54 protein-coding genes and 4 pseudogenes (1 of these 58 running past the window's edge) are annotated in these 54,641 nt (G+C 57.5%); 34 read left to right on the top strand and 24 right to left on the bottom strand.

The window, feature by feature from the left end; translation table 11 throughout:
• Positions 1-530, bottom strand: partial view of a hypothetical protein gene (locus tag ACNFCJ_RS09155; protein ID WP_416770918.1) — the 5' portion only. It extends 526 nt beyond the left edge of the window; 530 of the gene's 1,056 nt are visible here — the first part of the coding sequence; its start codon is at positions 528-530; its stop codon lies off the left edge, out of view.
• Between the two features lie 453 nt (positions 531-983).
• Here ACNFCJ_RS09155 and ACNFCJ_RS09150 point away from each other — a divergent pair, with 453 nt between their 5' ends.
• Together ACNFCJ_RS09150 and ACNFCJ_RS09145 are read left to right on the top strand one after the other, a co-directional pair.
• Positions 984-2,582 (top strand): argininosuccinate lyase, encoded by a 1,599-nt coding sequence (locus ACNFCJ_RS09150; protein ID WP_416770916.1) that lies wholly within the window; start codon positions 984-986, stop codon positions 2,580-2,582.
• Between the two features lie 57 nt (positions 2,583-2,639).
• Positions 2,640-3,227 (top strand): hypothetical protein, encoded by a 588-nt coding sequence (locus ACNFCJ_RS09145; protein WP_416770914.1) that lies wholly within the window; start codon positions 2,640-2,642, stop codon positions 3,225-3,227.
• A gap of 2 nt (positions 3,228-3,229) precedes the next feature.
• Here ACNFCJ_RS09145 and ACNFCJ_RS09140 read toward each other — a convergent pair whose 3' ends face one another.
• Entirely contained in the window at positions 3,230-4,441 is a 1,212-nt protein-coding gene (locus ACNFCJ_RS09140; protein WP_416770912.1) for a cation:dicarboxylate symporter family transporter, read from the bottom strand.
• A gap of 123 nt (positions 4,442-4,564) precedes the next feature.
• Here ACNFCJ_RS09140 and ACNFCJ_RS09135 point away from each other — a divergent pair, with 123 nt between their 5' ends.
• A complete protein-coding gene (locus ACNFCJ_RS09135; RefSeq protein WP_416770910.1) occupies positions 4,565-5,482 on the top strand; it encodes a LysR family transcriptional regulator in 918 nt (305 codons plus the stop codon).
• 177 nt (positions 5,483-5,659) lie between these two features.
• Here ACNFCJ_RS09135 and ACNFCJ_RS09130 read toward each other — a convergent pair whose 3' ends face one another.
• From ACNFCJ_RS09130 to ACNFCJ_RS09120, 3 genes and pseudogenes are all read right to left on the bottom strand, one after another.
• Positions 5,660-6,262, bottom strand: a complete 603-nt coding sequence (locus ACNFCJ_RS09130; protein ID WP_416770909.1) for a nucleotidyltransferase family protein — start codon at positions 6,260-6,262, stop codon at positions 5,660-5,662.
• 2 nt (positions 6,263-6,264) lie between these two features.
• Complete coding sequence (locus ACNFCJ_RS09125; RefSeq protein ID WP_416770907.1) at positions 6,265-8,463, bottom strand: OsmC domain/YcaO domain-containing protein; 2,199 nt, start codon at positions 8,461-8,463, stop codon at positions 6,265-6,267.
• Positions 8,464-8,634: 171 nt separating this feature from the next.
• Positions 8,635-8,787 (bottom strand): annotated as a pseudogene (locus ACNFCJ_RS09120) (LysR substrate-binding domain-containing protein); the annotation flags it as partial.
• Positions 8,788-8,975: 188 nt separating this feature from the next.
• Between ACNFCJ_RS09120 and ACNFCJ_RS09115 the strand changes: the two are divergent.
• Together ACNFCJ_RS09115 and ACNFCJ_RS09110 are read left to right on the top strand one after the other, a co-directional pair.
• Positions 8,976-9,353, top strand: a pseudogene (locus ACNFCJ_RS09115) (hypothetical protein); the annotation flags it as partial.
• Positions 9,353-10,345 carry a tyrosine-type recombinase/integrase gene (locus ACNFCJ_RS09110; RefSeq protein WP_416770905.1) on the top strand — a complete coding sequence of 331 codons (993 nt, stop codon included), beginning with the start codon at positions 9,353-9,355 and terminating at the stop codon, positions 10,343-10,345. The pseudogene ACNFCJ_RS09115 and the gene ACNFCJ_RS09110, both read left to right, overlap by 1 nt.
• A 7-nt stretch (positions 10,346-10,352) precedes the next feature.
• On the opposite strand, the gene ACNFCJ_RS09105 is transcribed toward ACNFCJ_RS09110, so the two are convergent.
• Positions 10,353-10,580 (bottom strand): hypothetical protein, encoded by a 228-nt coding sequence (locus ACNFCJ_RS09105; protein ID WP_416770904.1) that lies wholly within the window; start codon positions 10,578-10,580, stop codon positions 10,353-10,355.
• Between the two features lie 401 nt (positions 10,581-10,981).
• Entirely contained in the window at positions 10,982-11,947 is a 966-nt protein-coding gene (locus ACNFCJ_RS09100) for a hypothetical protein (protein ID WP_416770903.1), read from the bottom strand.
• Positions 11,948-12,419: 472 nt separating this feature from the next.
• Between ACNFCJ_RS09100 and ACNFCJ_RS09095 the strand changes: the two genes are divergently transcribed.
• Entirely contained in the window at positions 12,420-12,608 is a 189-nt protein-coding gene (locus tag ACNFCJ_RS09095; protein WP_003241473.1) for a helix-turn-helix transcriptional regulator, read from the top strand.
• A 360-nt stretch (positions 12,609-12,968) separates the two neighbouring features.
• Positions 12,969-13,913 carry a YagK/YfjJ domain-containing protein gene (locus ACNFCJ_RS09090; RefSeq protein WP_416770902.1) on the top strand — a complete coding sequence of 315 codons (945 nt, stop codon included), beginning with the start codon at positions 12,969-12,971 and terminating at the stop codon, positions 13,911-13,913.
• 165 nt (positions 13,914-14,078) lie between these two features.
• Here ACNFCJ_RS09090 and ACNFCJ_RS09085 read toward each other — a convergent pair whose 3' ends face one another.
• The gene (locus ACNFCJ_RS09085) at positions 14,079-14,486 is read right to left on the bottom strand and encodes a MerR family transcriptional regulator (RefSeq protein ID WP_074941506.1); all 408 of its coding nucleotides are present in this window, start codon (positions 14,484-14,486) and stop codon (positions 14,079-14,081) included.
• 68 nt (positions 14,487-14,554) lie between these two features.
• Between ACNFCJ_RS09085 and ACNFCJ_RS09080 the strand changes: the two genes are divergently transcribed.
• Genes ACNFCJ_RS09080 through ACNFCJ_RS09060 form a run of 5 tightly spaced genes read left to right on the top strand, consistent with a single transcriptional unit; the run spans position 14,555 to position 17,405 of the window.
• Complete coding sequence (locus ACNFCJ_RS09080) at positions 14,555-15,361, top strand: cation transporter (RefSeq protein WP_074941505.1); 807 nt, start codon at positions 14,555-14,557, stop codon at positions 15,359-15,361.
• A gap of 27 nt (positions 15,362-15,388) precedes the next feature.
• Positions 15,389-15,820, top strand: coding sequence for a copper chaperone PCu(A)C (locus tag ACNFCJ_RS09075; RefSeq protein WP_074941504.1), 432 nt, complete (start codon positions 15,389-15,391; stop codon positions 15,818-15,820).
• 10 nt (positions 15,821-15,830) lie between these two features.
• A complete protein-coding gene (locus ACNFCJ_RS09070; RefSeq protein ID WP_074941503.1) occupies positions 15,831-16,265 on the top strand; it encodes a disulfide bond formation protein B in 435 nt (144 codons plus the stop codon).
• Positions 16,262-16,936, top strand: coding sequence for a DsbA family protein (locus tag ACNFCJ_RS09065; protein WP_074941502.1), 675 nt, complete (start codon positions 16,262-16,264; stop codon positions 16,934-16,936). The genes ACNFCJ_RS09070 and ACNFCJ_RS09065 overlap by 4 nt, the downstream gene beginning before the upstream one ends.
• 4 nt (positions 16,937-16,940) lie before the next feature.
• Positions 16,941-17,405 carry a methyltransferase family protein gene (locus tag ACNFCJ_RS09060; protein ID WP_074941501.1) on the top strand — a complete coding sequence of 155 codons (465 nt, stop codon included), beginning with the start codon at positions 16,941-16,943 and terminating at the stop codon, positions 17,403-17,405.
• A gap of 280 nt (positions 17,406-17,685) precedes the next feature.
• On the opposite strand, the gene ACNFCJ_RS09055 is transcribed toward ACNFCJ_RS09060, so the two are convergent.
• Positions 17,686-18,015: a DUF2790 domain-containing protein gene (locus ACNFCJ_RS09055; RefSeq protein WP_074941500.1), complete on the bottom strand. Its 330-nt coding sequence runs from the start codon at positions 18,013-18,015 to the stop codon at positions 17,686-17,688.
• Between the two features lie 124 nt (positions 18,016-18,139).
• On the bottom strand, positions 18,140-19,381 hold the full coding sequence (locus ACNFCJ_RS09050) for an OprO/OprP family phosphate-selective porin (protein WP_371916944.1): 1,242 nt from the start codon (positions 19,379-19,381) through the stop codon (positions 18,140-18,142).
• A 502-nt stretch (positions 19,382-19,883) separates the two neighbouring features.
• Here ACNFCJ_RS09050 and ACNFCJ_RS09045 point away from each other — a divergent pair.
• Both ACNFCJ_RS09045 and ACNFCJ_RS09040 read left to right on the top strand, forming a co-directional pair.
• Positions 19,884-20,789: a LysR family transcriptional regulator gene (locus ACNFCJ_RS09045; RefSeq protein WP_244154451.1), complete on the top strand. Its 906-nt coding sequence runs from the start codon at positions 19,884-19,886 to the stop codon at positions 20,787-20,789.
• 73 nt (positions 20,790-20,862) lie between these two features.
• Positions 20,863-22,191 carry an OprD family porin gene (locus tag ACNFCJ_RS09040; RefSeq protein WP_074941497.1) on the top strand — a complete coding sequence of 443 codons (1,329 nt, stop codon included), beginning with the start codon at positions 20,863-20,865 and terminating at the stop codon, positions 22,189-22,191.
• 48 nt (positions 22,192-22,239) lie between these two features.
• On the opposite strand, the gene cadR is transcribed toward ACNFCJ_RS09040, so the two are convergent.
• The gene (cadR, locus tag ACNFCJ_RS09035; RefSeq protein ID WP_074941496.1) at positions 22,240-22,680 is read right to left on the bottom strand and encodes a Cd(II)/Pb(II)-responsive transcriptional regulator; all 441 of its coding nucleotides are present in this window, start codon (positions 22,678-22,680) and stop codon (positions 22,240-22,242) included.
• A 240-nt stretch (positions 22,681-22,920) separates the two neighbouring features.
• On the opposite strand from cadR, the gene ACNFCJ_RS09030 reads away from it, so the two are divergent.
• Together ACNFCJ_RS09030 and ACNFCJ_RS09025 are read left to right on the top strand one after the other, a co-directional pair.
• Positions 22,921-24,261 (top strand): OprD family porin, encoded by a 1,341-nt coding sequence (locus ACNFCJ_RS09030; protein ID WP_074941495.1) that lies wholly within the window; start codon positions 22,921-22,923, stop codon positions 24,259-24,261.
• A 141-nt stretch (positions 24,262-24,402) separates the two neighbouring features.
• Positions 24,403-24,594: a hypothetical protein gene (locus ACNFCJ_RS09025; RefSeq protein ID WP_021488260.1), complete on the top strand. Its 192-nt coding sequence runs from the start codon at positions 24,403-24,405 to the stop codon at positions 24,592-24,594.
• Positions 24,595-25,372: 778 nt separating this feature from the next.
• Here the strand turns inward: ACNFCJ_RS09025 and ACNFCJ_RS09020 are convergent.
• Together ACNFCJ_RS09020 and ACNFCJ_RS09015 are read right to left on the bottom strand one after the other, a co-directional pair.
• Positions 25,373-26,806 (bottom strand): heavy metal sensor histidine kinase, encoded by a 1,434-nt coding sequence (locus tag ACNFCJ_RS09020; protein WP_074941493.1) that lies wholly within the window; start codon positions 26,804-26,806, stop codon positions 25,373-25,375.
• The gene (locus ACNFCJ_RS09015) at positions 26,803-27,477 is read right to left on the bottom strand and encodes a heavy metal response regulator transcription factor (protein WP_003464910.1); all 675 of its coding nucleotides are present in this window, start codon (positions 27,475-27,477) and stop codon (positions 26,803-26,805) included. Before ACNFCJ_RS09015 ends, ACNFCJ_RS09020 begins: the two co-directional genes overlap by 4 nt.
• Positions 27,478-27,874: 397 nt before the next feature.
• On the opposite strand from ACNFCJ_RS09015, the gene ACNFCJ_RS09010 reads away from it, so the two are divergent.
• Genes ACNFCJ_RS09010 through ACNFCJ_RS09000 form a run of 3 tightly spaced genes read left to right on the top strand, consistent with a single transcriptional unit; the run spans position 27,875 to position 33,617 of the window.
• On the top strand, positions 27,875-29,125 hold the full coding sequence (locus tag ACNFCJ_RS09010) for a TolC family protein (protein ID WP_074941492.1): 1,251 nt from the start codon (positions 27,875-27,877) through the stop codon (positions 29,123-29,125).
• A gap of 57 nt (positions 29,126-29,182) precedes the next feature.
• Entirely contained in the window at positions 29,183-30,448 is a 1,266-nt protein-coding gene (locus ACNFCJ_RS09005; RefSeq protein WP_074941491.1) for an efflux RND transporter periplasmic adaptor subunit, read from the top strand.
• A gap of 22 nt (positions 30,449-30,470) precedes the next feature.
• Positions 30,471-33,617 (top strand): CusA/CzcA family heavy metal efflux RND transporter, encoded by a 3,147-nt coding sequence (locus ACNFCJ_RS09000; RefSeq protein ID WP_074941490.1) that lies wholly within the window; start codon positions 30,471-30,473, stop codon positions 33,615-33,617.
• 217 nt (positions 33,618-33,834) lie between these two features.
• On the opposite strand, the gene ACNFCJ_RS08995 is transcribed toward ACNFCJ_RS09000, so the two are convergent.
• Both ACNFCJ_RS08995 and ACNFCJ_RS08990 read right to left on the bottom strand, forming a co-directional pair.
• On the bottom strand, positions 33,835-34,464 hold the full coding sequence (locus tag ACNFCJ_RS08995; RefSeq protein WP_074941489.1) for a hypothetical protein: 630 nt from the start codon (positions 34,462-34,464) through the stop codon (positions 33,835-33,837).
• A gap of 94 nt (positions 34,465-34,558) precedes the next feature.
• The gene (locus ACNFCJ_RS08990; RefSeq protein ID WP_074941488.1) at positions 34,559-34,903 is read right to left on the bottom strand and encodes a hypothetical protein; all 345 of its coding nucleotides are present in this window, start codon (positions 34,901-34,903) and stop codon (positions 34,559-34,561) included.
• Positions 34,904-34,983: 80 nt separating this feature from the next.
• Here ACNFCJ_RS08990 and ACNFCJ_RS08985 point away from each other — a divergent pair, with 80 nt between their 5' ends.
• Positions 34,984-35,229, top strand: coding sequence for a helix-turn-helix domain-containing protein (locus ACNFCJ_RS08985; RefSeq protein ID WP_074941487.1), 246 nt, complete (start codon positions 34,984-34,986; stop codon positions 35,227-35,229).
• 20 nt (positions 35,230-35,249) lie between these two features.
• Here the strand turns inward: ACNFCJ_RS08985 and ACNFCJ_RS08980 are convergent, their stop codons facing one another.
• From ACNFCJ_RS08980 to ACNFCJ_RS08965, 4 genes are all read right to left on the bottom strand, one after another.
• A complete protein-coding gene (locus ACNFCJ_RS08980) occupies positions 35,250-36,146 on the bottom strand; it encodes a hypothetical protein (RefSeq protein ID WP_074941486.1) in 897 nt (298 codons plus the stop codon).
• A gap of 89 nt (positions 36,147-36,235) precedes the next feature.
• Positions 36,236-37,240 carry a YqaJ viral recombinase family protein gene (locus tag ACNFCJ_RS08975; RefSeq protein ID WP_273256784.1) on the bottom strand — a complete coding sequence of 335 codons (1,005 nt, stop codon included), beginning with the start codon at positions 37,238-37,240 and terminating at the stop codon, positions 36,236-36,238.
• 86 nt (positions 37,241-37,326) lie between these two features.
• Entirely contained in the window at positions 37,327-38,295 is a 969-nt protein-coding gene (locus tag ACNFCJ_RS08970) for a DUF932 domain-containing protein (RefSeq protein WP_416770897.1), read from the bottom strand.
• Positions 38,296-38,387: 92 nt separating this feature from the next.
• Entirely contained in the window at positions 38,388-38,714 is a 327-nt protein-coding gene (locus ACNFCJ_RS08965; protein ID WP_416770896.1) for a hypothetical protein, read from the bottom strand.
• 167 nt (positions 38,715-38,881) lie between these two features.
• Here ACNFCJ_RS08965 and ACNFCJ_RS08960 point away from each other — a divergent pair, with 167 nt between their 5' ends.
• The 3 genes from ACNFCJ_RS08960 to ACNFCJ_RS08950 all read left to right on the top strand — a co-directional run bounded on the left by ACNFCJ_RS08960 (position 38,882) and on the right by ACNFCJ_RS08950 (position 43,209).
• The gene (locus ACNFCJ_RS08960; RefSeq protein ID WP_021488266.1) at positions 38,882-39,031 is read left to right on the top strand and encodes a hypothetical protein; all 150 of its coding nucleotides are present in this window, start codon (positions 38,882-38,884) and stop codon (positions 39,029-39,031) included.
• Between the two features lie 234 nt (positions 39,032-39,265).
• Entirely contained in the window at positions 39,266-40,051 is a 786-nt protein-coding gene (locus ACNFCJ_RS08955; protein ID WP_416770894.1) for a hypothetical protein, read from the top strand.
• Positions 40,048-43,209, top strand: a complete 3,162-nt coding sequence (locus ACNFCJ_RS08950) for a DEAD/DEAH box helicase (protein WP_416770892.1) — start codon at positions 40,048-40,050, stop codon at positions 43,207-43,209. The genes ACNFCJ_RS08955 and ACNFCJ_RS08950 overlap by 4 nt, the downstream gene beginning before the upstream one ends.
• A 57-nt stretch (positions 43,210-43,266) precedes the next feature.
• Here the strand turns inward: ACNFCJ_RS08950 and ACNFCJ_RS08945 are convergent, their stop codons facing one another.
• The 3 genes from ACNFCJ_RS08945 to ACNFCJ_RS08935 form a co-directional block, all read right to left on the bottom strand.
• Complete coding sequence (locus ACNFCJ_RS08945; RefSeq protein WP_416770891.1) at positions 43,267-44,526, bottom strand: integrase domain-containing protein; 1,260 nt, start codon at positions 44,524-44,526, stop codon at positions 43,267-43,269.
• A 430-nt stretch (positions 44,527-44,956) separates the two neighbouring features.
• A complete protein-coding gene (locus ACNFCJ_RS08940) occupies positions 44,957-45,460 on the bottom strand; it encodes a type II toxin-antitoxin system YhaV family toxin (protein WP_088177213.1) in 504 nt (167 codons plus the stop codon).
• Positions 45,457-45,783: a type II toxin-antitoxin system PrlF family antitoxin gene (locus tag ACNFCJ_RS08935; protein ID WP_088177212.1), complete on the bottom strand. Its 327-nt coding sequence runs from the start codon at positions 45,781-45,783 to the stop codon at positions 45,457-45,459. The genes ACNFCJ_RS08940 and ACNFCJ_RS08935 overlap by 4 nt, the downstream gene beginning before the upstream one ends.
• Before the next feature lie 255 nt (positions 45,784-46,038).
• Between ACNFCJ_RS08935 and ACNFCJ_RS08930 the strand changes: the two genes are divergently transcribed.
• On the top strand, positions 46,039-47,364 hold the full coding sequence (locus tag ACNFCJ_RS08930) for a type II toxin-antitoxin system HipA family toxin (protein WP_088177214.1): 1,326 nt from the start codon (positions 46,039-46,041) through the stop codon (positions 47,362-47,364).
• Positions 47,365-47,631, top strand: coding sequence for a helix-turn-helix domain-containing protein (locus tag ACNFCJ_RS08925; RefSeq protein ID WP_088177211.1), 267 nt, complete (start codon positions 47,365-47,367; stop codon positions 47,629-47,631).
• A gap of 47 nt (positions 47,632-47,678) precedes the next feature.
• Here ACNFCJ_RS08925 and ACNFCJ_RS08920 read toward each other — a convergent pair whose 3' ends face one another.
• Together ACNFCJ_RS08920 and ACNFCJ_RS08915 are read right to left on the bottom strand one after the other, a co-directional pair.
• On the bottom strand, positions 47,679-47,882 hold the full coding sequence (locus ACNFCJ_RS08920) for a hypothetical protein (protein WP_088177210.1): 204 nt from the start codon (positions 47,880-47,882) through the stop codon (positions 47,679-47,681).
• 85 nt (positions 47,883-47,967) lie between these two features.
• The gene (locus ACNFCJ_RS08915; protein WP_143492042.1) at positions 47,968-48,099 is read right to left on the bottom strand and encodes a DUF4113 domain-containing protein; all 132 of its coding nucleotides are present in this window, start codon (positions 48,097-48,099) and stop codon (positions 47,968-47,970) included.
• A gap of 588 nt (positions 48,100-48,687) precedes the next feature.
• Here ACNFCJ_RS08915 and ACNFCJ_RS08910 point away from each other — a divergent pair.
• The 9 genes and pseudogenes from ACNFCJ_RS08910 to ACNFCJ_RS08870 all read left to right on the top strand — a co-directional run bounded on the left by ACNFCJ_RS08910 (position 48,688) and on the right by ACNFCJ_RS08870 (position 54,504).
• Entirely contained in the window at positions 48,688-49,092 is a 405-nt protein-coding gene (locus tag ACNFCJ_RS08910; protein ID WP_143503048.1) for a DUF6957 family protein, read from the top strand.
• Positions 49,093-49,104: 12 nt separating this feature from the next.
• Entirely contained in the window at positions 49,105-49,398 is a 294-nt protein-coding gene (locus tag ACNFCJ_RS08905) for a hypothetical protein (protein WP_143503046.1), read from the top strand.
• A gap of 447 nt (positions 49,399-49,845) precedes the next feature.
• Complete coding sequence (locus ACNFCJ_RS08900; RefSeq protein WP_416770887.1) at positions 49,846-50,136, top strand: hypothetical protein; 291 nt, start codon at positions 49,846-49,848, stop codon at positions 50,134-50,136.
• On the top strand, positions 50,133-51,389 hold the full coding sequence (locus ACNFCJ_RS08895) for a hypothetical protein (RefSeq protein ID WP_213911776.1): 1,257 nt from the start codon (positions 50,133-50,135) through the stop codon (positions 51,387-51,389). Before ACNFCJ_RS08900 ends, ACNFCJ_RS08895 begins: the two co-directional genes overlap by 4 nt.
• 1 nt (position 51,390) lies before the next feature.
• Entirely contained in the window at positions 51,391-51,894 is a 504-nt protein-coding gene (locus tag ACNFCJ_RS08890; protein WP_143503040.1) for a hypothetical protein, read from the top strand.
• 232 nt (positions 51,895-52,126) lie between these two features.
• Positions 52,127-52,324, top strand: a pseudogene (locus ACNFCJ_RS08885) (type II toxin-antitoxin system RelE/ParE family toxin); the annotation flags it as partial.
• A gap of 147 nt (positions 52,325-52,471) precedes the next feature.
• Positions 52,472-53,515 carry an IS110 family transposase gene (locus ACNFCJ_RS08880; protein WP_416771052.1) on the top strand — a complete coding sequence of 348 codons (1,044 nt, stop codon included), beginning with the start codon at positions 52,472-52,474 and terminating at the stop codon, positions 53,513-53,515.
• A gap of 511 nt (positions 53,516-54,026) precedes the next feature.
• Positions 54,027-54,188 (top strand): annotated as a pseudogene (locus ACNFCJ_RS08875) (type II toxin-antitoxin system RelE/ParE family toxin); the annotation flags it as partial.
• Positions 54,181-54,504: an XRE family transcriptional regulator gene (locus ACNFCJ_RS08870; protein ID WP_213911777.1), complete on the top strand. Its 324-nt coding sequence runs from the start codon at positions 54,181-54,183 to the stop codon at positions 54,502-54,504. The pseudogene ACNFCJ_RS08875 and the gene ACNFCJ_RS08870, both read left to right, overlap by 8 nt.
• Positions 54,505-54,641 lie beyond the last annotated feature (137 nt).

The following is a 54,641-nucleotide window of genomic DNA, read 5'->3' as shown; positions in this document are numbered from 1 at the left end:
GCGGAGTGACCGATCAACACGACTTCCTTCATTGCCGGGAAACGCTGGCGGTCGGCCAGGTACAGCAGCAGATCATCCAACACGGCGAAGGCGTCGATACCGCGGCGACCTTTGCTCGATGCGGTGCCGTGCATCCATTTGTCACGTGCCCACAGCGGCATGTCATTACCGGCGCGGCTGTCCTCGGCGGTAAGGAAATTCAATGACAGCAGCAGGGTGTCGTTGGCGTCGAATCCGGCTTTCTTCAGCAGGCTCTGACCGTATTGGTAGTAGTCGTCGGCGTTACGACGTACACCGTGGATCACCACCACGGCACGTGAGGCCGGGCTGGCACCATTCAGATTTGCATTGGCGAAGGCGAGGAAGTTGTAGGGCTCGCTCTGGCCCAGGCGCAGTAATTGCTGGTTGGCGCTGGCGAGGCCGCAGTACAAGGCGCTGGTCAGTAGAGCGATAGCCAGGACGGCCTGTCTGCGGAGGTTCGGGCCTCGCTTGAGCAGAGAACCCAGGGACCAGAGAACGTCGTACGGCATATTCCACCTCGGCAGAGAGCGCGGCACACCTGCACAAGGCATTGGCATGTCGCTAAGTCGTACCCGCTGGTTGGCAGCGCAGGTCGACCTGAGTGATTGGAGTTATGGCGACGATGCTAACAGCGGTTTTTGGCTAGATAAAATATCTTGAAAATAGACAGTTGATACTTTTTAGATATTAGCCTATGAGTGGCTCTGAACTCGTTGGGGTGGCACAGGCAGGGTGTGCCATATGCACCAATCGTTGTGACAATCTCGGTTCTTGCGGTTATCCCGGTGCGCGCGGCGTACCCTACGGGCAGCGGCGCTTGATGAGATCTTTTTGGTACTTTTAAGGTATTGATTGGATACTTTTAATATATTTTATATCTTTCATGTATGCCGCTAGCATCGGTGGGCTGCTGCTTTTTAAGGCAGCCGAGCCCTCACTGATACCGAGCGGAACTGAAAGCCATGAGAACAAGAAAGACTCTGCTTCACCTTGCTGTCGTCTATGCGCTGTTTGCTTCATCCAGCGCCCTAGCGGCCAACACTGCCGAACTGCCTTGCCGCACCACTGCCGAATGCGCTGAGCAGGCGCGCAAGATCGGCGCGACGGTGGACAAATCGGCGCTCAAGGGCGGCGCCTACGAAAGCCAGTTCTCCTGGTTGAACCGCATCAACAAGGCGTCGATCGTCATGTTGACCGAGGAGCGCATCGTTTCCGCTCCTCAGGGACGACGCATCGCCGGTGGCGTGCAGCATGTGATCGATCAGGCTGCTCAGCCCGACGGCAAGAGTCCCAGTGACGTGCTGCAGGTCGAGCAGATCATGATCGACAAGGTCGGTCCTGAAGCCTCGCTGATTCACTCCGGGCGCAGCCGCCAGGACATGTACGCCACCTATCGCCTGGCCGTGCTGCGTGCCCAGGTGCTGGATTACAGCGATGCGCTCAATTCGTCGCGCGCCCGTCTGTTGAAGATCGCCGGCGACAACATCGATACCCTGATCCCGGCCTACACCAATGGTGTGCAGGCCATGCCGATCAGCTACGCGCACTACCTGCTGGCATTCGAAGCGGCTTTCGAGCGCGATGCGCAGCGCATTCATGAACTCTATGCACGCCTGAACCTGAGCCCGATGGGCACCGCGGTGCTGGCCAACTCCGGCTGGCCGCTGAACCGCGAACGTCTGGCCACGCTGCTGGGCTTCGACGGCGTGCGCGAGAACTCGCTGGATTCCAGCCAGGTATCGACCTTCGACATCCCGCTGGAAGCGGCAGGCATCGCTTCGTCTTCGGCGATTCGCGTTGGTGCGTTGATCGGCGATATCCATACCCAGTACCACCAGACCCGCCCCTGGCTGCTGCTCGAGGAAGGCTCGACCTACACCAGCAGCGCCATGCCGCAGAAGCGCAATCCCGGCCTGCTGATGCGCACCCGTGAGTCGGCCTCCGATGTGGTTGGTCTGGCGGGTGCTACCACTATTCGCGCGCACAACGTCACCACCGGCATGACCGACTACAAGGCTGCGTTCGAGGACTTGGGCCTGTTCAAATCGGCCACCGATATGTTCGAGCGCCTGGACATGGTGCTTGACGCGCTGGTGATCAATCCCGAGCGCGCCATGGAAGAGCTCGACGCCGACTGGACGACCTCGATGGAACTGGCCGATACGCTCGAACGCGAGCACAAGGTGCCGTTTCGCATCGGCCACAGCTTCGCTTCGCTGATCGTTGGTCAGGCGCGTGATCAAGGCTTGTTGCCGAAGGAGTTCCCTTACGCCGACGCGCAGAAGCTCTATACCAAGGCTGCGCAGAAGTACAGCTGGAAGGATCAGCGCCTGCCGCTGAGCGATAGTGCCTTCCGCGCCACCCTGTCGCCGCGCACCATGGTCGAGACGCGCAAGGGCACTGGCGGCCCGCAACCTGCCGAGGTCAAGCGCATGCTGGCCGAGGCCGGCAAGCGTTTGCAGGCGGACAAAAGCTGGATGGGCGAGCGTCGACAGCAACTGATCAAGGCGGACGAGGTGCTGGACAAGGCCTTCGCCAAGCTCTTGCCCGCCTCGCGCTGACCTCGGGTGGCGAGGCCTTGCGGGCTTCGCTGCTCATTTTCTTCAGGAGCGTGAAAGATGGACCGCGCGCGCCGCTACGCCTTACTGCTCTGCTCGGTCGTCATGGCCTGCATGGCATTCGGTGATGCGGTGGCGCGTCGTTCCGACTCCAGCGTTCCGGTTGAAGCAGGGGCGCAGCTCGTGCGGCTCGACGCTGCTGCTGACAGCTTCGCCCTTGTATTGGTGGCCAACGCCGATCTGTACAACCTGCCGAGAGGTATTCGACGCGTAGTCGTGCTTGTCGAGGGCGACTCGAACTCCAGCGAGTCGCAACTGGATGGGCAAGGCGATACGTTGATCCTCGTGCCGCAGTTCAGCGTCGCCGATGGCCGCAAGCGACCTGTGGATCTGCCCGTATGGCACAGCGAGCAGGCCTGGGTTGAGGGTGAGGTGTCGAGTGAAGGGCATGTCGGGCTATCGGCATTCACGGTACTCGATGCATTGGTGAGTTACCTGGGGCGCAGCAGCCATTTTCCGCAATTGCAGGAGGTGGTTTTCGTCGGTCGTGGCACGACGGCCGACCTGGTTGCGCAGCATCGCTTGCGCCCACAGGTAGCCACTTCTTTTCACGTTCGGCACGTGAGTACGCGACTGACTCGGTACTGATCTCAGCCCAGCATCTCCCGCAATTTCTGTTTGTCCACCTTGCCATCCCAATGGGCGATGACCACGCAGGCTACGCAGTTGCCCAGTACGTTGGTCACCGACCGACATTTCATCAGACGCTCTACGCCGATCAGGATGCCGATGCTCTCCAGCGGCAGGATATTCAGCACGCTGAGCGTCGCGGTGAGCGTGACGAAGGCCGAACCGGCGACGCTGGTCGAGCCCAGTGAGGTCAACAGGCAGACCAGCAGGATGGTGCCCAGTTGCAGGACGTCCAGTTCGACGTGAGCCAGTTGTGCGAGAAACACGACGGCCACCGCCAGGTAGAGGTTCGAGCCGTTGAGATTGAAGCTGTAGCCGGCGGTGAGCGTCAGGCGTACGGTCTGGCTGTCGCAACCGGCTGCCTCCAGTTTATCGATCAGACGCGGCAGGGCAGCGACCGAAGAGCCTGTCGCGGCCACCAATAGCAGCTCTTCCTTGACGTAACCGATCAGCCGCCACAATCGACAACCCGCCAGGCGCAGGGCGATGGCCGGTACCAGCAGCAGGTAAACCAGGCAGGCCACATAGGCCGCTACCACGAACTTGGCCAGCGGCAGCGCCGCTTCCAGCCCGTACTTGCCGATGATGAAGGCGATGGCGCCGAACGCCGCCAGTGGAGCGAAGCTGACGATCACTTGCATGGCGCGAAATACCAGCTTCACCGCCTTATCGAGCCGCTGCGTCAGGCGTTGCCCCGGTGCGCCACTGCGACCGAGCAGCAGGCCGCAGATCACGGCAACCAGCAGCACCTTGAGGATGAAACTCTGTTCGAGCGAATCGAGCAGCAGGCCCGGAAGTTGAGAGAAGAATGGGCCACTTGTAGTTTCAATCGTTGCCCAGTCGCTACCCATGTGATGCAGGCCGCCGCCTGGGTGCAAGAGCAGGGCGACGAGCAAGCCGGTCAGCAGTGACAGCAGTGACATCAGCTGCCAGTAACCGACTGCCTTGAGACCCAGGCGCGCAGTGGCGCGGTAGTCGCTGAGGGCGGCGACGCTGGAGCAAACCAGGACGAACATCACTACCGGCGCGCACAGACCAATTGCGGAGATGAACAGGTCGCTGAGCGGCTTCATCTCTACCGCCAGATCAGGCCACCAGACACCCAGAAGGGCGCCGAGAACCAGTGCCAACAGAAGCAGGGCAATGCCTGTTCGAGAATGCCTAAAGATCATTGGAGCCTGTTTTATTCTTGTTCGTCGTCGTGGCGTCGAGGCCGCGCGTGAGTGTTCATCCTACCCCATCGGCACGTGGATTCGGTATCGTGTGCCGGCCTGATCAACCTTCTAAGGGCCTGCATGGAACTTCGTCATCTGCGCTACTTCGTCATGGTTGCCGAAGAAAAGCATTTCACCCGCGCTGCGGCCCGCCTGAACATGCAGCAGCCGCCGTTGAGCCAGCAGATCCGGGCGCTGGAGCAGGAGCTTGGTTTCGACCTGTTCATCCGCCATGCCAAGGGCGTCGACCTCACCGTCGGTGGCGAGGTGTTCCTGCGCGAGGCGCGCGATATTCTCCAGCGGGTATCGCAGGGCGCATTGAAGGCTGCGCGCACGGCCAAAGGCATCGAGGGGCGCCTGAGCGTCGGTTTCACCAGTTCGGCGGCCTCGCATCCGCTGATTCCACGGATCATCCGGCGCTATCGGGATCTGTATCCGGGTGTCGATATCGGCCTCAACGAGGGTAATGCCCAGGAGCTGACTGACGATGTCAGCGGCGGCGATGTGGATGTCGGCATCCTGCGGGCGCCAGTCAACAACCCTCAGGGCGTCGCCTATCACCGTCTGCTCAACGAAGAGCTGGTGCTCACCTTGCCGGTCGGGCATCGGCTGCTGGCGGGCAAGGGCGCGGTTTCGCTGAAGGATCTGGCTGGCGAACCGTTGATTCTGGTGCGCCGCCCCGGTGCACCGGGGATGTACGCCAATTTCCTGCAAGCCTGTCGCAACGCTGGGTTCGAGCCGCATGTGGCCTTCGAGGTGGAGCGCATGCTGACCAACGTCAGCCTGGTGGCTGCTGGTGCCGGGGTTTCGGTGGTGCCGGCATCGATGCGTGGCTTCCACGAGCACAGCGTGGCTTATCGCTCGATTCGTGATGCCAAGCCGCGCCTGGTCGCGCCGATCACCTTGGTCTGCCGCGAGTTGCACCAGTCACCGCAGGTGGCCAACTTCATCGCCCTGGCCCGCGAGTTGGGCAGCGAGTACCGCAAGGAGCCGCACTAAGAACCTGTTCACGATCTCGCGAGCTAGAGCTAGGCAAGGCGAAGTCAGGCGAAAAAGCGCAGTTTACGAGTTGTAAATGAGCATTTTGACGGGGGCGCCCAGCTCGGGCTGGCGTTCCAGGCTGGTTTCAACGCAGCATGGCTGACGCGCAGCAGATCGTGAGCAGGTTCTGAGGGCTCAGCGTGTGCTAAGGCATTGCCAGTCCTCCTGAGTATCGACGTCCTGCAGCACACCAGGGTCGTCCAGTTCGACGATATGCACGACTTCGGCGTTCTGCTGCAGCACCGGCTTGGCGCCAGCATCGCCGCTCAGCGTCGCGAGTTGTGGCCAGAAATCGCGGCCGAACAGCACCGGATGGCCGCGTTTGCCCTGATAGCTGGGCAGTACGATGTTGTTCGCGCTGGAGTGGGCGATCAGGGTTTCCAGGCTGTCCCGATGTATCGACGGCATATCGGCGAGAAAGATCGCCACGGCATCAGCGTTGGATTCGGCCAGTAGACGCTCGGCACCTGCCGCTAGGCTGTGGCCCATGCCCTCGGCTGTTAGCGGATGCTGGACGAGCTTGATGCTGACGGGTAATCCCAGCTCCGCGATAGACTCATCCGGGCGCAACACCAGCCAGATTTCTTCGAGCATCGAGCAGGGCAGTGCCAAGCTGGCGTTGAGCAACGAGCGGCCGTCGCCAAGTAGCAGGCGGCGCTTGTCGGTGCCGAAGCGGCGGCTGTAGCCGGCCGCCAGCATCAGCGCGGCGACCTTCTGGACTGGGCGCTCGCTGGCCATGTTCAGCCGGCCAACCCCGCCGCCCTGGCGCGCGCGGCGTGCAGCTTTTTGTAGCTGTCGATCAGGCGCAGGTGCTTGTCCAGGCCTTCGAGTTTCATGCTGGTCGGCGTCAGGCCATGGAAGCGCACGCTGCCGTCCACCGAGCCGATCACCGCGTCCATGCGCTCGCTGCCGAACATGCGCCGCAGGTTGTGCTCGTAGTTGGCCAGCTCCAGCTCGTCGTCCAGCTGGATCTCCAGCACGGCGTTGACCGCCTGGTAGAACAGGCCGCGCTCGACGGTGTTGTCGTTGTACTGCAGGAAGGCCTCGACCAGTTCCTTGGCGTCGTCGTATTTCTTCAGCGCCAGGTTGATCAGCAGCTTCAGCTCGAGAATGGTCAACTGGCCCCACACCGTGTTGTCGTCGAACTCGACACCGATCAGCGTGGTGATGTCGGTGTAGTCGTCGACCCCGGCGTTGTTGAGGTTGCGCAGCAGCGACTTGAGTTCGCGGTCGCTGAGGCTGTGCAGGTTGAGGATGTCCTTGCGAAACAGCAGCGCCTTGTTGGTGTTGTCCCAGATCAGATCCTCGACCGGGTAGATCTCCGAGTAGCCCGGCACCAGGATGCGGCAGGCGTTGGCGCCGAGGTCGTCGTAGGTGGCGACGTAGACCTCCTTGCCCATGTCCTCGAGGATGCCGAACAGGGTCGCGGCTTCTTGCTCATTCGAGTCGCTGCCTTTGCCGGAGAAGTCCCACTCGACGAACTCGAAGTCCGGCGTGGCGCCGAAGAAGCGCCACGATACCACGCCGCTGGAGTCGATGAAGTGCTCGACGAAGTTGTTCGGCTCGGTCAGCGCCAGGCTGTCGAAGGTCGGCTGCGGCAGGTCGTTGAGGCCTTCGAAGCTGCGGCCCTGCAGCAGTTCGGTGAGGCTGCGCTCCAGCGCCACTTCCAGGCTCGGGTGCGCGCCGAAGGAGGCGAACACGCCACCGGTGCGCGGGTTCATCAGGGTCACGCACATCACCGGAAATTCACCGCCGAGCGAGGCATCCTTCACCAGCACCGGGAAGCCTTGTTCTTCCAGGCCTTTAATACCGGCGACGATGCCCGGGTACTTGGCCAGAACGTCCTGGGGAACGTCCGGTAGGCACAGCTCGCCTTCGAGGATTTCGCGTTTCACCGCCCGCTCGAAGATCTCCGACAGGCACTGCACCTTGGCCTCGGCCAGGGTGTTGCCGGCGCTCATGCCGTTGGACAGGTACAGGTTTTCGATCAGGTTGGACGGGAAATACACCGTCTCGCCATCGCTTTTACGCACGAACGGCAGCGAGCAGATGCCGCGCAGGGTGTTGCCCGAGTTGGTGTCGTACAGGTGCGAGCCACGCAGTTCGCCGTCCGGGTTGTAGATGGCCAGGCAATGCTCGTCGAGAATCTCTTCTGGCAGCGCGTCCTTCGGGCCCGGCTTGAACCAGCGCTCGTTCGGGTAATGGACGAACTCGGCATTGGCGATGTCCTCGCCCCAGAACTGGTCGTTGTAGAAGAAGTTGCAGTTCAGCCGCTCGATGAACTCGCCCAGGGCCGAGGCCAGGGCGCTCTCCTTGGTCGCCCCTTTGCCGTTGGTGAAGCACAGGTTCGACTGCGCGTCGCGGATATGCAGCGACCAGACGTTGGGCACGATGTTGCGCCAGGAGGCGATCTCGATCTTCATCCCGAGATCCGCGAGGATGCCCGACATGTTGGCGATGGTCTGCTCCAGCGGCAGATCCTTGCCCGGAATGTAGGTGGTGGTGTCACTCATCGGCATCAGCAGCGCTTGGGCATCGGCGTCGAGGTTTTCCACTTCCTCGATGATGAACTCGGGGCCCTGCTGCACCACCTTCTTCACGGTGCAGCGGTCGATGGAACGCAGGATGCCCTGACGGTCCTTCTCGGAGATATCGGCGGGCAGCTCGACCTGAATCTTGAAGATCTGCGCGTAGCGGTTCTCCGGGTCGACGATGTTGTTCTGGGACAGGCGAATGTTCTCGGTGGGGATGTCCCGCGTCTGGCAGTACAGCTTGACGAAGTACGCCGCGCACAGCGCCGAGGAGGCCAGGAAATAGTCGAACGGCCCCGGCGCCGAGCCATCGCCCTTGTAGCGAATCGGCTGATCGGCGATCACCGTGAAGTCATCGAACTTGGCTTCGAGGCGGAGGTTGTCGAGAAAGTTGACCTTGATTTCCATGGAGCGGCACCGGCAAGCGAAACAAAATGGCCGCCATTATCCGGGTTTTCGGCGGCCTGTCTTGCTCGCTGGTTGCCGATGAAAGCTCGTCGGACCAGCGGCCTCCATGGCGCAGGCCCGAACAGCTGCTCAGCTTTCGGCTTCGGCGGGGTTAGTGGTGCCGATGGAGGTTTAGCTCGGCCATTGCCGCAGCAGGGTTTCGACGAACTGTTCGGCTGCCGGTGACAGTGAAGAACCACGGCGGCGCACCAGACCCAGAGTACGGCTGATTACCGGATCGACCAGCGGCCGGCTGACCAGAATCGGATGAGCCTCGGCCGGCATGATGGAGCCGGTATTTCTTGGGGGGCATGTGTCGGTATGTGTGGGTCTCTGTGTGTAAGCCGACACAGATTTAATACCCCTGACAGACCGCTGTGGCGCGTTTTCAAACCGGAAAAGCGACGGAAAACGTTTTGTCGGTTGTTGAGGTAGAGGCGACAGCCGCGGATGGGCTCCGCGGGCAGGGAGGCTGTCACTATGGCCTGAGCCAGTTCAAGCTGATCGCCCGACCAGGATACTTCGAGCCGATCTGGACGCTGATCCGCGACGATGTGCGCGTCGATCTGCCTGTTGATTCCCTGCTCGATGAAACCGAGTACAAGCGCTATCACAAGACGGCGCGTGGCTTCTCCGGCAAGAACGTGGAACTGTTCCTGGGAAACTTCGTAAGCCTGCTGGCACGGGAGCGAGTGGGCGCTAGAAGGGCATTTCATCGGCTCAAGGATTGGGAGTGCTGGCCGGTGATCCGCGACCACTATGCCGCCAAAGGCATGGATGAGGACGCACTCTACAAACACATCAAAGGCATCCTGGAAGAACGCTACGTCCGGTGGGGGCGTGCCGTCTGATGGCTATCGATCAGCTACCGGATGGCCGCTGGAAAGTCGACGTGGAGCCCATCAAGGGCAAGCGCTTCCGCAAGACGTTCAAGACCAAGGGCGAAGCCCAGCGCTTCGAAGCATCCTGCAGGGCCAAGGTTGTCGAGAACCCGGATTGGTCGCCCAGGCCAAAAGACCGTCGCACGCTCGCCGAGCTGGTTGGCTTCTGGTTCGATCTTCACGGGCATTCCCTGCGCGATGGTGAGCGCCGCCGTAGCAAGCTCGATGCTCTGGCCAAGCGCCTGCGCAATCCCCAGGGCGCCAAGCTCGACCCGCAAACCTACGCCCAGGATCGCCGGATCAGGCTAGGGGAGGGCGCCTCGCCCAAGACGCTGAACAACGAGCTGGGCTACCTGCGTGCCGTCTACAACGAGCTACGTGGTTTGGGTGTGATCGACTACACCAACCCGCTCGCGTTGGTGAAGCCGCTCAAGGTGCAGGAACGGGAGTTGTCCTGGCTGACCACTGACCAGATAGCCGAGCTACTGGAAGAGATCCGGCGCGGCTGCGATAACCCGCACGTCGAGATAATCGCGCTGATCTGCTTGGCCACCGGTGCTCGATGGTCAGAGGCTGAGAAGCTGAAACCGACCGGCCTGCGTAATGGCGTGATTACCTTCAGCGGAACCAAGAACGGCAAGGTTCGTTCGGTGCCGATCACTGCAGAGCTGGAAGCCAAGATCGTCAGGCACTGGAAGCAACACGGCCAGCCAAACTCCGCTATCACCTCGTTCCGCCGCGCCCTGGCCAGGACGACCATCCGCCTACCGAAAGGCCAGGCCGCTCACTCCCTGCGCCACACCTTCGCCAGCCACTTCATCCAGAACGGCGGGAACATCCTCACCCTGCAGAAAATCCTGGGTCACTCCAGCCTGGCCATGACCATGCGCTATGCGCACCTGGCGCCGGATCATCTGCAGGATGCGATACGCTTTGGCCCGCTATGCAACGTAAGCTCTTAGTGGCTTCTCATCGCCACTTGTTCTCGTAAGCCCCGTTTGCATACCTTTTGATGTAGCTGTTGAGCCCGTTTCCTAATCGGGCCAGGCGCTGCATCTCCGCAACGCTAGCTGCTCCGGCACTCCGTGTCGTGTAGAGGTATTTCATGCCGGTGCTGAACTGAACGGTGATCGAGTCTTGTCCGATTTCAAACGCGACAACTCCTGAATCACCATCTAGGTCTTTGTAAATTTCCATTCGCGCATCCTTTCATAGGTCGTGATCTGATGTTGCTATGCCAGCATAGCCTGCATCCGTGATCGTGCTCCTAGTCAAAAGGTCGCATGGATATTCCTGTTCGACAGGTTTTCGACACCCCAAAGAAAAACCCCTGACTTTTTCTAGGAAAATCAGGGGTTTATTTGGTGGGCCGGGGTAATCTGAAATGATTCTCTATCCTTTTGATTTTAAAGAAAAAATCTCGGTTAAAATTGTTCATGGAATACATTTTGGAATACCAAGCTTAGCCCTTTGGGTTCCAGCAGCAGGCACTGAGGTCTTTGGTCGGGATGACAGTGCTTGCCCTCGAGACAAAAGTCCCGCATCGGGTCATTCGACGCGGGGCTTCATTTGAGGTTAAGGGCTCAGTACTCCGAAGGTTACTCTTTCCCGAACTCTTTCTCGTGGGCTTCAGAGATCAACCTATCCAGCGCTATGCACTCCGGTACTGCCCAGTGCTCTGCCAGCTTTTTAAGCCGCGGGTGATTCTCGAGCAAAATGTCGAGGTTCTTAGCCTTCCTGCCCTTGTTGGCAGTTTTCAGCTTGGACTCTTTCCCCTTTAGGCTCTTGATGAAGTCTCGTTTCGAGACGCCTTCCTCAGCGAGTTGGTCAAAGATCTCCAGAAAATCTTGATGCTTGCTGGGAGCACGCACAACGTTAAAGCGGTCTGGGTATTTTTCACAAAGAGCAGCCCATGCCAGCTCCCGGCGCTCTTTGCCGTGCACCTTATCATCAAGCCACTTAAGGTGGTGATCCGTTTTAAGGTTCTGGTCCCACTGTGTTTTGAGCTCCTCCAAGTGCGCAATCTTTGCACTGAGATCAGCGTCCATAAAGTCGAATATCGCTTGGGTGAGTTGCGGTCCAGAAATATTAGGGAGTCGCTTTATCTGGTAGCGATCAAAAGGCGTGATCTTGTTCTTAATCCACCTGGACGTGCGCGGTCCAATGGCCCAGGTCAATTTTTCTGGCTGAACTGCTCGGCGGTTGAACTCACGCAATATTTCTTCTGCAAGGGCACTCGCGATTGTATGGCTGGTGAGAACATCCAGCATGAAGCTCTCGATGTCGTCGAGAGTGCTTTCTTTTGTTCCGAAATTAAATTCTTCAAATTTTGCGTCTTCTTTAAATTTCAAGAAGAGCCAGGCGAAGTTGAAAAGGCGCATGTTGCTAGTGCGAGCCTTAAACAAATCTTCAAGATAGTTATCTTGGCGGTTGGCGGCGGCCTCGTATTCTTCGTTATCGAAGACTATTCCTTTTCCCGCCTGTTCCAGAGATTCCTCCTTAGTACTGGAAAGAATAGCTGTAAGCTTTTTTACTGCTTTATGTACTGAGTCGTCACGGCTCATAGGGTGATCCTCGTTAGCTTCTACGTTAAACCTAGGGCGATCCTAGGTAGCTTCTAGGGGGTAGCCAGAAAAGCTTTTCAGCCTGAGACCCACGCGAAAACGCAGGAAAAAGGCCTAACGCAGCAGTCGATCAGGCTGTTAGAGGCTCATGCAGTGGCTGCGGAGCTCAAGCGCTATCGATTTGCACATGCCTTCCCTTCGGCAAAGAGGGAAAGGCATGGAATGCCTGAGGTACGGGGATGGTGGTCTTGTTTTCTGCGAAAACTGCACCAGCGCTACGAAGCGTAGTTGCTGGTGTGACGTTCCAGGCCCAACTCTGAGTGGCGGGTGCCGCACGCTGAGACTCAGATGTGCGGCGCGACAGAATATAAGCCAGCCGGCGACGGCTGTCTAGCTAGGTGCTCTGGGGGCGGGCGCCGGTATTTTTTTACAACGCTTGGTAATCCTCTGAACGTAATACAGGAGCTCGTTCATGAGGATCATCCGTCTTAAAGAAGTCACCCACCTAACCGGCCTTGCTAGGTCGACCGTCTATAAATATCTCGCAGAAGGGAAGTTCCCAAAATCTGTTTCGCTAGGCCATAGGTCAATCGGATTTCTCGAGAGCGAAATTCAAGAATGGATTATGGCCCGTATCAAAGAGCGAGATATGGCGGGCTAGTACTTCAAAGGTATGGCATACAGGCTGCGACCTATAAATGGTCGCAGCCTGTATGCCGGTGAAGAAGGTTGCCTCAGGTAACTCCCCTGACTTTGGTTTTGAGAAATCCCTTGGTTTTCGGGGAGGTTTTTATTTTGGGTTCCCTGCCGGTCGGTGCGTTGCTGAGCTGTTGTATGCTTGTTCTAATTATATATCAATCAACTAGAGCCTAATACACCATGGCAGGTAATCGTCGTAACTAACTACTGCAGCACTGAGAGAAGCTGTTGCTGATCACACAGCAACAGCCCAGAAAGCGTTAAACGGTAAAAAAAGACAGACATGGCACCTGTTATGTAAACACAACAAAGGTGCCAAGCCATGAACCATCCACACGCATCGAAAACCCTCTCGCAATCCGATATCGCACTCCAGGTTGAAGATCTGGTTGAAGCTTTGGAACACAGCGATGGGCCCGTGCAGTCGCTTACTGCGAATGGCACGGTCAAACGTACCAAGCTCACTCGTTACTTCGAGAACATCGGTCAGATGCTTGAGTTGGTCAGTCATAGCGATGATTACCACTACGGACCGTACCTGCGACTGTTTCAACGAGCGTGTTACGACGTCGGCGTGGAACACAGTCTGTTGGCAGGGATCATTTCCTTCGATGAAGCAACGTCACAGTACCGTGACTACAGCGATACGCTAAACCGCCTGGCTGAGCGTATCCGTCTACTGACTCGTGAGCGTATCTACCGTCGTCGTAGGGATGACGCAAGGTATCAGGAACGCCAGCAGTCGCGCGAAGTAGCTGAATACGTTGACCAGGTACTGGATCGCTATGCCACGACCCTGGTGATCAGGGTCAACCTGTACTACCGCTCCGCTGCTAAGGCGAGGCTGAGGGTGGAGCATGTGTTTGCGGATTTGCACCGACTGATTCGGGCGCGTGAGCGCAATCCGATCTTCGACCATGAGACTGGTTACATCTGCCGTGTAGAGCAGGGAAAGCGTCGTGGGTACCACATCCATGCGGCCTTTTTCTTCAATGGCGCTATGGTGCGTGGCGATATCTACAAAGCGCAGCAGATCGGTGCCCTGTGGGAGCAGATCACCCGTAGTAGGGGGAGCTACGACAGCTGCAATCACAACAAAGCCCAGTACGGTGATAAATGCGGTATCGGGATGATTCACCGTCGTGACGAGCGGACTCGTGGCAATGTGCATCGTACGATGAGCTATCTGGTCAAGCGGTTTCAGCGACTTAGATTACGTCCGAAGGGGGCGAAGTGCTTGCGTAAGGGGCAACCTGTACTCCGGTAGCTTGGTATTGGTACGCCGCTAGCCCTATTCCCTGGGAAGGTGTGCTCGGTGGTGTGGAGATACGGTTGAGGCGGGCGTCAGCGTTTGACCGGAATAGGCTCCTCGAAGGGGCTGCTCCCTTGGTCTACTTAGCCGCTCGCCTGCTCGCCCTTCGAGCTCGTCAATTTAGCGCTGCTGACTCAGCGACCCGATAATCCGGCATTCCTCGATTACCCCACCATGGCAGCAGGACAGCAAGTGCTGCAGTTCGTTCTCCAGCCCCTGTAGGTCGTGGATGCGCAATCTCACCTGCTCCAACTGCTCGGCCACCTTGGCATCCACCGAGGCGCATGACGCTTGGCGGTGGTCGGAAAAAACCAGCAACTGACGGATGTCGTTAAGACTGAAGCCCAAGGCGCGGCTGCGACGAATGAACAGCAGTCGATCACGTTCCTCCGCTGTGTACTGGCGGTAGCCGGAAGCGTTGCGCGAAACCATGGGCAGCAGGCCCAATTGCTCGTAGTAGCGAATGGTTACCGCCTTGGTATCGGTTAGGCGCGCCAGTTGGCCCACAGTGAAGTTCGTCGTACTCATGGCACTTGACCTTATAGTCGCTATAACCCTCATTCTAACGACAAGATCGAGCGAACGAGGTACGGATCATGGACAGCTGCTGCGAAAACAAGGCCGGCGAACTGGCCCAGCTGCGCGCTAAACAGAGCCGAGTGCTCTATATCGTCCTGGCCGTCAACGTCGTCATGTTCCTGGTGGAGTTCATCGCCGGTTGGATCGCCAACTCAACGGCGCTGCTCGGTGACTCGCTGGACATGTTCGGCGACGCGTCGGTGTATGCCCTTACGCTGTTCGTCATGCACCGCAGTGTTCGAGCCCGCGCCGGAGCCGCGCTGTTCAAAGGCGGGTTCATGCTGTTGTTCGGCGTGCTGGTGGTAGCCGATGCTCTGCGCAAACTGATACTGCAGGAAGTGCCGTCTGCCGATCTGATGGGTGTCATCGGCACACTCGCACTGATCGCCAATGGCTACTGCTTCGCGCTGCTCTACAGCCATCGCTCCGATGACCTGAACATGCGTTCGACCTGGCTCTGCTCGCGTAACGACTTGCTGGCCAACAGCAGCGTGATTATCGCAGCAGGCATGGTCGCGCTGACAGGCAGCTTGTGGCCGGACATCCTCGTCGGCCTGGCCATCGCCGCATTGTTCCTGCACTCCGCCGGGCAGATCATCCGCGAGGCTTGGATAGAGTGGCGAGCCAGCGCGCCTGAGCCGCAGCAATGCCCACAGCCGTTGCTGGGTATCACCGAACCGACCGCTACGCCAGTCCAGTTTGAGCCGGCCAAGAGTTGCTGCGCGGGTGAGGCTCAGACAGCGAAGAAGGACACCTGCTGCGAACAGCCCCGAGCCGCCAGCACGCCGGTGAAGGGCTGCTGCTCGCCTAAGCAACAGGACTAGAAACTCATAACAACAAGGAGTACAGCGATGCGCAGACTCGTACAACTCGCGACTACAGCACTGCTGCTGATCGCCTCGACGGCGGCCATGGCCGAGCTGCAGGTCAGCGAGGCAAAGCTAAGGCTGTTGCCGGGTAACTTACCGGCGGCCGGCTATTTCACTCTGACCAACACCGGCAACCAGCCGGTGGTACTGACCGGCGCCCAGAGCACCGCCTTCCTCCAGGTGATGATGCATCGCAGCTCGCTGGAAAACGGCATGGCCAGCATGCAGCACGTCGCTCAGGTCGAGGTAGCCGCTGGCGCGACGTTGAAATTCGCCCCCGGCGGTTATCACCTGATGCTGATGCAGCGCCAACGCGAGTTGGCCCTGGGCGACCAAGTCGAAGCAAGCCTGCTCTTCGCCGATGGCCAGAGCCTGTCGGTGACCTTCACCACCGTACCGCCTGGCGCGGACTGAGGATCAGCAAATGACCACCCAAACGCCCTCGCATCTGTGGGCTCTCCTGCTCCTTGCCTGGCTGGTAGCGCTGGTGTCGACGCTTTCCGCACTCTTCATCGGTGAGGTGATGGGCCAGGCGCCCTGCGTGCTGTGCTGGTTCCAGCGCGCCTTCATGTTTCCCCTGGCGGTGATCCTGGCTATTGCCTGCTACCGCTCGGATTTCGCCGTCTGGCGCTATGCACTGCCGCTGGCCGGCATCGGTGCGTTACTAGCCTTTGTGCACGTACTGCTCTACGCCGGCTTGATTCCGCAGCCGATTCAACCCTGCACGGCCACCGGGCCATCGTGCTCCGGTGCCGGCATGACCATCTTCGGCGGCGTACCGCTGCCGGGGCTGGCGCTGTTCGCTTTCGTTCTGATCGTCATTTTGCTTGTCCTTATCCGTCGGAGAACCACCCCATGAACCGCCGTACTCTGGTCCTGATCATCAGCGTGGTGATTCTGATCGCCTTCGCTGCAGCCGCTTACTTCTACTCGCCGTCTGCGCCGCCCCCAGCGGAGCAGCCCGCTCAAGCCCAGTCCCCGGCACAGCAGGCAACTTCCAGTGCAGCCAATCTGGTTCGCTTCCACTCGCCGGTCTTCGGCCCTGCGCAGGCACCGGTCACCATCGTCGAGTTCTTCGATCCTTCCTGCGAGGCCTGCCGCGCCTTCTATCCCCATGTGAAGAAGATCCTCGACGAGAATCCCGACAGCGTACGCCTGGTGTTGCGCTACGTACTGTTCCACCAGGGCTCGGAAGAAGTCTCACGGCTGCTGGAAGCAGCTCGCAAGCAGAATCTCTACCCGCAAGTCCTGGAAGCGGTGCTTGAGGCTCAGCCAGGCTGGCATGACGATCCCAAAGTACTGGAAGCTTGGGTTGCCGCTGAGCGCGCCGGACTGGATATAGAGAAGGCTCGCGCAGACATGCATACGCCAGCCGTTGATGCGGTGCTGCAACTGGATATGCAGGATGTGAAGGCTGTAGGTGTCCAGGGCACGCCGACCTTCTTCGTCAATGGTCGTCCACTGGATAAGTTCGGCCCTGAGCCGCTGCGCCAGATGGTCGCCAGCGAAGTCGCCAAGGTCGGGAAGTGATGTCATGGGCGCATTGGAGAACCGCATTCCTCCGCCTTTAGTCGCCACCCTTTTTGGCTTGCTGATGTGGCTTGCAGCCCATCATCTGCCGGGTGCTCTGGAACTGAAAGTCGAGTGGCGTGCCAGCATAGCTCTGTTGGTGTTGCTGGCGGGCGTCGCCATCTGCTTGGCTGGCGTGCTGTCCTTCCGTGTAGCCCGTACCACGGTCAACCCGCTGAGGCCGGAAACGGCTTCGGCGTTGGTACGCTCGGGCATATACCGACATACGCGTAATCCCATGTATCTCGGCTTTGCTACTGGCTTGCTTGCCTGGTCGGTCTATCTAGCCTGGCCGCCAGCACTGCTGGGTGTGCTGGGCTTTGTGCTGTACATGAACCGTTTTCAGATCGCACCTGAGGAGCGAGCCCTTACCGGTCTCTTTGGAAATGACTTCGTACAGTACTGTCGTCAGGTCAGGCGCTGGCTTTAGCGCCAATGGATACCCTCTTCTGCCCCTGTTTGTGTAAAAGCAACGGTATCGACCTTGCTGTGATTTGATGACTTCAAATCTGCTATTAGCAGGGAAGCGTTTATCCAAGGGCGAGGCGAGACCAGCCTACTTTGCTTGCCGAGCGTCAAGATGGCTGATTGGCGGACTTAAATCCGGTGTGGTCGCGACGTTTTCATCGACGAAGCCGAGCATACCAAACTGAGTTAATGAGAACTTGCGTGGGCTTTATGCAATACCCCCTTGAAAAGGGGGCTGGCTGTCAGCGTTGATTGCGACACTCGCCATAACTTCGATAGCGGATGCTGCGTAGTTCATCGTTTGAGTCCTCGAATACCATGATCATCGGTACTGCGCCGCAGTACTCGATGTTCGGGCTCTGATAAATGACTTTGGCTACGTTCAGTTTCATGCTGTAGCTATAGTCTTGAATTTCAGGCACTGGCTTGCCGGTGCGCTCGGCATATTTCTGAGCGATCTCGACACTCTTCTGTTCGATCTGCCTGACCTTGTCCTCTGGAAAGGACTGTGCGTAAGTGTAGCCAGCAGCCAGCAGAAGAGTGATCGGAAGGAGGCGTTTGAGCAGTTTCATGAGTAGGCCCGTTGGCTAGTGTTTACAGGGCAAACATTAGCGATTCGTCCCTTACCCAGGCATTGCGCCAACATTACAATCGCGAAAGGGGGCTGGCAGGTGAGGGCACCTGCCAGCGACTGACTCAGAATGCGTACTGCAAGCGCATGACGACTCCGTCGCCGCTATCATCACCGACCGAGTTACTGACCCTGTCGGTACTGGCCTTGATGTAGTTGGCACTGATCTTTACCGCATCGTTGGCGTACCAGTTGACACCCAAGGTGTGAGCCTTGCCGCTTGCATCGCCGACTTGCCGCGTCGCGCTACTACTGGTCACGTTGTCATCTTCTACGTTGATCGAGTCGAATCGGTAGAACAACTCCCATGCGCCTAACTGTTTGTTGGCAGGTTTGATGGTGTCGAACTTGGCTCCATCGAGTTTATAGAGGCGCGGCTCACCTGTGAGCGTATAGGCCACCTGCACGTAGTAGCCCTTGGCGTCTATATCGCTGCTAGCCTGATCGGCCTTGAGTGTGCGGCTAAGGTATTCGCCCTGAATCGAAAAGGCATTCAGTGCCCATGCACCTTCTACGCCCCAAACGGCATCGTCTTCCCAAAGGTCGGCAGTGGCCGCGCTACCACCGAACAGCGCACGGTTGCCGTTGGCGCCGGCACTGTTGCCACCGTTGGTATCGACGCCGCGCATCCCCATACGCGAGCGAATGCGAGTATCCACTGCACTGCCACTGAGGTCGCGATAGGCGTACTGCAGGCCTACATGCAGAACGTTACCCGGTTGGTTCAAAGGCGCAAAAACGCTGCGAGCGTTGTAGCGTTTGACGCTGTCGCCGTCGGTATCGTTATTGTTCTCGCTGAAAACGCTGCCTGACAGGAACACGCTGTCAGCGAGTACGCTGCTGGCCTGTACGCCCATGCCCGAGTTGTCATTTGTCCATTCGGCCAGGTCGTACGAAAGGTTGCGTTCCAGGGCTGTCGTCCATTTGGAACTGGTAGCTTTTTCCAAGCCGAAGTCGGTGTAGAAACGCCCGAGCTTGATGTTCAGGGGGCTGAAACCAGTGTAGGTCACGCTGGCTTCATCGAAATAACCTGCGCTGTCGTTACCGGTGTTTCGTGACAGGTCATAGTTGACCTGGTACTTCCAGTCTTTGTAAGCAGTGCCACCCAATTCCAGGTAGGCACGACGGAAGTATGCCGCATCGGCAGCGTTGCCATTACGGGTGTAGTAGTCGTCGAACATCGCATAGTCGGCCTGTAGACGCCCACCGATCTTGAAGCTGAATGCCTTGTCGGTCGTCGCGACCTCCAGGCCACCTTTGGTCTTGATAACGATGTCAGCACCATCGGTGGTGACCGTGCCGGCCATTACCGAGAAGGCCGGCAGGCTTAGCAGAATGCCGAGTGCCAGTGGGGAGAGTTGGGTGCTTTTGATCAACATGCATGGCTCCTTATCGCCGAGTGCTAGGTGTTGGCGACGCGATGCTTTGCAGTTCGGGTGACGGTTATTGGTCTGTTTCGTGACGATTTGATTGCGGGGTGTAGGCTGGTTTTGCCAGCCCAGAGCTGGCGGGCGTTGGGGCTTTTCGGTAATCGTCCGTGGGTGGTTTCACTTCAATTACCGTTTGGTGAAACCGCAGGCTGTGATGACCCCTACGCTGAAGGTAAAGGCGATCCAGCTAGACCAGCCGAAGTTTGAGTGCTCTGTGCGGGTCACGTTCCCGCATTACAGATAAGTAATTTTCCAGCAAGGCTGGTGATAGGTGGTGGTGAGTAGGCTTGCTTGCACGCAATCACTTCTCATCTGCCTTACATGATGCTTCTGGGTCACACATCGAATCGAATACCGGGCGGCGCTTATGGGGGCTGCCGTGGCTGAGGTCGAACGGCGGGTGGCCAGAAGCTTCCTGACGACTGCGCGCTGTGCCAGTTTCAAGCAGGCTGCGCGCAGCCTGAATCTGCCTCCCATGGTGCTACGCAGGCAGTTGCAGCGGCTCGAGAAAACTGTTGGAGAGGCGCTCTTCGTGTATCAGGAGCGTGCCCTTGCTCTGACGGTGCGCGGTCGTTCTTTGCAGGCAGAGCTGGCTGCCCAGTATCAAGATTTGCGTCCAGAGGCCGGTTTGCTTGAAAAGCCCAAGCTCCGTCTGGCGTTACCTGAGAGAGTGCTCAACGATATTCTGGGACGGCATCTGGTGGCCTTTCTGCGTAGGGATGCTGGTGTGCACCTGGAGCTGATCCGCCAGGAGCGTGGCCCGTTAATGCAGAGTGAGGTCATGATCTGGTTGGCCGATCCTAATCAGACTCGACCCGACCCAGGTTTCGCCATGACGCGACCGCAGCGTCTGGCCTGCATCGACTTTCAGGCGTGCATAGCCAAGCGCTATGCGCGTGAGCGGCGCCTCCCCGCCAGCCTCGAAGATCTGAATGACTACATGCTGGTTCAGCAGGCCGATATCTCCACATCGGCCCTGTTTTCACCGTGGAATGCTCTGGTGGACTCAAGGCGCAGCGCAGTGACGCGAGTGCATTCTCAGCAGTGGGCGATGGAACTGGTCAAGCATGCCGCCTGCGTTGGTCTGATGCCGAACTACATCACTCATCTCGATGCGAACCTGCAATCGCTACCCACCCTCTTCACGCAGCCCATGAGGCAATCGATCTGGCTGTCCTGCGCACCATTGTCCGCGCAGCGCGAGGACGTCGTTGGGCTGGTGGCGTTGATCCAGGCTGCGTTCGAGGAGCGGCGGCAGTGGTTTCTGCCTGATGACGGTGAGTGAAGCTACATGGCGAACTCGACAACATGGTTACAAGAACAACGATGCCTCACCCATGACAATTGGAGAATAAAGCATGAAACGATCCACCCTGGCACTGGCCATCACGGCGGCGGCACTCAGTCAGGCTGCTTCCGCCGATTTTCTCGGAGACAGCAAGGCGACGCTCGATATGCGCAACCTCTACTTCAATGAGGATGTGCGTGATCGCGACATTCCATCTACTCAGGAGTGGGGGCAGGGATTCATCCTCAACTATCAGTCTGGCTTCACCGAAGGGACGGTCGGCCTGGGGGTTGATGCCATTGGCCTGCTGGGGGTACGCCTCGATGGCGGTGGCCGGTCGGGCAAGGCAGGTATTGATCGTAACCCTGGCGCCCTGTTCCCGCTGGATAGCGATGGTTCTGCAGTCAGTGACTATAGCAAGGCCGGTGTAACGGCCAAGGCGCGTCTTTCCAAGACCGAGTTGCGCCTAGGCACTTTGCAGCCGAAGTTGCCGGTGGTGACTTTCAACGATGGTCGCCTGTTGCCGCAGTTGTTCGAAGGTGGTCAGATCGTCTCCAACGAGATCGAAGGGCTGACCTTGACAGCCGGTCAGTTGGAGCACGCAAAAGGTCGGAGCTCGACTGACTCACGTGGCTTGTCCATCGCCGGATCCAACAATGCAACCACTGGACAGTTCGTTAATACGTTCTATTTCGCGGGTGGCGACTACAAGGTCACCAAGGATCTCACCGCTCAGTATTACTTCGGCAATCTGGAAGATTTCTACAAGCAACATTTCCTGGGATTGATCCACAACTACGCACTGGGCGGTGGCAATCTCAAGACTGACCTGCGTTACTTCTACAGCACCTCCGATGGCAAGAACAGCAGTGAGAGCGGCCGGGCTGAGGGCTATCGCAGCAACGGTTACTGGACGGTCGGTGACAGCAAGCGTGGTGAGGTAGATAACCGTACATGGAGTGCCTTGTTCACCTACAGCCATAGCGGTCATGAGCTGAGCGCGGGTTATCAGCAGGTGTCCGGCGATAGCGCCTTCCCGTACCTGAATGCTGGCGACGGGGCAACCAGTTACCTGATCACTGATCGGCAGATCGGTCGTGGCGGTAAATTCCTCAGTGCTGGCGAGCGCACTTGGCTGGCCGGCTATGCCTATGATTTTGGCAAGCTGGGTATCTCGGGGCTAAAAGCCTCGGTGATGTATTTGTCGGGTGATAACGTTGACAGCGCACAGGGTGAGCGTAACGAATGGGAACGTGACCTACGCCTCGATTACGTGCTGCAGGAAGGATCAATGAAGGGACTCGGCTTCTCTCTGCGCAATGCCAGTCTGCGTGGCAATGTTGGGGCAGACGTCGATGAGAATCGGCTTTATGTGACGTACAGCTTGCCACTGCTTTAAACCATGGAAAGTTGCCTCTTCTGTTCTGTGCAGAAGGGGCAACATGATTCACTTCAATTCGTTTTTTTCAGCATTTGATAAAGACGAACCGCTACCGTGGCTGCTCAACTGGAGTACGATGCCACAGTATGCCGTTTTTTCACTTCCTCCCTTGCAGCGCCCGAGCAATTCGCGCAACTGCGCATGCAGTGCCTGCAAATTCTGAATGCGTGCCTCGACATGAGCGATGTGTTCTTCCACCAATGTACTAATGAGTGCGCAACTCGCATGCGGCCGATCATGCATTGCCAATAATCGACCTATTTCTTCCAATGTCATATCGAGTGCACGACAATTGCGGATGAATGTCAGGCGTTCGAAGTGCAGCTGACTATATAAACGATAGTTACTGTTGTTGCGCGAGGGGCTGGGTAGTAATCCCTGATGCTCGTAGTAACGAATGGTTTCCACTGGGCAGCCAGTTAGCTTAGCGAGTTCACCAATTTTCATAATGATGCTTCCAGAGTACGCCAGCATGAGGGGCTGATAAAGCCGTTAGAGCGGCTTGCCATCATCTAGATTGATGGCTTCGTGACAGCCTGGAAATGAAGAGGTTCTTTGATTACGAAATTGTAATGCAGCGCTCATCTTCGAGTTATCTGGAGGTTGCAAGGATAGAGGGGCCAAATCCACAAGAAGAAATCGGCCTATGACAATCCCAGAACTGCCGGTAAGCATCAGGAGCAATGCATGAAAAAAAGTCCTCTAACCATGGCGATCATCTCCGCGTTGGCATTCGGTGCAAGCGCGATGGCTCAGGCATCCGAGTCTCAGGTTGCCGAAGGCTTCATCGAAGGAAGTAGCCTGAATATTCTTAACAGAAACATGTATTTCAACCGGGACTTTCGCAAGGGGGAGGCCAGGGTACTACCCAACGGTGAGCGCAGCAGCTACACCGAGGCTTGGGGGCACGGCATCATGGCTAACTTCGAGTCCGGTTTCACTCAGGGAACCGTTGGTTTCGGCATTGACGCCTATGCCGGACTGGGCCTGAAGCTTGATACCGGTGATGGACGTTATGGTCCCGGTGGTAGTGTCAACATGTTCCCGGTCGACAGCGATGATCGTGCCGAGGACTCGTATTCGAAAGTGGGGGCCGCGGTAAAGGCGCGCTTCGCTGATACGGTCGTCAAGGCCGGTGACGTATTCCCAACCACGCCCGTCGTGCACTACGGGGACTCTCGTCTGCTGCCGCAGAGCTTCAAAGGTGTGACGGTCGTCAACGAAAGCATAGAGGGCCTGACCCTGCAAGGCGGTCGTCTACATGCCATGAGCCAACCGCAGGAGAGCACTTCACGCGGTGATTTCGCGACCTTCTATGCTGGGCAGGTGGACTCTCCCTGGGTCGGCTACTTTGGTGGTGACTACGAGCTCAACGACAACCTGGGCTTCAGCCTTTACAGCAGCCGTTTGAAGGATGCCTGGGATCAGTACTACGCTGGCATGTGGTGGACTTACCCACTTTCCGAGGACCTGTCGTTGTTTGGTGGTCTGAATTACTACAACGCCACCGACGAAGGTAAGAAGCAGCTGGGTGATTTCAGTAACAACATCTATAGCGGTAGCATCGGTGTCAAGTACGGCGCTCACCGTGTAGCGCTCTCTCACCAGCGTAACAACGGCGATGACGACTTTGACTACCTGCGTCAGTCCGACTCGATCTTCCTCGACAACTCCCTTCAGTACAGCGACTTCAACTCGCCCAAGGAACGCTCCTGGATGGTGCGCTACGATCTGGACATGGCTGACTTTGGTGTGCCAGGGCTGAGCTTCATGGCGCGTTACGCGCTGGGACGTGATGCGGATTACTCCAATGCCAACAGCACCTACATGCGCACGGATGATGCCGGTAACCCGCTGACCGATCAGAAGCGCTGGGAGCGCAACCTTGAGGTCAAATACGTGTTCCTCGAGGGTTCTCTGAAGGATCTGTCCGTGCGTGTACGTCAGATGACCACTCGCGCTACTGCTTACGAAAGCGACCTCGATGAAGTGCGTGTAATCGTCGAGTATCCGCTTCAGGTGCTGTAACGACATTCAGGGGCGGCATAGCCGCCCCTCTCTGACAAGATTGTAATTTGAACCTCATGCTCATGTTAGGTGCCGATCCGTAACATGAGACTGTCTTCGAAGCATTCGTTTCCATATTTGCTCAGTCAGTCCGAGGTGCATATGAAAGTTTTTTCCCAGTTTCTGTTTATCGTGTTTCTGGGGGCAGCCAGCATGGTTGCCTCTGCAGAAGATGGCTCTGAGCGCTCTCTCAATGCCGTCAAGCAATTCCGTGAGAATCAACAGCGTATTCATGGTGACAACGCCGTTGAGCAGCAGAAGTCCCAAAGTGCTCAGAGTGAGCAAGACGATTGAGCGTATGAACTAACGCAGCCGTCCTGCTCGCTCTCTCCAGTCCATCTCTTGGTAGCTCCCGCTCCTTTGGTGAGAGATGGTTCCTTGGCGCCCCTTTGGGGGCGCTTTTTTTGTTCGTCAAAGAATTGGGTTGGAACTGCTTAGTCTTGTGGGCGCGATATCTCTCCACTTGAGTTTGCTCTATCCCAAGTTGAGTGGGCACTGATTGATAGTGGATAGTGTCTGCCGTAATAAGTGTCCATGATCCATACCAGGCGACGTTTTCCGAATAATTCAAAAGAGAGACGGTAGAGCAGTGCTTACTGGCACGACGCTTCGTCATATGTTCGAGAGACGCTTGGTATCGCTGAAAGTCTGTTGGGCAAGTGGAAGTGCTAGAACGAACAGCAGTGTGAGTGGTGAAAGTGTGGAGCTGCGCCAGCGGCTGGCTCAGGTCACCAGTAATGCGATGCTCTAAAGACGCTCGCCATCTCCTCACAGCCCACGGAGTCAAGTTTCGCGCTGTCGAGGCATTGGTCGGTCTCTATCCCGTAGCACTGATGTGCCGGCTGCTGTGGGTATTAAGCAACGGTTTCTATGCCTGGCAGCAGCGGCCTCCCTCGGTGTGAAAGATGGCGAGTCGGCGTCTGAGCAAGGAGAACCACACCATCTACCATGAGGTGAATGTCTGTAGGGGACGAAGTGGGCGGCTGAAACTGAGAAAATGTGTCGTCTGGTGAGGGGCTTGTATTCGACGTAGATGGGGCGAAAAGGGGGCGCCATCCCTGGCGCAATTCGATTAAGCAGTCTTTTCCGTTGCGCTTTGGCGGGCCTGTTCGATCAAGGGCTTTGGTAAAGGGAAGTACAGCGTAAAAACTGTGGTCTGATCTGCGATGCTGCTCACGCCCACGTGGCCATGGTGCAGGCTCATGATCGAACGCACGATGGCCAGGCCCAGCCCGGTGCCGCCATCAGCACGTGACCGTCCACGATCCACGCGATAGAAACGCTCGAACAGTTTGGGTAGGTGCTCGGGAGGAATGCCTGCACCTGGGTTGCTCACTGCCAGGGTGGCGTTCGTCGTGTTAGTGACGAGGTCAATATCGATTTTCGAGCCTTCCGGGCTATGGCGGATGGCGTTGGATAGCAGGTTAGAGATAGCTCTCTGTACCATCAAGCGATCGCCATTAATTGTTGCGTACCCTGATACGTTGAGTTTGATGTCCTTTTCTTCGGCCGTGAGGCTGAAAAGCTCCACTACTTTCTCTGCCTCTTCGTGCAGTGCAATTGCCTCGAAGGGGATAAGTGCTGCCGGATGGCTGACGTGGGCGAGAAACAGCATGTCCGATACGATCCGTGTGACCCGGCCGAGCTCCTCAGTGCAGTTCTCCAGCACCAGTTTGTATTCCTCTGGCGGGCGTTCCCGTGAGAGCGTCACCTGCGCTTTACCGATCAGATTGGTGATGGGGGAGCGTAATTCATGTGCCAGGTCGTCAGAGAATTGCGAAAGCTGTTGTACGCCACCGTCCAGGCGATGAAGCATGAAGTTGATGCTGTTAGCCAATTCGCGAAGCTCCTGCGGTAGGTTATCCAGTGGCAGGCGATGGCTCAGATCCTGGGTCGAGACGAGTTCTGCAACCTTGCGGAACTGATTCAGGGAGCTCAGGCCGCGATGAGCGATCCACCAGGCTCCGGCCGCGATCAGAGCCAGTACGAAGGGCAGGGCAATCAAGGTGGATTCGACATAGGCATGTAGCAGTGCTTGGTCAGCGGAGCGCTCCAGTGTAAGGACGGCGCGTATTCGTGATCCGTCCTTACGCAGAATAAGCTGCGAGGCGGTCAAGAGCTGCTTGTCCTGCGCATCTCGCCAATGTTCGAAGGCGATGGTCTCGCTGGCGTTTTCTATAAAGGAAGGTAGGGCCTCCTGTGTCTGGCCCACGCTCATGATTTCCTTGGGAGACGAGCTGTCATCATAAAGAGCGAGCGAAAGGCGATCGTGGCCCTTGATCAAATCTCTGATGTTGTGGGCCTGGTCACCGACTTCCGGGCGAGTGTTGATTTCTCTCATGCCATGGCGGATTTGCTGAAGCTTGTCCTCGAGGCTTTGCTCTGCAATGTAGTCGAGCTGCCGGCTTAACGAGAAATAAGCCAGCGCACTCAGCAGTGCAACCAGTATCAGGCCCAGTATTGCGACCGACAGGCTGAGTTGGCTTGAGAGTCTGGCAGGCCTCATTGACGAGCCTCCAGTACATAGCCGACGCCGCGCAAGGTGTGGATCAGTTTGTTCTCGAAAGGGTCGTCGATCTTGGCGCGCAAGCGGCGGATGGAAACTTCGACGACGTTGGTATCACAGTCGAAGTTCATGTCCCAGACCAGCGAGATGATCTGGGTGCGCGAGAGTACTTCGCCGCTGCGTCGCATCAGCAGGTGCAGCAGAGCGAACTCCTTGGTGGTCAGATCGATTCGTTGGCCGTTGCGATAGGCGCGGTGGCGGGCTGGATCCAGCTCAAGGTCGTCGACCTTGAGCACGTCTGGCGCGCTGACCTGTTCACCTCTTCGTAGCAGCGAGCGAACTCTGGCCAGAAGCTCGGGGAACTCGAATGGCTTCACCAGATAGTCGTCGGCACCGGAGTCGAAGCCTTTGAGCTTGTCGGCCAGGCGCCCGCGTGCCGTCAGCATCATCACAGGGGTGCGACTATTACGGCGAATGCTGGCCAGTACGCCCCAGCCATCGATCTCTGGTAAGTCGACATCAAGGATGATCAATTCGTAGGACGCCTGGGCCGCCATGTGCAAGCCGTCGACACCATTGGTGGCAATATCGACGACATAGCCGCTCTCGGTAAGTCCCTGGTGGAGATATTCGGCAGTTTTAAGCTCGTCCTCAACAATCAGGATTCGCATGTAGTAGTTGACCTTGGTGGGGGAGAGAAATTTTTATCGAGTCGCGATGATTGTTGGGCTTGGGGGCGATCGGCATTTGCGTGGCGGATGATGATCCCTGTAGTAACTACAGGGTCAAGCGGGAGCCCCCTGATTTAGAGGGCTACAGCCCCGTCCGTGTACGCCGCCGGTTGCTTTTATGATGCTTTTTATATGTCCAGTTGTAACTTTATGACTCGAATGATTGTTGCATTCGCGGCATGTTAATACAGCGTTATATGGCGTGGTTGGGCATTACGTATTTGTAATTTTGCAGTCACCTCGACGATAGGTGAGGCTCCCTAAATTCTGCACCGAATAAAGTTTTCGGAGGTTTCATGCATGTCTCCGAATTTATCCAGGTGTGGAGGAAAAGCCCTTGTCGAGGCGTTATTCGAGAATTGCTGAGGCACTTTGCCTCGCTGTTGCCTGCTCATTCATCGTGAGCCAGGCCGTGGCATCAACGCCGATCACCCTGGGCGACGCATGGGGGCAAGCATTGCAGACCAACCCGTCGTTGATGGCGGGTGATCGCAATGTCGGCATCGCAGAAGGTGAGCGTCGCCAAGCCGGTGTGATTCCCAATCCGGAGTTGTCTTGGGAGGTTGAGGACACCCGCAGTGCTACGAGAACCACGACGGTACAGATCAGCCAGCCTATCGAGCTGGGCGGCAAGCGCGGCGCCCGTATAGAAATGGCCGAACGCGGTATCGACAGTGCTGCGATCGGTCAGGAGCAACTGCGCAATGAGCTGCGTGCCGAGGTGGTAGGGGCTTTCCAAGGAGCCTTGTTGGCGAAGATGCGCCAAGAGTTGGCTGAGCAGTCACAGCGCCTGAGCGAGCGCGGCGTGGCGGTCGTCGATGCGCGCGTCAAGGCGGGCAAGGCCTCTGCCCTGGAGGCATCGCGCGCCCGGCTGCAGTACGAAGAGGTTCGACTTGAGGCCGCACGGGCTCGAGATCAGTACATCAACGCCATGAATCAGTTGCTGGCCTTGATTGGGGGGGCATCCGCCAGTGGTGAGCCTAGCCTCAGTGGCGATGTTACCGATATGCCCGCAATACCCTCCGAAGTCGCACTTCTGAGCCGCCTGGACAAAGTCCCGCAGATGCGTCTTGCCAGGGTCGAGATCGACCGGCAGGAGGCCGGAATCGCCGTTGAGAAAAGCCGGCGGATTCCCGATCTGACGGTCAGCCTCGGCAGTCAATACAGCAGTGAGGATCGTGAGCGCGTCAACCTTGTTGGTTTGTCCATGCCTCTGCCTCTGTTCGATCGCAACCAGGGCAATGTTCTGGCTGCCTCGCGGCGGGCTGATCAGGCGCGCGACTTGCGAAATGCTGCCGAGTTACGCCTACGCAGTGAGGTGCAGCAGGCCTATCAGCAGTGGCGAACGGCGCAGGGAGCAATTAGCGGCTTCGAAGGTGACTTGCTCGCGTCCGCGGACACCGCGTTGGAAAACACGACGCGTGGATTCCAGATGGGCAAGTTCGGTTTTATCGATGTGCTCGATGCCCAGCGCACATTGATCGACGTTCGCTCCCGTTACCTGCAGGCACTCGGCGAAGCACTCGATGCCTGGGTTCGCCTGGAGCGCATCTACGGCGATCTGTCTGCCCAAGCGGATAGCTACTGATTTCCTGTCACGACGATCGGCGCGATGCCGGTTACTGATCATCTTTTGGGGTTGTTCATGCAGAAGAAACTTGGTGTTGCCATCGCGGCGGCCCTGACCTTGGGGTTCGTCGGTGGTGCGTTGTTCTACAACGGCGGGCGCTATGCCGCAGAAATCGGACACATGCTTGCCAGTAACGACAGCGTTGATGCAGTCAAGGTTAGGCAGGTCAGTGAGGTCGAGGACGAACATGCCGACGATGATCATGGCGAGGCTGGCGATGATCACGGTGAGTCCGCGGGGGGGCATGCCGAAGAGGGGGGGCTGGTGCTGAGCAAGGCGCAAATAGCCGCTGCGGGCATTGAGCTCGTCGACGTACAAGCGCGAGCCATGAGCACATACATCTCTCTACCTGGCGAGGTGAATTTCGACGAGGAGCGCACGGCTCATGTCGTGCCGCCCAGCGCTGGCGTGGTCGAGCGCGTGCTGGTCGGGCTGGGGCAGAAGGTGGCTGCTGGGGATGGCCTGGCGACTATCGTCAGTCAGCAGGTTTCCGAGTTGCGCAGTGAAATGGCGGCTGCCGCTCGACGCGTTGAGCTGGCCCGCACGACCTTCGAGCGTGAACGCCAATTGTGGAAGGACGGTATTTCGGCCGAGCAGGATTATCTCCAGGCCCGGCAAACGCTACAGGAGGCCGAGATCGCTCTGGCCAATGCCCGACAGAAGGGCAAGACGATCAGCCCTCAGGGCGAGGCTGGCGAGGGCAGCCGTTACAACCTGCGTGCACCTTTTTCCGGTGTGGTGGTGGAGAAGCACCTGGTACCTGGCGAAGTCGTCAGTGAGACCAGTAATGCCTTCACGGTGGCTGATCTGAGTCGCGTCTGGGTCACCTTCAGCGTTTCCCCACGTGATCTGGAACAGGTGAAAGTCGGGCAGTCAGTACGTGTCAGTGCGCCAGAGCTGGGGCGCGAAGCTACGGGTAAGGTGGCTTACATCAGCCGCCTGCTGGGTGAGCAGACGCGGACGGCGACAGGCCGCATCGACCTGGATAACGCCGACGGCATTTGGCGTCCCGGCCTGTTCGTCTCGGTTGCCTTGGCGACTGAAAGCCATGAGGCCGCGGCCGTGGTGCCGGCTTCATCGATTCAGGATGTCGAGGACAAGACTAGTGTCTTCGTGCGTACCGCTGAAGGCTTCGAAGTGCGTCCGGTGACATTGGGCACCCGCAGCGATGGCTTCGTCGAGGTACGCGAAGGCCTGAAGTCAGGCGAACGTGTAGCTGCCACAGGCAGTTTCATCCTCAAGTCCGAACTGGGCAAAGGCAGCGCCGAACACGCGCACTGATCCTCACCGACGAGTATTTTTCATGTTTGAGCGCATCATTCAATTCGCCATAGAACAGCGCTTTCTGGTGCTGTTGGCCGTTTTGGCGATGGCCGGTGTGGGCGTGGCCAGCTATCAGAAGCTGCCGATCGACGCCGTTCCCGACATCACCAACGTCCAGGTACAGATCAGTACCGCTGCCGAGGGCTTTTCGCCGCTGGAAACCGAGCAGCGCATCACTTTCCCGATTGAAACGGCCATGGCCGGCCTGCCGCATTTGAAACAGACCCGCTCGCTGTCACGCTCGGGGCTGTCGCAGGTTACCGTGATTTTCGAGGATGGCACGGATCTGTATTTCGCCCGCCAGTTGGTCAACGAGCGCCTGCAAAGTGCCAAGGAGCAATTGCCCGAGGGGGTCGAGGCATCCATGGGGCCGATTTCCACCGGCCTGGGTGAAATCTTTCTATGGACGGTCGAGGCCGAGGAGGGTGCACTCAAGGAGGACGGTACGCCTTACACACCAACCGATCTGCGGGTGATCCAGGACTGGATCATCAAACCGCAGTTGCGCACGGTGCCTGGCGTTGCCGAAATCAACACTATTGGTGGCTTCGCCAAGGAGTTCCAGGTCGCTCCAGATCCCAAACGCCTGGCTGCCTACAAGCTGACGCTGGGTGACCTGCTGCTGGCGCTGGAGCGCAACAATGCCAACGTCGGTGCTGGCTATATCGAGCGCAATGGCGAGCAACTACTGATTCGGGCACCTGGGCAACTGAGCACGCTGGACGATATCGCTAATATCGTCGTGGCCAATGTGGACGGCACGCCCATTCGTGTCAGTCATGTGGCGCAGGTGATGTTGGGTCGTGAACTACGTTCTGGTGCTGCGACCGAGAATGGTCGCGAGGTCGTGCTGGGAACAGTGTTCATGCTGATCGGCGAGAACAGCCGCAGTGTGTCGCAGGCCGTGGCCGCACGTCTGGAGGAGATCAACCGTTCGCTGCCTGAAGGGGTGGTTGCGGTGACCGTCTATGACCGCACCAATCTGGTGGACAAGGCCATCGCCACGGTCAAGAAGAACCTGATCGAAGGGGCGATCCTGGTTATCGTCATCCTCTTCTTGTTCCTCGGTAACATCCGTGCGGCGCTGATCACTGCCATGGTCATTCCGCTGTCGATGCTGTTCACCTTCACCGGCATGTTCAGCAATAAGGTCAGCGCCAACTTGATGAGTCTGGGTGCACTCGACTTCGGCATCATCGTCGATGGTGCCGTGGTCATCGTCGAGAACGCTATTCGCCGTCTGGCTCATGCGCAGCACAGGCTTGGCCGCGAGCTGACCCGTAGTGAGCGTCTGCATGAGGTCTTCGCGGCATCCAAGGAAGCTCGTCGTGCGCTGATTTTCGGTCAGTTGATCATCATGGTGGTGTACCTGCCGATCTTCGCCCTGACCGGGGTCGAGGGCAAAATGTTCCACCCTATGGCCTTTACCGTGGTGACCGCCCTGTTCGGGGCCATGATCCTTTCGGTGACCTTCGTTCCTGCGGCCATTGCGCTATTCGTCACCGGTAAGGTGAAGGAAGAGGAAAACGCGCTGATGCGCGTTGCCCGACGCACCTACGAGCCAGTGCTGGCCTGGGTCATGCGGCGGCGTATGCTGGCCTTCAGTGCGGCTGTGGCGCTGGTTCTGTTCTCCGGTCTGCTGGCATCACGTATGGGCAGCGAGTTCGTGCCGAGTCTCAGTGAGGGGGACTTCGCGCTGCAGGCGCTGCGTGTCCCAGGTACCAGCCTGACGCAGTCGGTGGATATGCAGATGCGCCTGGAGGAGACCATTCTGGCCAAGGTGCCGGAAGTGGAGCGAGTATTCGCGCGTACCGGTACGGCGGAAATCGCCTCCGACCCGATGCCGCCGAACATTTCCGACAGCTACGTGATGCTCAAGCCGCGTGATCAATGGCCTGATCCGAAAAAGTCGCGTGAGACTCTGATCGCCGAGCTGCAGGCCGCTGCCGAGTTGGTGCCGGGCAGTAACTACGAGCTTTCGCAGCCTATTCAATTGCGTTTCAACGAATTGATATCGGGTGTGCGTAGCGATGTCGCGGTGAAGATTTTCGGCGACGATATGGACGTCCTCAATAGCACGGCAGCCGAAGTGGCCGAGACCTTGGGCGGTATTGATGGGGCGTCCGAGGTGAAGGCCGAGCAGACAACAGGCCTTCCGGTGCTGACCGTGGCCATCGACCGAGACAAGGCGGCTCGCTATGGTCTGAATGTCGGTGACATTCAGGAAACCGTCGCCGTGGCTGTCGGTGGGCGCCGCGCGGGGACGTTATTCGAGGGGGATCGCCGTTTCGATCTGGTAGTACGTCTACCGGAAAACCTGCGTACCGATATCGAGGGGCTCTCGCGACTGCTGATACCCGTTCCAGCAACGGGGGCAGCCACCAGCGTCGGCTTTATCGCGCTCTCTGAGGTGGCCAGTCTGCAACTGGCGCCAGGGCCAAATCAGGTCAGTCGCGAGAATGGCAAGCGCCTGGTTGTGGTGAGTGCCAACGTGCGGGGGCGTGACATCGGCTCCTTTGTGCAAGAGGCCGAAGAGAAGATTCGCAGCGATGTGAAGCTGCCAGCCGGTTATTGGACGACTTGGGGCGGACAGTTCGAGCAACTGCAATCGGCGGCCAAACGTCTGCAAGTGGTGGTGCCGGTTGCCCTGCTGCTGGTGTTCATGCTGCTGTTCATGATGTTCAACAACGTGCGTGATGGCTTGCTGGTGTTTACCGGTATTCCTTTTGCGTTGACCGGTGGCGTGATGGCGCTGTGGCTGCGTGACATACCGCTTTCGATCTCCGCCGGGGTGGGCTTTATTGCTCTGTCGGGGGTGGCGGTTCTCAATGGTCTGGTGATGATTTCCTTCATTCGTAATCTGCGCGAGGAGGGAATGGGGTTGCAGCAGGCCGTCACCGACGGTGCCCTGCAACGTCTGCGCCCGGTATTGATGACTGCGCTCGTTGCATCACTTGGCTTCGTGCCCATGGCTCTGGCGACTGGGACTGGGGCTGAAGTACAGCGCCCTCTGGCGACTGTGGTGATCGGTGGGATTCTGTCCTCTACCGCACTTACGCTGCTGGTGTTGCCTGCGCTCTATCGTTGGGCCTATCGGCGTGAGGAGGAGGCTGAGCTGAAAGACTGAGAGCGAGTATATCGCGGCGCTGGTGCGGAATTATTACGAACCGGCGAAGTGGCAATGGCTCAATGGGTTGGTAACGGATGGCGCGTAAGGCCTAGTTACCCGGCCCATTTCTCAACAGAGTCTGTCGAAAGCAGCCATTTGAAGGATACTGTAATCGCAAAAAATAAAAGTGATCCCGCGCCGATTGGCGCGGGATCTGAGCTGATACTAGTGTCGCTTACTGAAGCGGTAGGCCGCATTCTTCGCGAATCTGAAGCTCTAGATAGTAGTCTTCGTTCGGCACGCCGAATCTGCGTTCGAGCTCATCCAGCGCATCTTCATAGCAGGCTTCCTTTCCATAGTTCTTCGGGCGTGGCTTCGAGCTACCGAACGGGGCTTGATTTTTCTTGGGGCCGACATCGTTGCGATAGGCCACGGTATTGCCTTGAGCGTCATAGTCCAGATACCAGCCATTTTCGATTAGGTAATTCCCCTGGCGTCCCTGTCCAAGCAGCGCACCGGGAGTGTATCCGTCGACCTCATTTTGAAGGGCGCATCCATGTTCTCCACACTCCATGGTTAAAGTCCCTGCGGTGTGTTTTACAAAGCGCTCCCCTGTTTCCCGGTTGATGAATGCCATCTGCTTTTGGCTGGGCGTGTTCTTGCCCGCCGGCCGACAGTCGTAGACGGTGCGGGTTGGCAAGGAGCCATCGGCCCTTCTCAGGCCCAGAGTCGGGATCTCCATCTTGGTGTCACAGGACATAACGTTCATGGCGGGCGTGTAATCGAAGTACTCCACTTGTTCTGCGAAGGTAGGGAGGCTGCTGATCAGCCCCAGAGCTATGAGCGACTTCCTGAATATGGTCATGAGGACTCCTTTTCATTTATTTGGCCCATGTAGGTAGAAGCTGCATGGAGGCCATGTGGCGTAGGTGATTGCTGAAGAGAAAGGTGAGGGAGGGTTACTTCTTCTTTTTCTTGTAGCGAACGACGATCCGGTTGTAGGTCGGATACTTCTCGATCACGTAGTCAGGGCTGAGTGTCAGCAGGTTGTGCATGGCAATGCCGGTGGCCGTGAGCAATCCCAAGGCACCCGTAACACCCCCCGCGAAACTGCCTGCTGCCAAGCCAATGCGACCGGCTGTGTAAACGCGGCAGGTCAGCCCAGTGACCTCAATCTTGTTTTCGACCAGGCGAACGGCTTCGAGCAATTTGCCGCTGAGGCCTACGACCTCGAAGGACTCCTTGCGGCTGATGAGTTGAGGAAGTTTGGCGGTGGCCAGGTCATCAAAAGTGAGTTGCGTCATTTCAGTACTCCCTGTGCGATCAAAGAAATGGGTCGTAAATACCGTGGTCGTTTTAGCAGCATAACGAAACGATTCGCGGCATGCCAAGAATCTCCGCGACTCAAGATCAAGACCAAAGCCTGATACGTCTGGGAAAGGCTGTGCGTGCCCGTAGAGCGCAGCAGGCCTTCTCCCAAGAAGCGCTTGCTGATGCGGCTGGGATTGACCGTTCGCATATGGGGAAAATTGAGCGGGGAGAGCGCAACGTGACATTTCTGAACATTGCGCGGATTGCTCATGCTCTGGGCTGCAAACCTTCGGATTTACTTCTGGATGCAGACCTCTAGGTAAGGGCTATCGCCCGTGGTTAGGCGGACGGTTCGAGCTGTTGGGATTGGGCTTCGAGCTTCTCGGCGAGTGTTTGGGTGTGAACGGTGCTGTCGGGTTTCGACGCGGTGGGCTGACCCTCCGGAAAGAACTCTTCAGCAATGGCGCTGCTGTCCTCGCCGTCGTCCTCGAAGATGCCGTTACCCAGACCGACACGCGCAGTGGCATCCAGCGCGACCTGATCAAAGCCCGCTGCCTGACGCGTCTCATCCAGCTCCCGCGCAGTGAGCAACGCTTGCTCCACGGTCATGCCGCCGCGCAGCGTCAGATCGACGTAGAAGATCGGCGTGCCGTGGCTCTGCCGGGTGGATTTGCCACGTAAACGCAGCTCCAGCGGCAGGCACGCCAGGCGATCACCTGATATGGCCCGGAAGTACTGCAAACGGGCGATTAGCGTGCGGATGCTGTTGAAACCGGTGGTGCGAAACACGAAGCTGCCCAGGGCATCCTCATCGCCGATCACTACGTTCATGCGCCCGTAGGGCTTGCAGGCATTGCCCTTGGCCAGGGGGCAGGCATCGGGCGAGGGGCAGGGCAGCGATTGAACGCCGTCCTTGCTGATGCGCTTGCAGGTCTCACCGTTGCCGACACATACCGGTCGACCGTTCTGCCGATCAAACAGGGTGTAATTAGCGCGGAAATTCAGCTCCGGTTCGTTGAACAACAAGCGCACAGGAATGCTACGCAGCTTGTCGTCCTTACCCTGACGAAGCTCGTCATTGAGCGGATGCAGAAGCCAGCCGTCCTTGCCCTGCACCTGAGAGGTGATGGTGAATTGGTCGTCTTTCTCCGGCAGGCGCTTGCCGTTTTTCTCGACGACCTTTCCGATGGAAATACGCCCGAGCACGGGCGGGGTAATTGCCAGACCTTTGAGCATGATGGCGCTCCTTGAAAGCAAAAAAGGCCAGCCACACAGCGCGAACTGCATGGGCTGGCCAAGGGGAGGGATTGAGTGGAAGAGGGTGATCAGCCGATCAGAAAGCGCCGACTACCTTCTTTGAGTTTCGGATAGCGGGCCTGCAGGTAAGGCTTTTCCTGAAGCAGGCGCTCGACATCGAGCACGGTGCTGTCTTTGGCTTTGCGCCAGCTCACGTAGCCGCTGGAGAACTCAGCACGGGTCGATTCACCCATGGCTTGCTGCAGCATTTGCTTGAGCTCGGCTTCGCGCTTTTCTTTCTCGGAGATCGATTGACGCACAGCCTTCAGCTCCAGGAAGGCAGCCGCCAGACCGGCATTTCCGCTGAAGTCGACGACCTGGCCGTTGTCCTGCGGATACAGGCAACGCAGCGCCAGCTCGGCCGAGGCGCTGCCATCGGCAGGCGGTGGCGTATCCGTTTCGACGTACTGCCAGAAACGGCGCTCCAGTTCGATCAGGCGAGCAATCATCTGCTCATCCCGCTCGATGCGATGGATCTCCAGTGTCTGACCACCGAGCAACACCGCCACATCGGCCGACTGCTTACCGGTGACGGCGAGCTGGTGCATCACCTGCAACTGCACATATTCGGGGACGCCTTCTTTCCAGAGGCGTGCCCCGTTTATGCCGGCTGTCTTGCATTCGAGGATCTGCACCTCGTCTGTACCGATCACCTCGCGATCAATGTTGGCCAGCATCCAGGGCAATTCCGGATTGGGATGCTGCAGCACGGCGTTGATGCGACGTACCTTGTGTTTCGTGCGCTTGCTGTAATGCCAGGCCACGATGGGCTCCAGCACGTTGCCCCAGTAAGCCGGGCTTTCCTCGTCGTGCGGATCGGTCTTCGGCAGGTTGCTGTCGCGGCCGGTTTTCTCCAGCCACAGCTCCAACTGGGATTTGTAGGGGTTGAGACCGACCGCCGCCGCTGCATCCGAACTGCCGATGCCTTGCTTGCGGATCTGCAGCCAGTCCTCGCGCGGCAGCTCCTTGGTGCTGACCAGGCGCAGGGCAGGGCGTTTCTTGCTGGTGCTGCCATTCAATGACGTTGCTTTCATGGTGTTCACCTCGCGGACACAAAAACGCCCGGTCAGCGCTGAACTGACCGGGCGTTATGGAGTGGATGAAGTAGAAAAGGGGAAGATCAGGCGACCATTTGCAGGGCCGCATCCAGCGCGCGTTGCTTGACCTGTGCACCTTGGCCAAACCAGGCCGAGTCGAGGCGGTACTCAGTGCTGCGAGCACGACGCTCATGGTCGACGTACTCAGTCACCGCGTTGAGCAAGCCCCAGGCAGTGCCGCGAGCCGACTCCAGATCCGAACCACGCCCGCGTCCTTCGTACAGTTCCTGCACGCGGCGCAGGGCGCGTTCGTTGGGCAACTGCTCGGGCAGTTGGCCGGTCGGGCTGACTTCGCACAGCACGTTCATGAAGTAGCCCAAGGCCTCATGCCACTGCACCTTGCGCTCAGCCAGCGCGCGCATGCGGTACATGAAGTCGTCCCATTGCGAGACGGCGATGCCGAGCTGCTTCTTCACCACCTTGGGATCGAAGCGGGTGTTGTGCGGCACCTTGATTGCACGACTGGTGCCGTCCAGGGCTACCGTCAGGGTGTTATTGCACACCACGCGCACGGTGGTCGGTGTCGCCGTGGTGGCCAGGGTGCCGTCACAGGAAGTCGCCAGCAGCAAGTAGCCGTTGACCTGATCATTGCCTTTGATCGACGTGCCTTGTCCGGTACGCGCCAGCGCCCAGAACTTGCGACCACCCTTGAGCACGCCTGCTGTCTCCAGCTCATAGCCGGAGACCTCTGTCAGATCGCGATAGAACTCCAGCACCTCGCGCGGTTGTACGGTGTGGTAGCGGTTGGAAACCACTGACAGTGGAGCTTTGGTATCGGAGCGGTAGAGCACCTTCTGTTCAGGAAAGGAATGGATCGCGCCCAGGTGACCGACAGCATCCGATTTGAAATGCACCGGCGACTCCTGGATTTGCCAGTCCATGCCGGCCTCACGCTGCCAGACCTCAATAGGTTGCTTGCGAGGCAGGTTGTTGCCCAGGCCATGCCAGGGAGTAGCGCCGACATAGGCCATTTGTTCGACTTGATGAGCCATGATGAATTTCCTTTGAGCAATAGCCGGCACAAAGCGCTGCGCATTGCGCAGCACCGGCATTAATAGATGAATGAGAGAGAAGGGCAGCCGGATCAGACCGGCTGATTGAAGCGGTGACCGCAGCTCAGGCAGAGGTTGTGGGCCAGCACATGACGGTCGAGTTTTTCGCCAAGCTGAGCACCCATCGCACAACCACCTGCAGCACCAACCAGGCCGTTTAGAATGGCCGATGACAGGGCATTGAGGTTTACGTTGGGAGGTTTGGCTAGTGCGCTACTGGTAACGGCCGGGACAGTGAGCAGGATGGTGCCTGCGCCACGCAGCGCACCGCCCAGCATGCCAATGAAGGCAGCAATCCGCATGGCGGTGAGGTGCGTGGAGACCTGAGGAGAGCCGCAGCTCGGGCAGTGCAATGACATGGTTGAAGACTCCATGGTGGGGATGTCATTGCGGTGATGTGTGACTGAAAAAAAATGGATTCAACGCGGCAGGAAAGTCATCGTTGATTGACAATTGCTTTTACTTGCTCAGATTACGAAACTGTCGCTCCGCAGCCTCAGGGCTGCTGCTAAGAAGGATGCAAGAAATGAGCGACCGTTTTGAAGACGATGAAGAGGAAAATACCCTCGATTTCGATCACGAAGCAGCTGAAAAAGCAGGCTATTCAGGTGTTCCGATTGAGGAGCTGGACGAAATAGCTCTTCGTGAAATAGAGCGGGTTAGCAAAGGCGAATAGCCGGCCAGCTTGATCAAGCCTTAATGCTTATCTGGGCCCGTTTCTACTTGGGTCATGGCATGCGGTTAGTTTGTCTTGGTAGCTGCATGCTGTGAGCCACGATTTGTGGCCCGCACAGTGCTAACCGATAATCTAGGTGTCAAGGATCGTCGCCCAAATGCAGATAGCGGACTCCTTCAGAACTCTCAGGCAGTGCCTGTTGTATCGTTTTTTAGCCATGGATGAGAGCCGCGCATGATTTGGCAAACCCTATATCAGTCGGCAGATGGCTGCGTCTCCTGGCAAGGTAACTGTGCGCGGGCTGGAGATTTGTTAAATGGCTTTCTGCAAGGTCCTGTGTCTGCACGCCTGAATGATAGTGAAGGCAGCATTGCATTGAGCCAGCATCTACGAGGTCTTAGCCTAACTGGTATGGGGCAGGATGCCTTGCAGGCTGTGCTCGACGCAGAGCTGCCAGAAACTCGCGATTGGGCTGCGGGTGAGGCACTGGCAGAGGTAGTGCTGCAGGAGCAGCATGATGTGGTGTTGCCCTGGAACAATGAGCGCGACAAGCGTAATCCTTTTGCATCTCTGCCAGGTGCTGACATTGTTGGCTTCCAGCGCGATGGTGAATCACATCGTCTGGCATTGGGTGAAGTCAAATGCTCATCCGAGGATAAATGGCCACCTCAGGTTATGACCGGGCGAAGTGGCATGATCCATCAGCTAGAGACCCTTGCTGGAAACCTCGGCACCTTGTGCCAGTTGCTCAAATGGTTACTGCCTAGAGTCAAGAATACTGAATATCAGGCAGCCTTTGATTCCGCTTGCAGGCGATATTTCGAGTCTGGAAATCGTGATCTAGCGCTATTTGGCGTTTTAATACGCGATCAGGCAGCCAGCGAGATGGATTTGAAAAATCGCGGAAAGGCTCTCGTAAAGAGCGTGCACGCTCCGACACGTTGCCACCTGCTTGCCTTGTATCTGCCATGGCCAATTGAACAACTGCCTGCTGTTATTACGCAGGGATGTGGAACATGAGTCACTGGCTGCTTGAAGCGATTGCAGAACGGCGTGCACAAGCGCTGCGTGATGCAGACCGGGTGCAGTTCTACCGTGAAATGACGCCGCAAGAGCCTGATTTAGACGCTCAGGCCATTCATGAAGTAGTGGCTGCGCTGGAACTGGCCGTGCTGGATATGGAATTGGATCGCTTTGGGGATGACAAGGACCTCCAGGCGGTACTGCACAGTGCAGCAGCAGATGCTTTCCGCCTGATGCGGGTATTGCCCTTGCCTGAGACGCCGATGGCAGCGGCTACGCACTTGCTGCGGGCATCCGTATTGGCGGTGATTGGTGATCGGGGAGCAGATGCTGCGCGCTGGCTTCGTGCGCTTGATGATAAAAAAGCTTGGCCCGTGCTACCCCTGAACTCGTCAGACTGGGGGGAGCGCTGTCGTGCCACTCTTACTGATGTATGGTTGCGCTTGGTTCGAAAGCAAGGCTGGAGCGACCGTGACACCGTACTTGAGCGGGTGGCTGCTCTGCGCACCAGCCAGCAGGAGTTTGAGCGAGAGTACCTGGGGGCTTTCGATCCGCTGCAAGCCAAGCGCTCGGCGCTAGAGCTTATTGCCATCTACCATCTGGCCAAAGCAGCTGACGTGCTAGCCCACTTCATCACCGATGGCGTGGTAGAGGATAGTTACCAGATTCAGCCGATGCTGGACTCGCACTTTGACCGTGCCATTGCGGCCTGTGATACCGCTCAGTTGCTTGATCTGGGGCCGCTAACGCGCCTGTTGGCAAGGGCAGCCGCTCAGATGGAGGCGAATTCGTTGTGGACGGTCACTCGTGCGGTGAACTCAAGGGTGACGAAGTTTGTTCGCGAGTTGGTCAGTCGTGGCCGTGGTGATCGTGCCCTGTTCGATGTTCTGCCACCTCAGCGCCGCACGCTTGCTGAACGTGGTTTGCTGGGGTCCAGCCGCCGTGCCGTGGTGGTCAGTCTCCCGACTTCCAGTGGTAAGACGCTTATTGCCCAGTTTCGCATGCTGCAGGCGCTGAATCAGTTCGATGACCGCAAGGGCTGGGTTGCTTATCTCGCACCCAGTCGGGCACTTGTGAATCAGGTTACGCGACAGCTACGGCGCGACTTCCAGCCGCTAGGTGTGGTAGTGGAACGGGTCAGTCCAGCTATGGAAGTCAACGGCATCGAGGCTGGGGTGTTGGCCGAGGAACAGAGTGATGCTCAGTTCCGTGTTCTTGTGGCCACGCCCGAAAAGTTCGATTTGATGCTGCGCCAGGGTTGGGAGGAAAAAATTGGTCGTCCGCTTACACTGGTCGTGGTGGATGAAGCTCACACGATTCAGGACAGTGAGCGCGGGCTGCGGCTGGAGTTGCTGCTGGCAACTATCAACCGTGAATGCCGTGAGGCGCAATTCCTGTTGTTGACTCCTTTCATCCAGAACGCCCGTGAGGTGGCTCGCTGGCTGGGTGGTCTGAATTCTGAAGACATCAGTCTTGGGGTGGATTGGCAACCGAATGACAGGGCCATTGGTATCGTCAGCCCGGTAGATGCAGGTGCCGGTAAGGGGCGAAGCCGCGACTATCAGATGAACTTCGAGACAGTTCATACGTCTCGTCCCAGTATTACTCTTGACGAGGTATTTTCCCTAGGCAAAGAACAGAGCTTGGCTGCCTCATTATCTGCTGCAAAGGATGTGGGCACGCTAGCTGCGATCACAGCACGCAAACTGTCTGCCCGTGGCCCGGTGATTGCCATGCACAGTCGTCCAGATTTTGTCTGGAAATTGGCAGAGAAGCTGAAATCCGGGCGAAGCGAGGATTTGTCGGTGGATGTGCGCTTTGTCCAGGACTACGTGGCGGCAGAAATGGGCGTGCAATTCCCGCTGGTGGATCTGCTGTCGCACCGAGTGGGTGTGCACCATGGCGGGCTGCCGGAAGAAGTCCGGATGTTGATGGAGTGGCTTTTCGAGAAAGGTCATCTCGATACTCTCGCCGCAACCACTACCCTTGCCCAGGGGGTGAACTTCCCGGTCAGTGGAGTGGTGATGGCTGCGACCCAGTACCCCTTTGGCCAGGACATGCCGGCAGAGGATTTCTGGAATATCGCCGGTCGCGCGGGGCGCGTTTCTCAAGGGCAGCTGGGTGTGGTGGCCCTGGTTGCCAAGGATGAGGCCGAGGTGGCAAAGCGTCGTGACTTCATTAACCGCAGTACCGGAGATCTGAATTCCGCACTGATTCAGTTAGCTCAGGCAGCTGCCGGTGAGTTGACTGACCTCGGATTGATTGTTTACCACCATCCAGAGTGGTCGAGCTTTCTGCAGTATCTCGCACATACCTATCGCCAGATGGGGCAGCCGTCCAACTTCGCCGATCAGATCGAGCAGGTCTTGCGTGGCACCTTCGGCTTTGAACGACTGCGCACGTCAAATAGTCAGCTTGCTCGCAGTCTGCTGACTGGTATCCGCAGTTACGTTTCCTACATGGCCAGCCCAGCACAGCCGCTGGGTCTGGTAGACAGTACGGGCTTCTCGCTGCAGAGCATCAAGACGGTCATGAAACATCGCGGTAGCATCGGGCCAGATTCCTGGGATCGGGACAGGCTGTTCAAGGCTGGTGACGGCACTCTACAGACCATGATGGGGGTGCTGCTCCGTGTGCCGGAGCTGCGCGATAACCTGAATGCAGTTTTGGGGGGGAAAACCCCCGATGGCGACAAACTTGCGCTCATTCTGAAGGACTGGGTGAATGGCGAAGAGCTAACCACCATTGCTGAACGGCACTTCAGCCAGGAAGGCACGGATACGGTCACTGCCTTGACCAAGTGCGGTCAGAACCTCTTCGGTAAGCTGGCTCATACATCTTCCTGGGGCTTGAATGCACTGCTTGCTATTACAGGATCAGAGCTTGAAGAAGGCGAGCGCAGTCTATTAGCCAATCTGCCTTCGCAGGTGTATTACGGCGTATCGACAGATGAAGCAGTTTCGCTGCGCCTTCTCGGTGTACCTCGCCGAGCGGCACCAGCTCTGGCTCGGGCAATGCAATTGAAACCAGGTGACTCCTTGCCTTTGATCCGACAGCGCCTTGAGGCTTTGCCAGAACAGGGGTGGAGTGCTGCACTGGGCGCTAATGGGCAGGTTTATCGCAAGGCTTGGCGGATCATGGACGGTGTGGAGTAAACGAGGGTTCGAAAATAACCGTCGCCCCTCGTGAGTCTGCTAATAGTTTCTGGTTGCTCAGCGTCGTATTGGGATGATTTTTCGATCACTAAGGTCATTGATAGCTGCCGCCGATAGATTGCCGGTAGCAGCCTTTTGAATGTGCTCACTCCACCAAGCCATCATAGGGCGCCTGCGATCGATATAGTCCGCACGGTTGTAGGCACTGCGCACTTCGTCCTTATCCACATGCGCCAGCGCTACTTCGATTAGCTCAGGCTCCCAGCCGTGCTCGTTTAGCGTTGTACTGGCCATTGAGCGCATTCCGTGGCTGACCAAGCGTCCCTCAAAGCCCATACGTTTCAAGGCCATGTTGGCTGTTTGGCTATTGCAGTGAGTACGCGGATTGCGGTCAGCAGGGAACACGTATTCACGGTGCCCGCTGTAGGGTTTGATTGCTTCCAGAATGGCCAATGCTTGATCTGTAAGCGGCACCGTATGCGGGCGACGTTTCTTCATGCGCTCAGCCGGGATCGTCCAGATCCTTTTCTCGAAGTCGATATCGGCCCAGCGGGTAGTGGCAGCTTCAACGGGACGAGTCATCGTGTGCAATTGCCACTCGATCAGGCATCGAGTGGTTCTTTTTATGCTGGCGTTCGCTATTGCAACCATGAGCTCTTTGAGCTCATCGGGGTGTAAGGCCGGCATGTTCTTTTTCTTCGGCTTCTTGAACACGCTACCAATCCCGGTAAGTGGGTTGGCGGGTATCAGGCCTGAGTTGACCCCGTAGGTCATGATCTCGTTGAGTCGCTGTGTAAGGCGTTTGACGGTTTCCAGGCTGCCTTTAGTTTCGAGCGGCTTGAGAAGGCTGATGACCTTCGGGGCTGTTATGGACGCGATCGGTGTAACGCCCAAGTCGGGGAAGACGTGCAACGTAAGCGAGCGCCAAATGTCTTCGGCGTAGGCGGGGGTTACTGCATCTTTTTTGAGCTCATACCAGGACGTCGCTACGTTCTGCAGCGTGTGCTCAGTTGCGGCCTTTTTGGCCTGTCGATCTGCGTCGCGTCTCTCTTTGGGATCAATGCCCTGTGCTACGAGCTCACGCGCTTCAATGGTCAGTTTGCGGGCTTGAGCAAGGCTTACTTCCGGGAAGGTGCCGAGCCCCATATTCAGTCGCTTCTTGGTGATGGGGTGGATGTAGTTGAAATTCCACAACCTTGATCCATTGATTCTCACTCGCATCTGTAGGCCGTTGCCGTCAGTCAGGGTGTAGTCCTTTTCTTTGGGCTTTGCGGCTTTGACCTTCAGGTCTGAAAGGCGCGTTGTTGCGGCACCCATGGTGTACTCCAGTGCGATTTGTGTATTCCAAAAAATACCGGCTTAGGGCTTGGAATACAATTTGGAATACACGAAGGCATGGATGCGGTCAGACGTCTTTGTACGTCTATGACGCTGAAGGCCCTGTATTTGCTGGGTTTCAGGCACAAAAAAAGACGTCCGTGGACGTCTTTAGATGTTGTAATGGTGGAGCCGGGGGGATTTGAATCCAAAGACATAATTCCCCAGCTCAAATCAGCGTTTCCGGCACTTGGCCTCGGAAAACTGATTTGTAGGATTTCACTCAGTCGTTCAGCAGTATAGGAACCTTGAGCCTTCCGTCAAGAGCGCATCCAAATCGATTTGCACTTCAAAGGCTTAGCGCGGTACAGGGAGGGTGTTCTAGGTTCAAATCCTCAATAGGGATTTGAACCGGAAGCATGTTGGGGGCTCAGTTGACCGAGGTGGCGGCCGAATTTAATCGTGCGTTTTCCTGCGTGGCTTCCTTCAGCAGCTTATCCCACGCGTCAGGCGGATGTCCGCTCGCGAGCATTTTTCGAAACACCTTGTAGGCGTCATCGCTGCTCTCATAGGCACGCTTGGTGTCGTCATCATTAACCCACGCCAAGACGATTATCTTGCTTGGGCCGTGGTACCGGAAGAACAGCCGATACTGCTGAAAAAACTTGGCACGGAACCAGTGCTTATGTTCCTCGCCCAATGTGCCACCTTGGCGGTATTCGGGCTTGCTCGGGTCTTGTGGGATAACGTCAAAAGCCAGCTTGGCGATGGCTGCCAGCCGCTTGGCTGCATTCTTCTTGCGATAGCCCACGGGGTCTTTTTGTTTTGAGAGCTCAACTTTCTGAATGAGGCTTTCGAGCTGATCCAGAAACAAGGGGTGCGCAAATACTGTCCAGCCATGGGCAACCATTGGCTTGCCGTGGTCGTGGCTCATTCATCGTCTGCCGACAGCGGGGCATCCAGATCTATCTCATTGCTATCGACCAGCGAGTGGATGCGTGCCACGAGATTTGAATCTATGGCTTGCAGGTGCTGAGGGTTCGCTGCGATGTCATGTGCAAGAAAACTGAGAAACTGGCCGATTGCCGGGTCATCCTCAGAGTGCTCTGCACGGCTCAGTACGACCTCACCGCTGGGGCGAATCGAGTAATGAATTTTGTCGCGCTTGTTTAGCTGAAGTGCGCGGCGAACAGTCTCTGGTACCGTCGTCTGGTAGCGGTCGGTAAGGGTGGATTCGACTTCGAGTGCTCTGGCCATGATCTGCTCCGGCTCGTGTGAGTGACCTCAAGGTAATGCAAGTGCATTTCTTTGTCAATGCGATTGCATTACCTTTGCTGATTGGTGTTATTTCAGCTCATCTGATCGAGGCGAACCGAGTCAGCCTTTCCGGCTGAGAGAGGTATTAAAGTGCCTATTTTCAGGTAATTCGCTCTTGATTAGGCATTAAATTGCCTTTTTCATGGCTCTCGCCTAGGATTTCGGCATTAAGATGCCGCCATGCCCGATGCCGATATGCACAACCTCACTCTCCAGGTTTTTACGAATGGCCAGTGGCGCAATGCCATGGAGCTCCGCTTCGAGCAGCCCGAGGAAGGGCTGGAGGGGGCTTGTGCTTATGGCTACCAGCAGGGCTATCTGGTTGACTCCCTGGAGTCTGTCGGCAGTCGGCTGAATGTGGCTGTCAGCGCAGCTTACCCTCTCGGCTGGGACTCCTGGCGAGAGAGTAAGGCACCAGCGTTTCTCTTCGACATCCTGCCATCAGGCGCTGCCAGACGCTTTCTACTGAAGCGCTTGGGAGGCGAGCGACCTGAGGGCCTCAACCTGGATCTCTACCTCTTGGGGCGTTGTACGCCCGCACCGATTGGCAATCTGCGTATCAAGGAATCTGTCGAGGCGATTGCGGGCAGCCCTATGCTGGGCTTCACGCGCTATGAGGTTATTCGTCGGGACGCTCGCTTCCTTGAATACGCTTATGAGCAGGGGGCAGCCATAGGTGGTGCGACTGGGGCTGGTGGCGAGGCTCCCAAGTTGCTGTTGACGGAGGATCGCCATGGTGCGTTGCACCCGGATGCAGTACTGCCTGACGAAGAGGCTGCTCAGCACTGGTTTGTGAAGTTTGCGCGCAACAAAGCCGCGCAGACGGATCAGGACATCCTTCGCAGCGAGTACTGTTTTTATCGCGCCATCCAGCAGTTAGGGATGGATACCATTGCGGCTGACGGGCTGGCGTTGGAAGAGGGCAATAAGCCCAGTCTCTGGATGCACCGCTTTGATCGGGAGATCAGCTCTGCAGGTGTTGGGCGAACGGCAGTGGAGTCCATGTACTCGCTATCCGGCGTGACCGAGGCGGGGAGCTACATGCTGCACTCCCAGGTGCTGCGAAACCTGGTCGAGCTATGGCAGGCCGTTGGGCAGGGACAGCAGGTTGAGGATCTGGTGTTCGAATACATGCGGCGCGATCTGCTGAACCAGATTCTTGGTAACTCAGATAACCACGGACGCAACACCTCCATTATTCGCTCTGAGCAAGGTGTGCGGCTGGCACCGATCTATGACCTGGCCCCCATGGTCATGGATGAGGAAGGGGTCACGCGCACGACGAAATGGCCAAAGCACATCGAGCTGGCAGGAGAGGTCAACTGGAGAGTCGCCTGTGCCGAGGCGGCAGAATGGGTAGATCCTGATGAGCTGTTCCAGAGATTGAGAGCCGCAGCGCAGGAGTTCCAGGCGCTACCTGATTTGCTGAATGCAGAAGGGCTTCCCGCTTCAACCATGAACCACCCACGTATCGCGCTGAGAAACCTTCGGCAGCGCCTGGTCCAGTGGGGGCTGATCTAAATGGATATTCTTGAGCGCAATCGAGTTTTGAATGAACTGCAGCAGCAGTTGGCTTCTGGTGAGATCACTATTGGGGCGGCCGTTCGGCGTCTGCGCAAGGAGGTGACGGGGCTGCAGCAGGCCAGATTCGCACAGATGTGCAAGCTGTCATTACGCGCTTTGCGGCAGCTAGAGCTTGATGAGAGCAACCCGACTGTTCAGACGCTGAACAGTGTCTTCAACCCGTTTGGTATGCAGGTTGGCATCGTGCCGAAGGCTCCGCGCTGAAATGAGCTCTTAATCCTGCACGGCAAGGCGTGGGAGCCAAGGCTCATTTATACGCCGAGATCCTCTTCTAACTGATCGCGCAGGTACTTTCGCAGATGTGCCTTGTCTGGGTTTCGGAGGTACTCGGCGGCCAGTTCGTCCCGGATGACTTCTGAGAGGCTGAGCTCCTCTGAAACAAACAGCAGGCTTTGAGCCCGTTCGGAGCCAAGCTCAAGCTCGTACTCGAAGTAAAGCTGTGGGTCGCCAGGCATTTACACAGGCCTCTTGGTGGTCGAGCTGGAGTAGCTACTTTTGGTCAGCGGTAGATACAGGTCGGATGAATACGGCTTTCTAAACCTATCCACGTGCGCCTATCACTTTATCCCGGCAAGCGGTGTATCTCGGGCTCAGCGTCTCCGGCCGCATCGACCAAGCAGGCTTCGCCGGCCACTCGGCCAATGCGTAACGTATCTCCTCCCTGCTGCTCATTGATCTGACCTACAGCGGTCATCAGTTGCTCTGCACCACGTCTTGGTTTGGCGCAAAAGATCCAGCGTGCCCACCATTGCTGACTCAAATCCATCAGTCAGATGTAGCACTTGGAGAAGGATGCGTGCATGCAGCGAGGTTGGGCGCGAGGAGCAGGCGAGGCTCCAGGCAATCTCCTGGGGCGCACGAGGGCTGACTGGGTCGCGAACTCCATTTTATATCGGAAAGTTGTGCTTTTATATGCTCCATGAACTTGTCTAAAACTTGTCAATATATATGTATTGTAATTAAGGTTTGGTGGATTTTTCTGTTATTGCTTGACGGTTATTGGGTATTGATGTTTATTCTATTTAAGCGCTGGGGTGGTGTGGCGGTAAGGTGAATGAGTGGGTCGAGGCGAAGTGGTGGTGGTCCAGGCGGTGTAGGGTTAATAACTTTGAACCGTTTATACGATAGCGCCTGGTATTTCTAGCTAGTCGTTCTACTCGTCTTTCAGTTGGCACATTGAAGAATAAGCCTTGGGGCAAGTTAGCCAAGGCGGGGTGGTTGCACCCTGAATTCAGATGAGCGGAATAATGGGAGTTACTCATGGATGCTTTGGGCAAGATTGCAGCACTGTTATACGGCGCTGGAGAAGTGATGGCCGGCATTGAAATGAGCTGGGAGCAGGCGCGCGAACGCGTGCTGGCCCGAGACCGTTCCTTGTGGATGCGGTATTGCATTGTCCGCGATTGGATCTGGATTGACCTGATCTTGGACGAGGATCAAGTAGCGCTATTTCACGCGGCAGGCCAGCAGCCGGTGCTGCTGTATGCGCACAACGTGCTGTTCGACAGTGAGCGGCGCTTCGATGTCGGCGACTGGGTGCGCACCACAGCCTTGGTGAACTTCAGCGAGGGCTGTTTCTTCCAGACCCGCAACACTCTGTACGTCCTGGTCGGAGACGGCCAGCGCAAGCAGGCCGAGTTCTCCACCGTCATGAGCCTGTTTTGAGCGGGGGCAGTGATGGATACCTCTGATCCGTTAAACGAACCAGTGCGCTGCGACCTCTGCGGGGGCGAGACGAGTGTCCCCGGCTATGGCCAGCAGCTTGGGGTGCTGCACGCCTGCTGGGGTTACGGCGCACGGCATGATGGTGAACGGTATCGGGTGCGCCTGTGCGAAGGCTGCTTCTTCCAAGTGCTGGCGTATATCAAGCAGGAGCGTCGGATACAGCATCTGTTCAATGATGAGCCACTGGATGATCAGGATTTTGGTTTGGTCGCTCGTGGAGACTATTGGGGGGATGTGCGCGATTGATGTTTTAAGTGTGGTTTTGGCTATTTAATTACTCGGAGTAATGATTATGTTTAAAGCACATCGTGATTGGGTGGCTTTTAGGGGTGAGGTCATTCAGTCTGATCCAGGATCAGCGTATTTCAGGGTGGTTGAGCTGGAGTTTGCTTAAGCCCGGTTTGATGTGCGAATAGAGGTGCGGTCGGCTGACGGGGTTTATTACTCGAAAGTTATGCCCGGCGGGATCGGGGGGTTTAAGTAGTTTATGGAGAGGGCTGACGTGAATGAGAGGATCTTATCTGTTGACGTGCAGGTAGTGTTGCCAGTGCAGATGACCGGGCGTGATGGTTGGGCACTGGAGCGATTGATCACGCTTCATGAAGTCAAAGGCAGCACTTTCAGTTCTGATTATTTCTTTACCGTAGTGTCGGGTGACGTCTTTCACTGCGGGGGTGGGGAGGGGATCTGACCATGCGCGTCAAAGACCTGATCGAAGCCCTGTCCGCATTGCCGCAGGACGCGAAAATCATCGTCGACGGTTACGAGACGGGCTTTGATGCCGTGCACGAGCTCGAACAGCTCCAGATTGTCCAGGTGAAGAATCCAATGGACTTTGACGGCCAGTACCAGCTCGAATCCGAATTGAGCGACCGCAGTTGGCATCAGACGCCTGAGCAGCGCCAGGACATTCGGTACACCATCGATCACGGCCAGCGGCTCGAAGCCGTGCTGATTCGAGGGCAAAGAGGGCACTTGCGATGAGTGATCTTCCGGCTGACGGACACAAGCTCGACATCAATCCGCTGATCCGTGCCCAGCTCGACAGCGCCCCGCTGATCGAGGCCACGGAGGAGCAGATCAAGCGCAGTATCTGGATGAAAAAGCCCCGCCAGACCTTACTTTTTCTGTGCGACGGACTGGTCAACACCGACTGCTTTCCGTGGTACTACGGCGCCTTCTTTGTACTCAACTGCGAGAGATACTTGGACGGTCTGTTGAGCGAAGAGCAGTTGGATCGCTTCGTGCGTATGCTGCTGAGTGACCTGAACATCCCCTGCCTCAAAGCCATTCACCCGCAGGCGGATATCGAGGGCCTGGTAACGGGCCTGCTGCGCGAGCGGCGGCTAAACACGCGAGAGATCCTGGTACGCGAGGACATTGACCAGTTCGGGCGCCTGCCGAGCTGGAGCAAGTCCAGTCGGCTGAGCTTCGATCCGAGCACGGCGATCATTCGACTGGTAACCAAGGCGGCACCCTTCGCCATCGCCCTTGGCCACGACCCGGCGACAGTGCTTGAGCAGCTGATGCAGGAGCTGGGCAAGGCCGTGGATCAGCTGTATGAGCATCCGGCACTCAAGCGCCCGTTTTTTGATCGCTACCTCGATCACTTCCTAATCGGCTACCCCGAGTTGTGGTCGGTGGTCGGCGCTGACGCGACCCGCTTCTTGGGCGAGCCGATGATCAAGAAGTACCCCGGTGAAGGCTTTTCCGCCGACAAAGCAGTGGTAAACACCCGCGCTGGAAGGCTGCTTTTTAGGGAAGGCGAAGATCGTTATGGTAGGGAAATGGCAGATCTTATCCTGGACTACCTCCAGGGCTTTGATCCGGGCCTTTTCGACGCCGGTCACCTACTGCTTGATGGCACCCGCAGCCAGGCCTGGCTAGATCGCTGCGCGAACCTTGAAAGTGGCCTAATAACCCTGGAGCGGCTGCTGGCTCATGGCGTAGTGCACCCGGCGTTGAAGCGACTCGACGGAGTTGCGAAAAGGCTTTCAAACGAGGGACGGCAGGGCGTGATCCGGGAGTACCTGCGCCACGGCAGCAAAGTGACGGAGAAACTGACAAGGGCCATCATTGAGCTTGTACCCGAGTTGCACGAGTGGGCCTTTGAGCAGTGCGCTGGGCATACGGAAATCTTGCGCCTGCGCGAGATCCAGGCGCTCAGTCCGGAGCAGATTGGCAGGTTGGACTCTGAGATCAAGCGACGGATCTTGGAAGCGGACATGGGAGTCTGAGATGAGTACAGAGCAGATCGGAAAAGCGAAAGAACACGGGGCCATCGCTGTGCTTTCTCTGCTTGAACATGCTGGCCTTGCTCAGCGGTTGATGATTGTTAGGGCCATGCGTGGGGATGTCTATCTGAGCTATCTCGTTGAGAAAGCAGCCGGGTACATGATGTGCGACAGGCATCGAGAAGCCGCTTTTTGGAAAATGCTCGCTATTCGACTTGGGGAGCCGAGGCGAGTTAGTGAAAGCTATCTGACTGAACTTAAGCGCTTGCGTCGAGCTGAAAAGCGGGCTCTGGAAACAACGTATTTTGGGCTCCCGGTCTTTATCTGCGAGGGCCATAAGTGCGTGAGTCGCGACGACATAGAAAAGCTTCCATTTTTTGATTTTTGGGACAAAAGCTCAACAGGGTCAACCTGCCTGGTGGATGGCGGTGTTGTGTATGTCTACCTGCGCGACTGGATGGCTTTTGCAGAACTCTTCATCAAGACTGGGAGGCATCGCCTCCAGTGAAATGCACAATGAACCGGCGTCCATCCTTAGACCGCCTCAGGGGCGTTTGTATCGTCCTAGGATGCGGTTTGCCCAACGCTAGCTGCGACAGACGTCGTGTATCTGCCATTCGAGCTTGGCCATGCCCCATTCCGCTCCCGAGCATCTGGCAGTCTCGCTACGCTTCTAGCCGCTCTTGTCCATTTGGTCTCTATATTCCATTGATGGAATATTCCCTTGGGGTTATATTCTCATGGCTTGGGATGTCGAATACACCGACGAGTTCGGTGACTGGTGGGAAAGCCTGTCTGCTGATGAGCAAGAATCCGTTGCTGTGTCCGTTCGGCTTTTAGAGGAACGGTGTCCGTCGCTCGGGTTTCCACATAGCCGCGGAATCAATGGCTCGCGCCATGGCCACATGCGGGAACTGAGAACACAACATGTGGGGCGTCCATACCGTTTGGCTAAGGGGCGGCCGGAAGCGCAGCTTACGGACGTCCCGAGTGAGCGAAGCGAACGACTTGAGGGCTGTAATGGACTCTCCCCGCACCGCGTTTCTTCTATAAGACCGAGGTGCCTGTTTGCCGGGAGAGCGTCGATGAAACGCATCGCAATTGATTTGGCCAAGTCCGTTTACCAGGTTGCCGAAAGTATCCATGTCGGTCGGGTGGATCGTCGCAGGCGGCTCGATCCGGAGGCATTCGGGCGATATGTACAGCAGCAACAGGAACCTGTCGAGTGGGTCATGGAAGCCTGTGGCACGGCCCACCACTGGGGTCGCCTGATGCAGGCGGCAGGGCATAGGGTGGTGCTGCTGCATCCGCGCTATGTACGAGCCTACCGCCGTCGCAGCAAGACCGACCGCAACGACTGCGATGCGATCCTCGAAGCGGCTCGTTGCGAAGGAATCCGGCCGGTTCCGGTCAAAAGCATGCAGCAGCAACAGCTCCAGCAGCTGCACAAACTGCGCGAGGGCTGGAAGAAAGCACGGGTGCAGCGCATCAACCTGCTGCGCGGCATCCTGCGCGAGATGGGCGTGGCGGCGCCCAGCGGCACCCAGGCGTTTCTACGCCAGGCCTGCGCCCTGATCGATCAGCCCGAAGTGCAGCCTCTGCGTGGCGCCCTGCAAGTGCTGCTGGGCGAAATCAGCCTCTACGAACAATCGATGCGCGAATGCGAAGAGCAACTGGCGCGCTGGCATGCCGACGATGAAATCGTGCACAAGCTCGACGAAGTCAGCGGCATCGGGCTGCTGACCGCCAGCGCCCTGAAAACCGCCGTTGGCAGACCGGAGCGCTTCGCCAGCGGCCGACACCTGAGCGCCTGGCTGGGCATGACCCCCAACGAATACAGCAGCGGCGAACGGCGCAGACTCGGGCGCATCAGCTGCAAGGGCAACACCTACGTGCGCACCCTGCTGATCCACGGCGCCCGTGCGGCACTGCTGGCTGCCAAGCGCTGCCAGGCGCGAACGCCGGAGCGCCTGACCCGGCTTCAGCGCTGGGCCCTGCAAACGGCCGAGCGCATCGGTCACAACAAAGCGGCGGTGGCCCTGGCGAACAAACTGGTGAGGATCTGCTGGGCGGTGTGGTGCCATGAGCGACGTTTCAGCGGCGACTGGCAGAGTGCCAGGCCCGCCTGACGGCGGGGTGATCAGAAAGGAGCGTTACTTCTTGTGGTTGTGGTGAGAAGTGAGACTGTCGGAACAGGCGAGTCCTGCAGCGGAACAAGGCCGATAACAATGCTGATCCTAGAGATCGCTTGAGCGCTGGGCCCCCGCTGCGCGAACTACAGAATGGCCAGGGTGCTGAGCCCGTGAAAGGCCGGATATACGAATGCAACCGCGCTGACGACAGGATCGAAAAAAGCTTTCCTCACTGCTTGTGGGGAGAGTCCATATACCAATTGTTAGACAGCCCAGCCGTACGCAGAAACTGATGCCAGCGCCGAGCATGGCCGGCGGAGCGCACGGCGTGTCGGTTTTGGCCCGGAAAGTTATTTGTGATGTGCGCATTACCTGAAAGCAACTCCTTTGCTGGCCACAAATAACGGCCCCTACTACCAAGCAACCATTCGATTCAGGAACACCGCGTTGATGCGGTGATTGTGTTTCCTGGCTCGGTGCTGAAAACCAATTTTGCCCTTGCGCCTAACGGACGCTATACGCTTTTGATCCCAGGCGCTCGGCCATTCTGCTAATTGGTGGTAGCAAGGCCGGTGATGATCGCTGGTATGAAATCAATGTTCCGCTGGCTGACCGTCTGTATGACGAGCATCTGGAGCAGCTTCGGAAGGAGGGCTTGATAGATGGCTAAGAAATTTGCAGAACTGCGCGCAAAGATGGCGCCTGAGTCTCAGGTTCGCATCGAGGCAAAGGCCCAGGAGCTGCTGACCGAAATGCCACTCAATGAGTTGCGTCAGGCGCGTGGTCTTTCCCAGAAGGTGCTGGCCGAGGTGCTGCATGTACAGCAACCCTCGATTGCCAAGCTGGAAAAGCGCACCGACATGTACATTTCCACCCTGCGCAGCCATATCGAGGCGATGGGGGGGCAGTTGGAAGTTATTGCTCGCTTCCCTGATGGTGCGGTGAAGATCAGCAATTTTGCCGAAATCGGGACGGACGCATCCTAGGCGTGAGTCTTCGACTATTGGCGCACCCCCCGGTGTCAGGATAGTTGTCGCCTGATCGGATTCACCCAAACTGAACCCCGGGGGCGGAAAGAGCCATGCAATGCCGCGTTACTCTGCTGAACGAAAAGCTGCCCTGC

Source organism: Pseudomonas sp. NY15364, assembly GCF_048068235.1.
GTDB lineage: Bacteria > Pseudomonadota > Gammaproteobacteria > Pseudomonadales > Pseudomonadaceae > Aquipseudomonas > Aquipseudomonas mendocina_D.
This window is presented reverse-complemented; position numbering and strand designations above follow the sequence as displayed.

Bases quoted from the DNA above. Each gene is read 5' to 3' on its own strand.
- ACNFCJ_RS09150 (WP_416770916.1), top strand. From the start codon at position 984: ATGAGAACAAGAAAGACTCTGCTTCACCTTGCTGTCGTCTATGCGCTG.
- ACNFCJ_RS09145 (WP_416770914.1), top strand. From the start codon at position 2,640: ATGGACCGCGCGCGCCGCTACGCCTTACTGCTCTGCTCGGTCGTCATG.
- ACNFCJ_RS09140 (WP_416770912.1), bottom strand. From the start codon at position 4,441: ATGATCTTTAGGCATTCTCGAACAGGCATTGCCCTGCTTCTGTTGGCA.
- ACNFCJ_RS09135 (WP_416770910.1), top strand. From the start codon at position 4,565: ATGGAACTTCGTCATCTGCGCTACTTCGTCATGGTTGCCGAAGAAAAG.
- ACNFCJ_RS09130 (WP_416770909.1), bottom strand. From the start codon at position 6,262: ATGGCCAGCGAGCGCCCAGTCCAGAAGGTCGCCGCGCTGATGCTGGCG.
- ACNFCJ_RS09125 (WP_416770907.1), bottom strand. From the start codon at position 8,463: ATGGAAATCAAGGTCAACTTTCTCGACAACCTCCGCCTCGAAGCCAAG.
- ACNFCJ_RS09110 (WP_416770905.1), top strand. From the start codon at position 9,353: ATGGCTATCGATCAGCTACCGGATGGCCGCTGGAAAGTCGACGTGGAG.
- ACNFCJ_RS09105 (WP_416770904.1), bottom strand. From the start codon at position 10,580: ATGGAAATTTACAAAGACCTAGATGGTGATTCAGGAGTTGTCGCGTTT.
- ACNFCJ_RS09100 (WP_416770903.1), bottom strand. From the start codon at position 11,947: ATGAGCCGTGACGACTCAGTACATAAAGCAGTAAAAAAGCTTACAGCT.
- ACNFCJ_RS09095 (WP_003241473.1), top strand. From the start codon at position 12,420: ATGAGGATCATCCGTCTTAAAGAAGTCACCCACCTAACCGGCCTTGCT.
- ACNFCJ_RS09090 (WP_416770902.1), top strand. From the start codon at position 12,969: ATGAACCATCCACACGCATCGAAAACCCTCTCGCAATCCGATATCGCA.
- ACNFCJ_RS09085 (WP_074941506.1), bottom strand. From the start codon at position 14,486: ATGAGTACGACGAACTTCACTGTGGGCCAACTGGCGCGCCTAACCGAT.
- ACNFCJ_RS09080 (WP_074941505.1), top strand. From the start codon at position 14,555: ATGGACAGCTGCTGCGAAAACAAGGCCGGCGAACTGGCCCAGCTGCGC.
- ACNFCJ_RS09075 (WP_074941504.1), top strand. From the start codon at position 15,389: ATGCGCAGACTCGTACAACTCGCGACTACAGCACTGCTGCTGATCGCC.
- ACNFCJ_RS09070 (WP_074941503.1), top strand. From the start codon at position 15,831: ATGACCACCCAAACGCCCTCGCATCTGTGGGCTCTCCTGCTCCTTGCC.
- ACNFCJ_RS09065 (WP_074941502.1), top strand. From the start codon at position 16,262: ATGAACCGCCGTACTCTGGTCCTGATCATCAGCGTGGTGATTCTGATC.
- ACNFCJ_RS09060 (WP_074941501.1), top strand. From the start codon at position 16,941: ATGGGCGCATTGGAGAACCGCATTCCTCCGCCTTTAGTCGCCACCCTT.
- ACNFCJ_RS09055 (WP_074941500.1), bottom strand. From the start codon at position 18,015: ATGAAACTGCTCAAACGCCTCCTTCCGATCACTCTTCTGCTGGCTGCT.
- ACNFCJ_RS09050 (WP_371916944.1), bottom strand. From the start codon at position 19,381: ATGGCCGGCACGGTCACCACCGATGGTGCTGACATCGTTATCAAGACC.
- ACNFCJ_RS09040 (WP_074941497.1), top strand. From the start codon at position 20,863: ATGAAACGATCCACCCTGGCACTGGCCATCACGGCGGCGGCACTCAGT.
- cadR (WP_074941496.1), bottom strand. From the start codon at position 22,680: ATGAAAATTGGTGAACTCGCTAAGCTAACTGGCTGCCCAGTGGAAACC.
- ACNFCJ_RS09030 (WP_074941495.1), top strand. From the start codon at position 22,921: ATGAAAAAAAGTCCTCTAACCATGGCGATCATCTCCGCGTTGGCATTC.
- ACNFCJ_RS09025 (WP_021488260.1), top strand. From the start codon at position 24,403: ATGAAAGTTTTTTCCCAGTTTCTGTTTATCGTGTTTCTGGGGGCAGCC.
- ACNFCJ_RS09020 (WP_074941493.1), bottom strand. From the start codon at position 26,806: ATGAGGCCTGCCAGACTCTCAAGCCAACTCAGCCTGTCGGTCGCAATA.
- ACNFCJ_RS09015 (WP_003464910.1), bottom strand. From the start codon at position 27,477: ATGCGAATCCTGATTGTTGAGGACGAGCTTAAAACTGCCGAATATCTC.
- ACNFCJ_RS09005 (WP_074941491.1), top strand. From the start codon at position 29,183: ATGCAGAAGAAACTTGGTGTTGCCATCGCGGCGGCCCTGACCTTGGGG.
- ACNFCJ_RS09000 (WP_074941490.1), top strand. From the start codon at position 30,471: ATGTTTGAGCGCATCATTCAATTCGCCATAGAACAGCGCTTTCTGGTG.
- ACNFCJ_RS08995 (WP_074941489.1), bottom strand. From the start codon at position 34,464: ATGACCATATTCAGGAAGTCGCTCATAGCTCTGGGGCTGATCAGCAGC.
- ACNFCJ_RS08990 (WP_074941488.1), bottom strand. From the start codon at position 34,903: ATGACGCAACTCACTTTTGATGACCTGGCCACCGCCAAACTTCCTCAA.
- ACNFCJ_RS08985 (WP_074941487.1), top strand. From the start codon at position 34,984: ATGCCAAGAATCTCCGCGACTCAAGATCAAGACCAAAGCCTGATACGT.
- ACNFCJ_RS08980 (WP_074941486.1), bottom strand. From the start codon at position 36,146: ATGCTCAAAGGTCTGGCAATTACCCCGCCCGTGCTCGGGCGTATTTCC.
- ACNFCJ_RS08975 (WP_273256784.1), bottom strand. From the start codon at position 37,240: ATGAAAGCAACGTCATTGAATGGCAGCACCAGCAAGAAACGCCCTGCC.
- ACNFCJ_RS08970 (WP_416770897.1), bottom strand. From the start codon at position 38,295: ATGGCTCATCAAGTCGAACAAATGGCCTATGTCGGCGCTACTCCCTGG.
- ACNFCJ_RS08965 (WP_416770896.1), bottom strand. From the start codon at position 38,714: ATGTCATTGCACTGCCCGAGCTGCGGCTCTCCTCAGGTCTCCACGCAC.
- ACNFCJ_RS08960 (WP_021488266.1), top strand. From the start codon at position 38,882: ATGAGCGACCGTTTTGAAGACGATGAAGAGGAAAATACCCTCGATTTC.
- ACNFCJ_RS08955 (WP_416770894.1), top strand. From the start codon at position 39,266: ATGATTTGGCAAACCCTATATCAGTCGGCAGATGGCTGCGTCTCCTGG.
- ACNFCJ_RS08950 (WP_416770892.1), top strand. From the start codon at position 40,048: ATGAGTCACTGGCTGCTTGAAGCGATTGCAGAACGGCGTGCACAAGCG.
- ACNFCJ_RS08945 (WP_416770891.1), bottom strand. From the start codon at position 44,526: ATGGGTGCCGCAACAACGCGCCTTTCAGACCTGAAGGTCAAAGCCGCA.
- ACNFCJ_RS08940 (WP_088177213.1), bottom strand. From the start codon at position 45,460: ATGAGCCACGACCACGGCAAGCCAATGGTTGCCCATGGCTGGACAGTA.
- ACNFCJ_RS08935 (WP_088177212.1), bottom strand. From the start codon at position 45,783: ATGGCCAGAGCACTCGAAGTCGAATCCACCCTTACCGACCGCTACCAG.
- ACNFCJ_RS08930 (WP_088177214.1), top strand. From the start codon at position 46,039: ATGCACAACCTCACTCTCCAGGTTTTTACGAATGGCCAGTGGCGCAAT.
- ACNFCJ_RS08925 (WP_088177211.1), top strand. From the start codon at position 47,365: ATGGATATTCTTGAGCGCAATCGAGTTTTGAATGAACTGCAGCAGCAG.
- ACNFCJ_RS08920 (WP_088177210.1), bottom strand. From the start codon at position 47,882: ATGCCTGGCGACCCACAGCTTTACTTCGAGTACGAGCTTGAGCTTGGC.
- ACNFCJ_RS08915 (WP_143492042.1), bottom strand. From the start codon at position 48,099: ATGAGCAGCAGGGAGGAGATACGTTACGCATTGGCCGAGTGGCCGGCG.
- ACNFCJ_RS08910 (WP_143503048.1), top strand. From the start codon at position 48,688: ATGGATGCTTTGGGCAAGATTGCAGCACTGTTATACGGCGCTGGAGAA.
- ACNFCJ_RS08905 (WP_143503046.1), top strand. From the start codon at position 49,105: ATGGATACCTCTGATCCGTTAAACGAACCAGTGCGCTGCGACCTCTGC.
- ACNFCJ_RS08900 (WP_416770887.1), top strand. From the start codon at position 49,846: ATGCGCGTCAAAGACCTGATCGAAGCCCTGTCCGCATTGCCGCAGGAC.
- ACNFCJ_RS08895 (WP_213911776.1), top strand. From the start codon at position 50,133: ATGAGTGATCTTCCGGCTGACGGACACAAGCTCGACATCAATCCGCTG.
- ACNFCJ_RS08890 (WP_143503040.1), top strand. From the start codon at position 51,391: ATGAGTACAGAGCAGATCGGAAAAGCGAAAGAACACGGGGCCATCGCT.
- ACNFCJ_RS08880 (WP_416771052.1), top strand. From the start codon at position 52,472: ATGAAACGCATCGCAATTGATTTGGCCAAGTCCGTTTACCAGGTTGCC.
- ACNFCJ_RS08870 (WP_213911777.1), top strand. From the start codon at position 54,181: ATGGCTAAGAAATTTGCAGAACTGCGCGCAAAGATGGCGCCTGAGTCT.